General features: G+C 67.4%; 50 protein-coding genes (1 of these 50 only partly in view). 28 read left to right on the top strand and 22 right to left on the bottom strand.

The features are described from left to right. The 3 genes from ACVOLJ_RS12310 to rsgA all read right to left on the bottom strand — a co-directional run. Positions 1-1,250, bottom strand: partial view of a TonB-dependent receptor gene (locus ACVOLJ_RS12310; RefSeq protein WP_481564237.1) — the 5' portion only. Its footprint begins 1,048 nt before the window's first position; 1,250 of the gene's 2,298 nt are visible here — the first part of the coding sequence; the start codon lies at positions 1,248-1,250; the stop codon falls past the left edge of the window. Between the two features lie 348 nt (positions 1,251-1,598). Further along, entirely contained in the window at positions 1,599-2,852 is a 1,254-nt protein-coding gene (locus tag ACVOLJ_RS12305; protein ID WP_475278244.1) for a flavohemoglobin expression-modulating QEGLA motif protein, read from the bottom strand. 139 nt (positions 2,853-2,991) lie between these two features. Continuing rightward, complete coding sequence (rsgA, locus tag ACVOLJ_RS12300) at positions 2,992-4,101, bottom strand: ribosome small subunit-dependent GTPase A (RefSeq protein ID WP_475278245.1); 1,110 nt, start codon at positions 4,099-4,101, stop codon at positions 2,992-2,994. Positions 4,102-4,215: 114 nt separating this feature from the next. On the opposite strand from rsgA, the gene ACVOLJ_RS12295 reads away from it, so the two are divergent. Genes ACVOLJ_RS12295 through ACVOLJ_RS12285 form a run of 3 tightly spaced genes read left to right on the top strand, consistent with a single transcriptional unit; the run spans position 4,216 to position 6,844 of the window. After that, positions 4,216-5,490 carry a pyridoxal phosphate-dependent aminotransferase gene (locus ACVOLJ_RS12295; protein ID WP_475278246.1) on the top strand — a complete coding sequence of 425 codons (1,275 nt, stop codon included), beginning with the start codon at positions 4,216-4,218 and terminating at the stop codon, positions 5,488-5,490. A 3-nt stretch (positions 5,491-5,493) separates the two neighbouring features. Continuing rightward, positions 5,494-6,111: an SGNH/GDSL hydrolase family protein gene (locus ACVOLJ_RS12290; protein ID WP_481564236.1), complete on the top strand. Its 618-nt coding sequence runs from the start codon at positions 5,494-5,496 to the stop codon at positions 6,109-6,111. Positions 6,112-6,115: 4 nt separating this feature from the next. Further along, positions 6,116-6,844, top strand: a complete 729-nt coding sequence (locus tag ACVOLJ_RS12285; RefSeq protein WP_481564235.1) for a class I SAM-dependent methyltransferase — start codon at positions 6,116-6,118, stop codon at positions 6,842-6,844. 134 nt (positions 6,845-6,978) lie between these two features. On the opposite strand, the gene ACVOLJ_RS12280 is transcribed toward ACVOLJ_RS12285, so the two are convergent. Beyond that, positions 6,979-7,758 (bottom strand): polysaccharide deacetylase family protein, encoded by a 780-nt coding sequence (locus tag ACVOLJ_RS12280; protein WP_475278249.1) that lies wholly within the window; start codon positions 7,756-7,758, stop codon positions 6,979-6,981. A 59-nt stretch (positions 7,759-7,817) separates the two neighbouring features. On the opposite strand from ACVOLJ_RS12280, the gene grxD reads away from it, so the two are divergent. After that, positions 7,818-8,744 carry a Grx4 family monothiol glutaredoxin gene (gene grxD, locus ACVOLJ_RS12275; protein WP_475278250.1) on the top strand — a complete coding sequence of 309 codons (927 nt, stop codon included), beginning with the start codon at positions 7,818-7,820 and terminating at the stop codon, positions 8,742-8,744. 74 nt (positions 8,745-8,818) lie between these two features. On the opposite strand, the gene ACVOLJ_RS12270 is transcribed toward grxD, so the two are convergent. The 3 genes from ACVOLJ_RS12270 to ACVOLJ_RS12260 form a co-directional block, all read right to left on the bottom strand. Further along, a complete protein-coding gene (locus ACVOLJ_RS12270) occupies positions 8,819-9,358 on the bottom strand; it encodes a DUF924 family protein (RefSeq protein WP_475278251.1) in 540 nt (179 codons plus the stop codon). 43 nt (positions 9,359-9,401) lie between these two features. Next, positions 9,402-10,178, bottom strand: a complete 777-nt coding sequence (locus ACVOLJ_RS12265; RefSeq protein ID WP_475278252.1) for an AMP nucleosidase — start codon at positions 10,176-10,178, stop codon at positions 9,402-9,404. 126 nt (positions 10,179-10,304) lie between these two features. Further along, positions 10,305-13,718 (bottom strand): autotransporter domain-containing protein, encoded by a 3,414-nt coding sequence (locus ACVOLJ_RS12260; RefSeq protein WP_481564234.1) that lies wholly within the window; start codon positions 13,716-13,718, stop codon positions 10,305-10,307. A gap of 255 nt (positions 13,719-13,973) precedes the next feature. On the opposite strand from ACVOLJ_RS12260, the gene ACVOLJ_RS12255 reads away from it, so the two are divergent. The 6 genes from ACVOLJ_RS12255 (at position 13,974) to ACVOLJ_RS12230 (ending at position 19,279) form a co-directional block, all read left to right on the top strand. Beyond that, positions 13,974-15,383: an amidohydrolase gene (locus ACVOLJ_RS12255; protein WP_475278254.1), complete on the top strand. Its 1,410-nt coding sequence runs from the start codon at positions 13,974-13,976 to the stop codon at positions 15,381-15,383. Next, a complete protein-coding gene (locus ACVOLJ_RS12250) occupies positions 15,383-16,645 on the top strand; it encodes an amidohydrolase family protein (protein ID WP_481564233.1) in 1,263 nt (420 codons plus the stop codon). Before ACVOLJ_RS12255 ends, ACVOLJ_RS12250 begins: the two co-directional genes overlap by 1 nt. A 19-nt stretch (positions 16,646-16,664) precedes the next feature. Then, positions 16,665-17,297, top strand: a complete 633-nt coding sequence (locus tag ACVOLJ_RS12245; protein ID WP_475278256.1) for a DsbA family protein — start codon at positions 16,665-16,667, stop codon at positions 17,295-17,297. Positions 17,298-17,391: 94 nt separating this feature from the next. Continuing rightward, the gene (locus tag ACVOLJ_RS12240; RefSeq protein WP_475278257.1) at positions 17,392-18,333 is read left to right on the top strand and encodes a DegV family protein; all 942 of its coding nucleotides are present in this window, start codon (positions 17,392-17,394) and stop codon (positions 18,331-18,333) included. Positions 18,334-18,411: 78 nt separating this feature from the next. Continuing rightward, positions 18,412-18,750, top strand: a complete 339-nt coding sequence (locus ACVOLJ_RS12235; RefSeq protein WP_265953340.1) for a hypothetical protein — start codon at positions 18,412-18,414, stop codon at positions 18,748-18,750. 130 nt (positions 18,751-18,880) lie between these two features. Next, entirely contained in the window at positions 18,881-19,279 is a 399-nt protein-coding gene (locus ACVOLJ_RS12230; RefSeq protein WP_475278258.1) for a hypothetical protein, read from the top strand. 167 nt (positions 19,280-19,446) lie between these two features. On the opposite strand, the gene ACVOLJ_RS12225 is transcribed toward ACVOLJ_RS12230, so the two are convergent. From ACVOLJ_RS12225 to ACVOLJ_RS12210, 4 genes are all read right to left on the bottom strand, one after another. Further along, complete coding sequence (locus ACVOLJ_RS12225) at positions 19,447-20,856, bottom strand: efflux transporter outer membrane subunit (protein WP_475278259.1); 1,410 nt, start codon at positions 20,854-20,856, stop codon at positions 19,447-19,449. Next, positions 20,853-21,932 carry an HlyD family secretion protein gene (locus tag ACVOLJ_RS12220; protein WP_481564232.1) on the bottom strand — a complete coding sequence of 360 codons (1,080 nt, stop codon included), beginning with the start codon at positions 21,930-21,932 and terminating at the stop codon, positions 20,853-20,855. Before ACVOLJ_RS12220 ends, ACVOLJ_RS12225 begins: the two co-directional genes overlap by 4 nt. Before the next feature lie 19 nt (positions 21,933-21,951). Continuing rightward, the gene (locus tag ACVOLJ_RS12215; RefSeq protein WP_475278261.1) at positions 21,952-23,481 is read right to left on the bottom strand and encodes an MFS transporter; all 1,530 of its coding nucleotides are present in this window, start codon (positions 23,479-23,481) and stop codon (positions 21,952-21,954) included. 135 nt (positions 23,482-23,616) lie between these two features. After that, positions 23,617-24,531 (bottom strand): LysR family transcriptional regulator, encoded by a 915-nt coding sequence (locus ACVOLJ_RS12210; protein WP_475278262.1) that lies wholly within the window; start codon positions 24,529-24,531, stop codon positions 23,617-23,619. A 141-nt stretch (positions 24,532-24,672) separates the two neighbouring features. Here ACVOLJ_RS12210 and ACVOLJ_RS12205 point away from each other — a divergent pair, with 141 nt between their 5' ends. Continuing rightward, positions 24,673-25,113, top strand: coding sequence for a universal stress protein (locus ACVOLJ_RS12205; protein ID WP_475278263.1), 441 nt, complete (start codon positions 24,673-24,675; stop codon positions 25,111-25,113). Between the two features lie 55 nt (positions 25,114-25,168). On the opposite strand, the gene ACVOLJ_RS12200 is transcribed toward ACVOLJ_RS12205, so the two are convergent. Continuing rightward, the gene (locus ACVOLJ_RS12200) at positions 25,169-26,614 is read right to left on the bottom strand and encodes a GGDEF domain-containing protein (protein ID WP_475278264.1); all 1,446 of its coding nucleotides are present in this window, start codon (positions 26,612-26,614) and stop codon (positions 25,169-25,171) included. A gap of 226 nt (positions 26,615-26,840) precedes the next feature. On the opposite strand from ACVOLJ_RS12200, the gene ACVOLJ_RS12195 reads away from it, so the two are divergent. Beyond that, entirely contained in the window at positions 26,841-27,704 is an 864-nt protein-coding gene (locus ACVOLJ_RS12195; protein WP_475278265.1) for a PA4780 family RIO1-like protein kinase, read from the top strand. 64 nt (positions 27,705-27,768) lie between these two features. Here the strand turns inward: ACVOLJ_RS12195 and fghA are convergent, their stop codons facing one another. From fghA to ACVOLJ_RS12175, 4 genes are all read right to left on the bottom strand, one after another. After that, complete coding sequence (gene fghA / locus ACVOLJ_RS12190; protein WP_481564231.1) at positions 27,769-28,599, bottom strand: S-formylglutathione hydrolase; 831 nt, start codon at positions 28,597-28,599, stop codon at positions 27,769-27,771. Between the two features lie 49 nt (positions 28,600-28,648). Next, on the bottom strand, positions 28,649-29,758 hold the full coding sequence (locus ACVOLJ_RS12185; RefSeq protein WP_475278267.1) for an S-(hydroxymethyl)glutathione dehydrogenase/class III alcohol dehydrogenase: 1,110 nt from the start codon (positions 29,756-29,758) through the stop codon (positions 28,649-28,651). Positions 29,759-29,817: 59 nt separating this feature from the next. Then, the gene (gene frmR / locus ACVOLJ_RS12180; RefSeq protein WP_005411009.1) at positions 29,818-30,093 is read right to left on the bottom strand and encodes a formaldehyde-responsive transcriptional repressor FrmR; all 276 of its coding nucleotides are present in this window, start codon (positions 30,091-30,093) and stop codon (positions 29,818-29,820) included. Positions 30,094-30,164: 71 nt separating this feature from the next. Then, the gene (locus ACVOLJ_RS12175) at positions 30,165-31,070 is read right to left on the bottom strand and encodes a LysR family transcriptional regulator (RefSeq protein ID WP_475278268.1); all 906 of its coding nucleotides are present in this window, start codon (positions 31,068-31,070) and stop codon (positions 30,165-30,167) included. Positions 31,071-31,197: 127 nt separating this feature from the next. Here ACVOLJ_RS12175 and ACVOLJ_RS12170 point away from each other — a divergent pair, with 127 nt between their 5' ends. Continuing rightward, a complete protein-coding gene (locus ACVOLJ_RS12170) occupies positions 31,198-32,301 on the top strand; it encodes an alkene reductase (protein ID WP_481564230.1) in 1,104 nt (367 codons plus the stop codon). Between the two features lie 59 nt (positions 32,302-32,360). After that, entirely contained in the window at positions 32,361-32,777 is a 417-nt protein-coding gene (locus ACVOLJ_RS12165; RefSeq protein ID WP_475278270.1) for a VOC family protein, read from the top strand. Between the two features lie 153 nt (positions 32,778-32,930). Here the strand turns inward: ACVOLJ_RS12165 and ACVOLJ_RS12160 are convergent, their stop codons facing one another. Beyond that, on the bottom strand, positions 32,931-33,815 hold the full coding sequence (locus ACVOLJ_RS12160; protein ID WP_475278271.1) for a LysR family transcriptional regulator: 885 nt from the start codon (positions 33,813-33,815) through the stop codon (positions 32,931-32,933). Positions 33,816-33,921: 106 nt separating this feature from the next. Here ACVOLJ_RS12160 and ACVOLJ_RS12155 point away from each other — a divergent pair, with 106 nt between their 5' ends. Next, complete coding sequence (locus ACVOLJ_RS12155) at positions 33,922-34,980, top strand: NAD(P)-dependent alcohol dehydrogenase (protein WP_475278272.1); 1,059 nt, start codon at positions 33,922-33,924, stop codon at positions 34,978-34,980. Positions 34,981-35,079: 99 nt separating this feature from the next. Further along, positions 35,080-36,336, top strand: coding sequence for an NnrS family protein (locus ACVOLJ_RS12150; protein WP_481564229.1), 1,257 nt, complete (start codon positions 35,080-35,082; stop codon positions 36,334-36,336). Between the two features lie 39 nt (positions 36,337-36,375). Here the strand turns inward: ACVOLJ_RS12150 and ACVOLJ_RS12145 are convergent, their stop codons facing one another. Beyond that, entirely contained in the window at positions 36,376-37,740 is a 1,365-nt protein-coding gene (locus ACVOLJ_RS12145; protein WP_481564228.1) for a glutamate--cysteine ligase, read from the bottom strand. A 152-nt stretch (positions 37,741-37,892) separates the two neighbouring features. Here ACVOLJ_RS12145 and ACVOLJ_RS12140 point away from each other — a divergent pair, with 152 nt between their 5' ends. The 3 genes from ACVOLJ_RS12140 (at position 37,893) to ACVOLJ_RS12130 (ending at position 40,931) form a co-directional block, all read left to right on the top strand. Continuing rightward, complete coding sequence (locus tag ACVOLJ_RS12140) at positions 37,893-38,594, top strand: VIT1/CCC1 transporter family protein (RefSeq protein ID WP_475278275.1); 702 nt, start codon at positions 37,893-37,895, stop codon at positions 38,592-38,594. After that, positions 38,594-39,418 carry a helix-turn-helix transcriptional regulator gene (locus tag ACVOLJ_RS12135; protein WP_481564227.1) on the top strand — a complete coding sequence of 275 codons (825 nt, stop codon included), beginning with the start codon at positions 38,594-38,596 and terminating at the stop codon, positions 39,416-39,418. The genes ACVOLJ_RS12140 and ACVOLJ_RS12135 overlap by 1 nt, the downstream gene beginning before the upstream one ends. Before the next feature lie 541 nt (positions 39,419-39,959). Further along, entirely contained in the window at positions 39,960-40,931 is a 972-nt protein-coding gene (locus tag ACVOLJ_RS12130; RefSeq protein ID WP_475278277.1) for an MBL fold metallo-hydrolase, read from the top strand. Between the two features lie 102 nt (positions 40,932-41,033). On the opposite strand, the gene yihA is transcribed toward ACVOLJ_RS12130, so the two are convergent. After that, positions 41,034-41,636, bottom strand: coding sequence for a ribosome biogenesis GTP-binding protein YihA/YsxC (gene yihA / locus ACVOLJ_RS12125; protein ID WP_475278278.1), 603 nt, complete (start codon positions 41,634-41,636; stop codon positions 41,034-41,036). Between the two features lie 156 nt (positions 41,637-41,792). Here yihA and ACVOLJ_RS12120 point away from each other — a divergent pair, with 156 nt between their 5' ends. The 4 genes from ACVOLJ_RS12120 (at position 41,793) to ACVOLJ_RS12105 (ending at position 45,059) form a co-directional block, all read left to right on the top strand. Then, a complete protein-coding gene (locus ACVOLJ_RS12120; RefSeq protein WP_475278279.1) occupies positions 41,793-42,593 on the top strand; it encodes a c-type cytochrome in 801 nt (266 codons plus the stop codon). A 106-nt stretch (positions 42,594-42,699) separates the two neighbouring features. After that, positions 42,700-43,347: a thiol:disulfide interchange protein DsbA/DsbL gene (locus ACVOLJ_RS12115; RefSeq protein ID WP_481564226.1), complete on the top strand. Its 648-nt coding sequence runs from the start codon at positions 42,700-42,702 to the stop codon at positions 43,345-43,347. A gap of 106 nt (positions 43,348-43,453) precedes the next feature. Then, entirely contained in the window at positions 43,454-44,269 is an 816-nt protein-coding gene (locus ACVOLJ_RS12110; RefSeq protein ID WP_481564225.1) for a thiol:disulfide interchange protein DsbA/DsbL, read from the top strand. Between the two features lie 52 nt (positions 44,270-44,321). Continuing rightward, positions 44,322-45,059 carry an endonuclease/exonuclease/phosphatase family protein gene (locus tag ACVOLJ_RS12105; RefSeq protein WP_475278282.1) on the top strand — a complete coding sequence of 246 codons (738 nt, stop codon included), beginning with the start codon at positions 44,322-44,324 and terminating at the stop codon, positions 45,057-45,059. Between the two features lie 58 nt (positions 45,060-45,117). Here ACVOLJ_RS12105 and ACVOLJ_RS12100 read toward each other — a convergent pair whose 3' ends face one another. Further along, positions 45,118-45,993 (bottom strand): EamA family transporter, encoded by an 876-nt coding sequence (locus ACVOLJ_RS12100; RefSeq protein WP_481564224.1) that lies wholly within the window; start codon positions 45,991-45,993, stop codon positions 45,118-45,120. 72 nt (positions 45,994-46,065) lie between these two features. Here ACVOLJ_RS12100 and ACVOLJ_RS12095 point away from each other — a divergent pair, with 72 nt between their 5' ends. The 4 genes from ACVOLJ_RS12095 to ACVOLJ_RS12080 all read left to right on the top strand — a co-directional run bounded on the left by ACVOLJ_RS12095 (position 46,066) and on the right by ACVOLJ_RS12080 (position 49,972). Beyond that, positions 46,066-46,539, top strand: coding sequence for an Lrp/AsnC family transcriptional regulator (locus ACVOLJ_RS12095; protein ID WP_481564223.1), 474 nt, complete (start codon positions 46,066-46,068; stop codon positions 46,537-46,539). After that, positions 46,536-47,087: a M23 family metallopeptidase gene (locus tag ACVOLJ_RS12090; RefSeq protein WP_481564222.1), complete on the top strand. Its 552-nt coding sequence runs from the start codon at positions 46,536-46,538 to the stop codon at positions 47,085-47,087. Before ACVOLJ_RS12095 ends, ACVOLJ_RS12090 begins: the two co-directional genes overlap by 4 nt. 205 nt (positions 47,088-47,292) lie before the next feature. Further along, on the top strand, positions 47,293-49,452 hold the full coding sequence (fhuE, locus tag ACVOLJ_RS12085; RefSeq protein ID WP_481564221.1) for a ferric-rhodotorulic acid/ferric-coprogen receptor FhuE: 2,160 nt from the start codon (positions 47,293-47,295) through the stop codon (positions 49,450-49,452). A 154-nt stretch (positions 49,453-49,606) separates the two neighbouring features. Continuing rightward, positions 49,607-49,972, top strand: a complete 366-nt coding sequence (locus ACVOLJ_RS12080; RefSeq protein WP_475278287.1) for a hypothetical protein — start codon at positions 49,607-49,609, stop codon at positions 49,970-49,972. A gap of 108 nt (positions 49,973-50,080) precedes the next feature. Here the strand turns inward: ACVOLJ_RS12080 and ACVOLJ_RS12075 are convergent, their stop codons facing one another. Together ACVOLJ_RS12075 and ACVOLJ_RS12070 are read right to left on the bottom strand one after the other, a co-directional pair. Beyond that, positions 50,081-52,945 carry a TonB-dependent receptor plug domain-containing protein gene (locus ACVOLJ_RS12075; protein WP_481564220.1) on the bottom strand — a complete coding sequence of 955 codons (2,865 nt, stop codon included), beginning with the start codon at positions 52,943-52,945 and terminating at the stop codon, positions 50,081-50,083. A gap of 270 nt (positions 52,946-53,215) precedes the next feature. Then, positions 53,216-53,623 carry an ExbD/TolR family protein gene (locus ACVOLJ_RS12070; RefSeq protein ID WP_475278289.1) on the bottom strand — a complete coding sequence of 136 codons (408 nt, stop codon included), beginning with the start codon at positions 53,621-53,623 and terminating at the stop codon, positions 53,216-53,218. A 163-nt stretch (positions 53,624-53,786) separates the two neighbouring features. Here ACVOLJ_RS12070 and ACVOLJ_RS12065 point away from each other — a divergent pair, with 163 nt between their 5' ends. Next, a complete protein-coding gene (locus ACVOLJ_RS12065) occupies positions 53,787-55,760 on the top strand; it encodes a lytic transglycosylase domain-containing protein (protein ID WP_481564219.1) in 1,974 nt (657 codons plus the stop codon). Positions 55,761-55,869 lie beyond the last annotated feature (109 nt).

Genomic DNA, 55,869 nt, shown 5'->3' with positions numbered 1-55,869 from the left:
CTGATGTAGTAGAAGTTGCGCGACACGTTGTGGTCGTTCTGCTCGAACCACAGCCCCGCTTCCAGCTCGTGGATGCCCACTGTCCACGACAGCGCAGCGGTCAGGCCATCGCGGTTGATGGTGTAGTTGGTGCTGCGGATGGAGATCGGCAGCATCTTGTCGGTGCCCGGGTACGACGGCTGGCCCGGCGCCCACCAGTGGCCCTGGCCACGGTTGTCATGGTGATAGGCCAGCAGCTTCAGGCGCCCCTGTTCGCCCAGGCGGATGTCCGCATCCAGCGAGTACAGATTGTCATCGCGCAGCGCGCGGCTCTGGTAGTACGCATCATCGATGCTGTTGACGCCACCGCTGAACTGGCACTTGCTGCGGTCCAGCGTGCCGGGTGCGCAGTAGGCGGCCGCAACCGCGCGATCCCAGTCCGGCGCATAGATGTTCCAGTCATAGCCCAGGCCGCGTGCCAGCATGTCCTTGGAAAGATAGGCGTAGTTGGCCTGGCTGGCGCGCGACGTAGCCACGAACGCACCGAAGCGGTTGTCGCCCACATTCCACACCGCCTTTGCGTTGAACTGGCGGGTGGTCTGGTTCTGGTACGGCGCGGCCCACATGTCCTGGTCCTGGTGCACGCCGGACACATAGGCCGAGAAACCATTGATGTCGCCGGTGTCCACGCGCAGGTAGCCGCGGCGCTGGTTGTCATCGCCAACGGTGATGCTCGCGCGGCCGCCGAACTCGGTGGACGGGTCCATCGAGAAGTACTGGATGGTGCCACCCAGGTTGCTGGTGGAGGCCACGCCCAGCGAGCCGATGCCCTGCGACAGTTCGGCGCCGGCCAGGTTTTCGGCGATCAGTGCGCGGGCGATGCTCAGGCCGTTGTAGTTGCCGTAGCTGTTGTCACCCAGCGGAATGCCATCCAGCGTGTAACCCAGGCGGCTCTTGTCGAAACCACGCAGGCTGATGGTCTGCGATTCTTCGTTGGCGCCGAAGGCATCATTGGACTGCACCGATACGCCGGGCAGGCGGTCGAGGATCTTCTGGCCGCTGGTGCCCGGCGGCAGCACCTGCTTGTCCACGGTGGTGATGCGCTGCACCTGGCGGGTCTCACCCTGGCCGATGACCGAGACGGTATCCAGCGTCTGTGCACTGAGCGCAGCGTCGGCGCTGGCACCGGTGTCGGCGGCGGAGGCGGCATGTGCGCTGGCGGCGGCGGAAAGCGCGATCGCCACGGCGATCGTCAGGTATCGGGTCTGCATGGTGGTCCGTTGCATGGTGGGTGGTCACCGCGACTCGGCACGGCGTGTCGCCACTATGCGAACGCAACATGAAACCTTGTTTACGGTTGTGGCGCAGGGTGTCGGCAGGGCTGCGCCCTGCACCCGCCGAGGCGTCAGCAACGGCAACGGCAACGGCGAAAGCGTGCAGTCCGTGGGATGGTGGGGTGGCCGCCATCTGTCGGAACCGCGTTCTGCTTTGGCAGGTGTCGACCTTGGTCGACACGGTAGATCCACGCCATGCGTGGATGTTGCTGTCAGATCCTGGCCAGGGTGCCCCGCCTCCTCCCCACCGATGGCAGACAGGCGCTGGCGGGGCCGCCAACGCCTTTACTCCGGTGCCAGCTGATCCATCCGTATCCGGTTGGCGAACAGCGAGAACGCCAGCATTCCTGCCAAGCCGTTCGCCCGGCTCATCCAGTGCGGCAGCCAGCGCGCCGGCTTCAACACTCCGGCTTCGAACAACGGCGCGAACGCGATGGCGTCGGTCAGGCTCATCTTGCCGGCGAACAGCCAGCGGCAGACCTGCAGCCGGTCTTCTGCCAGCATGTGGCGGAAGAAGGTATGCACCGACACCAGCCCGCGCAGGTAGACGGTGTCCTTGGTAAAGGCCAGCCCGCCGCTGGGCGGCACGCCACGGAACACCCGCTGCGCCGAAGCAAAGCTCTCTTCCAGGTTCTGCCCGGCGTCGCAGAAGTAGCGGAACACCTCGATGAAATCGGCGCCTTCGCGCGCCATCGCGATGGCCTCGGTGCGCAGGCTGATCCGCTTCAGACGCTCGATATCAATGCTGCCGGTGATCTGCTCGGCGAAGGTGGCCAACCCTTCCTGCGTGGCTGTCACCCGTGGCGAGGACAACGCCAGGCTCGGCAGCACCGGCTGCTCGCGGCCGTTCAGAGCGGTCAGTGAATGCACAAGCGCTTCATGGTGGAACAGCTGCGCGCGGTCGTAGGCGCTGAAGCGCGCGCTGGTGCGCAGGCGGATGCGGGTCGGCCCAGCGGCCGCCTTCGATACCAGCTCAGGGTCCAACTGCACCTGGATGATGCGCGATTCAAAGAAGCTGTCCAGGTCGTTCTGCAGCTGCAGCTGCAGGGCGATCGCCGAAACCGGCACCTGCTCCTCGGGCGCCAGCAGTTCGTGGTCAAGCTCGGCGGCGATCTGGATGAAATGCCGCGCGGCCTCGCGGGTGCTGGGCCCGTTGCCCGGCAAGGGCTGTTCGGGGGACCCGAACAGCTGCACCGAACACGCATCCACTGCCGCCGTCCCCAGGCCTTCCAGCAGCTGTGCGGCCACGTCCCAGCTCTGCGCGGACTGCTGCAGGTAATGACCCAGTGGATGGCTTGCATCGCTCTCGGCAGCCAGGGCAGCCAATGCGCGGCGTTCCCCGCTGAAATCCAGCTTTGGATACTCCACCACCGGCAGCCGCGGTTGGCCACGGGCGACGCTGTCCAGGAAAGGCGCCTGCAACGCGGCGGGCCAACTGGTCAGGCCCAGCAGGCGGATGCCTCCTACGGCCTCGACCAGGCGCGCATCGAGCGCTGCATGGTGGGCCACGTCACGGTCCAGCGTCGCGGTCGGTTCCATGGCCGGACTATAGCGCCCTGCCCGCGCGTTGGTAGGTGCCAACCTTGGTTGGCATCCGCCGGCGGCGGGCTTCGGACACCTCCGTGCCAACCAAGGTTGGCACCTGCCAGGCGCAGGCAACTACCGATTCAATGCCACCCTACCGCCGGCGCGGCTTGCCTGCCGGGCGGAACTGCTGGCCCTTGCCCTTCCTGCCGCCGCGCTCCTGCGCGGTCTCGGCCTGGCGCACGGCCAGCTTTGCGGCGGCTGCGGCCACTTCTTCCTTCAGCTTGAAGTAGTTCAGCAGCCGGCTTTCTTCAATCTCACCGGCGTCGATCGCCGCGCGTACCGCACAGCCCGGTTCCTGCTGGTGCATGCAGTCGTTGAAGCGGCACTGCGCCGCCAGCGCTTCGATATCGGCGAAACCACCTTCAGCCAGCGTCTCTTCGCCGGTCGGCTTCAGTTCGCGCATGCCGGGGGTGTCGATAAGGCACGCGCCCATCGGCAGCGGCATCAGCGCGCGGTGGGTGGTGGTATGACGGCCACGCGAGTCGTTGGCGCGCACCGTATTGGTCTTCATGCGCTGCTCGCCCAGCAGCGTGTTGGTCAACGTCGACTTGCCGGCACCGGAAGAGCCGACCAGCACCACCGTGCGGCCAGGGCCCAGCCACGGCTCCAGCACCGCGACGCTGTCGGCATCCAGGCCATTGATCGCGTGCAGGGCGATCCCCTGCATTTCCAGTTCTTCCAGCACCGCCAGCGCATCTTCGCTGTATTCGGTCTGGTCGGCCTTGGTCAGCACCACCACCGGTTCGGCGCCACCACCGCCTACCAGCAGCAGGTAGCGTTCGATGCGGCGCGGGTTGAAGTCCGCATCCAGCCCGCAGACGATGAAGACGGTATCGATGTTGGCAGCGATCACCTGCTGGTGGTAATGCTCGCCGGCCGCACCACGCTTGATCGCTGTGCGCCGTGGCAGCAGGGCGACGATGCGGATGCCGTCCAGCAGCACCCAGTCACCCACCGCCGGGCGTTCGTGGCTGGGGAAGCGCGGGCGCTGCCACTCCGGCAGCGATTCGGCCTTGATCGAAGCCTCCGGGCCATCGGCAACGACATAGTGAGTGCGATGCTGCTCGATCACCCGTGCCGGTCGGGCCTGCGGGTGGGTGGCCATCGCGGCCTGCCAGTCAGCCTGCTGCGGCGGGCCCGGCCAGGGCCAGCCGATGGTCTGCAGGGCGGTGAAATCGGGGGTCTGGGTCATCGCCGCCATTGTACCTGCGCCAGTGCCCCGGCAGCCCAACAACCGCAGGCTCTGGGGCCTTGCCATGCATTGCAGCAATTCAGCTACCATGGAACCTCCATGCCTTTTGCCGGCCCACTGCCCATGTCCACCCCCTCGCCCAAGCCCCTGGTCATCCGCGAACGCCTTTCCGAAGTGCGCTACGAAATCCGCGGAGAACTGGCACGGCGAGCCCGGGAGCTGGAGGCGCAGGGCCGCAAGCTGATCAAGCTCAACATCGGCAATCCCGGCGCGTTCGGCTTCCGTGCGCCGGAACACCTGCAGCGCGCGATCGCCGATGACATGGGCCGCACCGATCCCTATACCCACCAGCAGGGCCTGCCGGAGGCGCGTGAGGCCATCGCCGCGGCCTACGCCCGTCGCGGTGCGCCCGATGCACACCCGGACCGCGTGTTCGTCGGCAACGGCGTCAGCGAGTTGATCGACCTGTCGCTGCGCGCCCTGCTCAACCCGGGCGACGAAGTGCTGGTGCCGTCGCCGGACTACCCGCTGTGGTCGGCCTCGACCATCCTCAACGACGGCCGTCCGGTGTACTACCGCTGCGCACCGGAGAACGGCTTCCAGCCGGACCCGAGCGAGATCGAGACACTGGTGTCCTCGCGCACCCGCGCCATCGTGCTGATCAACCCGAACAACCCCAGCGGCGCCAGCTATCCGCGCGAACTGCTGGAGCGCGTGGTGGAGATCGCCCGCCGCCACAACCTGTTGCTGCTGGTGGACGAGATCTACGACCAGATCCTGTACGACGATGCGGTGTTCCAGCCGGTGGCACCGCTGGCCGGCGACCACCCGTGCCTGACCTTCAGCGGCCTGAGCAAGGTGCACCGCGCCTGCGGCTGGCGCGTGGGCTGGGCCCACCTGAGCGGCGACGACGCGCGCCTGGGTGACTTCCGCGCCGCGCTGGACCTGCTGGGTGCACTGCGCCTGTGCGCCAATGTGCCCGGCCAGTACGCCATCGATGCAGCGGTGAACGGTCCGGACACGATTTCCGGGCTGTGCGCGCCGGGTGGCCGCCTGTATGAAACCCGTCGCGCGGTGATCGAGGCCTGCGAGGCCAGCGAGCACCTGTCGCTGGTTGCCCCGGCCGGTGCCCTGTACGCATTCCCGGCGGTGATCGGCGCCGCGGCCAAGGCGTTTGACGATCACAATTTCGCGCTGGACCTGATGAACGACGAAGGTGTGCTGGTGGTGCCGGGCTCCAGCTTCAACGTGCCCTACCGCCATCATTTCCGCGTGACCCTGCTGCCGGAAGCATCGGTGATGCGCGATGTGTTCGCCCGCATCGACCGCGCACTGGCGCGCCGTGCCGAAGATGCAACCAAGGTCGTGCCGTTGAAGCCGCGCCGTTCGGTGGCCTGATCAATGGGCTTGTCGTATTTGGCACTCGGCGACTCCTACACCATCGGTGAAGCGGTCGCCGTCGAAGGTCGTTGGCCGCACCAGCTCGCCACGGCGCTGCGTGCGCAGGGCATCGACCTGGCCGATCCACACACGATCGCCACCACCGGCTGGACCACCGATGAGCTCGACGCCGGCATTGATGCAGCCGCACCGCAGGGGCCGTTCGATCTGGTCAGCCTGCTGATCGGCGTCAACAACCAGTACCGTGGACGCCCGCTGGAGGAGTACCAGGTGCAGTTCCAGGCCCTGCTGCAGCGCGCGATCGGGTTTGCCGGCGGCAATGCGCAGCGGGTGGTGGTGCTGTCGTTCCCCGATTGGGGCGTGACCCCCTACGGCACCGGCAGTGGCCGCGACCTGGCCGGTGTGGAACTGGAAACGGACGAATTCAACGCCGCCGCCGAAGTGATCAGCACCCAGCGCGGTGTCGCCTTCGTCGACATCACCGATATCAGCCGCGATCACGGCACCGACCCGACGATGATCGCCGCGGACGGCCTGCATCCTTCGGCGTCGATGTATGCGCTGTGGAGCGCGCGGGCGCTGCCGGTGGTTGCCCGGCTGCTGGGCGGGACGGACTGACACGATGGATGGCACGCCACGGAACGGCACGCCTTTGCCCTGTTCGCCGCTGGATGGCGGGCAGGCGCGCTTGATTGCCGAGGCCTTCCGGCCGATGCAGGCCTGGGGCAGCCGCCGCGATTACTACTACACGCGCGGCAAGCTCGGCAGCGACCCGTTGTATGACGGCGTGCTGCAGCAGCTTCCCGATGACGGCCAGCCGGTGCTCGACCTGGGCTGCGGGCTGGGCCTGTTCGCGCATGTCATGCGCCAGCGTGGCCGCTCCCAGGCGTATCTGGGAGTGGATGTGGACGGCAACAAGATCACGCGTGCGCAACAGGCAGGCCGTGGCCTGGTGGACGCGCGTTTTGACTGCCTGGACGTGCAGGCGCCGTTGCCCGTACAGCGCGGCCATGTGCTGCTGCTGGATGTGCTGCAGTACCTGGACGAGGCACCACAGTTGCAGTTGCTGCGCGCCGTGAGCGAACGGGTCGCCCCGGGTGCCCGCCTGCTGCTGCGCACGCCACTGGCCACCGGCGACCGGCGCGACCGCACCACGCGGGTCGCGGACCGGCTGGCCTGGCTGGTCGGCTGGATGGGCACGCGGCCGCGGCATTACCCGGACCCGCAGGTGTTGCAGGCGACGCTGGCCGAGGCGGGGCTGCGGGTCGGCGCACTGCGACCACTGCATGGGCGTACGCCGTTCAACAGCTGGTTGCTGGTGGCCGAACGGGCATTGCCGGCCAACGGCTGAGCCCCTCGTGGCGGGCGGCCGGGATGATCGTGATGGCCGGATGGGTGGACTGCACAGGGGGCGCTGCAAGTACGTCCATGTAAGCTCGGTCGCCGCATCCATGCGGCTCACGCCCCGGCGCTACCGCAAACGTGTCAGCCTGCCGGCAGCTGGGCCTTCAGGCCGCGCTCGTCCAGCACCTGCAGCACGCGTTCGATGATGGCCAGGTTGTGCCCATGCGCGGCGCCTTCATGCAGCAGTACGATCGCGCCGGGGCGCAGGTCCGGCAGCAGCCGGGCCAGCACGCCCTGCGGGGTGCAGCCGATACCGTCGTAGCCACGGGCGCTCCAGCCCACGCGTACCAGGCCCAGCTTCTTCAATACCGGGGCCACGAACGGGTTGGTCATGCCCACCACCGAGCGGTACCAGCGCACCGGTCGGCCGCTCACCGTCTGCAGGGCGTTCTGGCAACCCTCGATCTCGGCGGCCATCGTGCCGGGCCCCAGCCGCCAGAAGCGCGCCTGCGGGTGGCTGTGGCTGTGGTTGCCGAGGTCGTGACCGCGACGGAGGATCTCCGCCACCAGGGCCGGATGCGCCAACGCGCGCTCGCCCACCAGGAAAAAGGTCGCCCGCGCCTGGTGCCGGTCCAGCAGATCCAGCACCGCCGGGGTTTCCGCGCTGGGGCCGTCGTCGATGGTCAGCCAGACGCTGTCGCCCGCCTCGGGCAGCCGGTTCAGCACCGGCGCGTAGAAACGGCTGTTGGGCAGGAACACCGGCACCATGAACAACGCGTGGCTTGCCACCATCAGCGCCAGGCCCCACGGCCAGCCGGCCAGCGCCCAGACCAGGATCACCACCAGCTGCGACGCCACCAGCCAGGGCAGCCAGCGCCACGGCCGGGTCGGGATGCGATGCAATGTTCCTGCGTTGGTCATGCCCCATGATGCCATGAGGGGTAGAATTGATGATTCGAATTTACGGACCCACGACTGCCATGTCCCTCGATCCCGCCCTGCGTTCGCGCATCGAAACCATCCTCAACGACAACCGCGTCGTGCTGTTCATGAAGGGCCAGCCGTCGATGCCGCAGTGCGGTTTCTCGGCCAAGGCCGTGGGCGCCCTGCAGGACCTGGGCGTGGAGTTCGCCCACGTCAACGTGCTGGCCGACCAGGAAATCCGTGAAGGCATCAAGGTCTATGGCGACTGGCCGACCATCCCGCAGCTCTACATCGACGGCGAACTGCTGGGAGGCAGCGACATCCTGCTGCAGATGGCCGCCAGCGGTGAGCTGAGCAGCGTGCTGGGCCTGGCCGCGCCGGACCGCACGCCGCCGCGCATCACCGTCACCCCGGCAGCGGTGGAAATGCTGAAGGGCGCACTGGCCGATTCCCCCGGCGCCTCGCTGCAGCTGGGCATCGACGCCCGCTTCCAGCCGAACTTCCAGCTGGCCCCGCACGACGAAGGCGCGATCGCGGCCGAGTCCAACGGCCTGCGCGTGCAGTTCGACCTGGCCAGCGCGCGTCGTGCCGATGGCATCACCATCGACTGGGTGGATGACATCCGCGGCAAGGGCCTGGCCATCGACAACCCGAACGCGCCCAAGCCGGTGCAGGAGATCAGCGTGCGCGACGCCGACGATCTGGTGCGCGCCGGCAACGTGATGCTGGTGGACGTGCGCCCGGCCGAGGAGCGTGCCATCGCCGCAGTCGGCGTGCCGTTCAAGACCTTCGACGGCAACGGCCGCACCGAGCTGGAAGCCCTGCCCAAGGACACCGCCCTGGCCTTCCTGTGCCACCACGGTGGCCGCAGCGCGCAGGCTGCCGAGCAGTTCCGTGCGCTGGGCTTTGCCAAGGTGTTCAACGTCACCGGCGGCATCGACGCCTGGTCGAACGAGGTGGACAACGGCGTGCCGAAGTACTGATCGGCTGCGGTTGAAACCTACGAAAAACGCCGGCGAACGCCGGCGTTTTTTTTGCATCCACGCATGGCGTGGATCTACCCCGCAAACCCGCCTTCGGACAGGTAATCCAGCTCTTCCGGCGATGGGATGCGGCCGAGCACGGCATTGCGGTGCGGGAAGCGGCCGAAGCGGCGGATGATGTCGCGGTGCAGCTCGGCGTACTGCAGGTATTCCTTGTCACCCAGCACGTCGAACATCGCCACCGAGCGGTCCTGGTCCAGCGGATCTTCGGAGTGCTCGAACGGCAGGTAGATGAAGGCGCGCAGCTTGGGCACCAGCTGCAGGTCCAGGCCTTCTTCGATGGCACGCATGGCGTAGTGCCGGGCCAGGCCATCGGTGGCGTAGGAATGGGCGGTACCACGGAAGCAGTTGCGCGGGAACTGGTCCAGCAGCAGCATCAGCGCCAGCGCGCCCTCGGCGCTGCCCAGCCAGTGCTCGCGCGCGCGCGATGCGGCGGCATGGTGCTCGTCGGCGAACAACGCACGGAACCGCGCATCGAACGCGTCATCGCGGGCGAACCACTTTTCAGGGCCCGCCTCTTTCCAGAATTCCACCACTTGCGCGGCAACGTCCATCACCTACTCCCCAGGGCCGGCGCTCTGCGCCAGGCCATCATCATCATTCGTCGAAGCGCAGGTGGCGGACCGACTTGCCGTTGCGCCGGATAAGCTTAAGCGCCTCGATACCGATCTGGATATGGTTTTCCACGAACTGCGAGCTGACCTTGGCATCGGAGGCCTCGGTCTTGACCCCGTCGGGGATCATCGGCTGGTCTGAAACCAGCAGCAGGGCGCCACTGGGAATGTGGTTGGCAAAGCCAGCAGCGAAGATCGTGGCCGTTTCCATGTCGATGGCCATGCAGCGCATCGCCCGCAGCCGCTCCTTGAAGGCCTCGTCGTGCTCCCAGACCCGGCGGTTGGTGGTGTAGACGGTGCCGGTCCAGTAGTCGTGTCCGCGGTCGCGGATCATGGTCGATACCGCCCGCTGCAGGGCGAAAGCCGGCAATGCCGGCACTTCCGGCGGCAGATAGTCACCCGAGGTGCCCTCGCCGCGGATGGCCGCGATCGGCAGCACCAGGTCGCCCAGCTCGTTCTTGCGCTTCAGGCCCCCGCACTTGCCCAGGAACAGTACGGCCTTGGGCATCACCGCCGACAGCAGGTCCATGATGATCGCGGCGTTGGGGCTGCCCATGCCGAAGTTGATCATGGTGATGCCGTCGATGGTGGCACTGGCCATCGGTCGGTCCAGGCCGATGACCGGCGCACCGGTCAGCGCGGAGAACGTATGCAGGTAGCCCCCGAAATTGGTCAGCAGGATGTGCTCACCAAACTGGTCCAGGGGCACGCCGGTATAGCGCGGCAGCCAGTTGTCGACGATGTCCTGCTTGCTCTTCATGGGCGCTCCGCTGCGGCGTGGGGCCGCCATTGTAGTCGCGCGCCCGCCCGGCACCAGCGGCAGGCCGCAACGAAGAAGGGCGGCCCTGCGGCCGCCCTCCTGGGGTTCCCCGGGGAACCGGATGGCTTAGAAGCGCACCGACCAACGCAGGTTGGCACCATGGTCGCGGCTTTCGTCGCCGAACTGGCCGGTGTAGCCCAGTTCCAGCTGCTGGCTGGCGGTCAGCCAGGCCGACAGGCCCAGCTCGGCCACCACGGCGCTGTCGGCGATCGGCGCGCCGCTTACCGCGAACGCGTCGCCGCCACTGGCAAAGCCCAGCTTGGCCACCGGGCTGCGGTCGCCCGAGGCATGGCGGTAACCCACACCACCGCGCACGTGCAGCCAGCTGTCCTGCTGGAACGAGGCCTTCAGGCCCTTGTCGAAGCGCACGCCGGCCGTTGCCAGCGTGGTGCGGGTGTCCTCGACGTTGCCCTGCAGGGCCGCGGCACCACCGCGCTCGTTGATCGACTTCAGGTCCACCTCGACACGCGCCACCTGCAGGTACGGCTCCAGGCCCGCTTCACGGCCGCCGAAGCGGTAGGCCGCCTCGATGAAGGCCTGGCGGGTACGGCCATCGTAGCGCGCGCTCAGCGTATCGCTGTAGCCGGCAAATGCCAGCTCACGGGTGCTGTCGATGTCATGCTCGCTCCAGGCCAGGCCGCCACGCAGGCCGAAACCGCCCCAGTTGTGGCTGGCATAGGCGCCGAAGTGGGTGTTGTCGATCTTCGACTTCGCGCGACGACCGTCCTGCTGCTTGATGTCGGTGCGGCCGGTGCCGGCCAGCAGGCCGACCTGCCACCCACCAAACTGGCGGTCCACGCCCACCAGCAAGCCGTTGCTGTTGGCTTCGGTACGCGCAGTGTTGGCGTTGCCATCCAGCCTGCCGTTGCCGCCGATCGCCTGCACCCAGACGCCGGTTGCGGCGGCTTCGTCACCGCCCGGAGCAACCGCACCGACACGGCGCGACAGGGCGGCGTCACGGACGTAGCGGCTGCCTTCGACCAGCGCGACCGAGGTGGCCGCATGCAGTTCGCCACTCAGGCTGTCCAGCGCAGCACCAACCTGCTGCGGGAACAGCGTGGTCAGCGGCTTGGGCAGGCCCTGGTTGATCGCCAGGGTATCGGCCACGGTAGCGACCGCCCGCTGGTTTTCGGTGGTGGCCGAGCTGACCAGCGCGTTGCCACGGGTCACTTCGATGCGCGCGCCGCTGGCGCCGTAGGCCAGGCTGAACTGCATGAAGGGCGAGAACGCGCTGAAGTCGGTCGTGGCGAACTGCCCGTTCACCCCGCCATCGGCGCGGATGAAGTTGAACTGCTCGCCCAGGTAGTAGATGCCCGGTTCCGGCAGGGCCACCAGGGTGCCGTCGAGGGTGGCGGTGCCGGTGACATGCAGCTGGTCGCTGCGGCTGCCCGGTGCCACTTCGGCCTGGTACACGCCGGTGGCGGTCTGCACGTAGTCACCGTTGATGGTGAGGGTGCCGATGGAATTGCCCGGGGCGATGGTGCCGGCCACGGTGGTATCGCCCAGCTGGCCGACGCCCTTCAGCGTGCCCTTCTGGCCGACGAAGGTGGTGCCGCCGGTCTGCACGCCGTTGAAGGACAGCACGCCGCCATTGATGGTCAGGTTGGAACCGTCGAGCACGCCACTGACGTTGACCCGGCTGATGCCGCCGTGGGTGTTCAGTGCAGTGTTCTTCAGCGTGCCGTTCAGCAGGAAGCTGCCGCCGGCCACGTCCACCGCGCTGGCCAGTGCATTGACGCCGTCCAGCTCCAGCACGCCTTCGCGCACCACAGCGCCGTTGAAGCTGTTGTCGCCGCTCAGGCGCAGCCAGCCGGCACCGCTCTTGGTCAGCTTGCCCGGGCCACCGATATCGTTGGTCCAGTCATCCCATGCGTCGCCTTCCCAGACCTTCAGGCCACCGGCCTTCTGGTTCATCACCACGTGGGTATCCACACGCAGCGAACCGTAGCCTTCGATGGCCTTGGCCAGGTTCATCAGGCCCCAACCGTAGACGTCGTCCACGCCGGCCGCACCCAGGTCGGTGGCGGTGGTCAGCAGCACGTCGCGCACCTGCGCGTTGTCCAGGTACGGGAAGCGTTCGAACAGCAGGCCGAGTCCACCGGTAACGTGCGGTGCGGCCATGGAGGTGCCGGTCATCAGATCGTAGCTGTAGGTCGGCACGCGCTCGAGCACGTCGAGAAGGACGTTGCCCTGCGAATCCTGGAGCAGCTGTGCATCCAGCGCCGAATCGGCACCGTAGACCGTGGACAGGATGGCGGTGCCCGGGGCGGCCAGGCACCAGTTGGCGCTGTAGCCGCAACGGTTGGAAGTGACGTCCAGCGTGTACCCGGCGGCGCTGTCCTGGCGCACGTTGACCACGCTCAGCCAGTTCTGCTCGATATCAGCGAACAGGCGCGGCAGCGTGGCGTAGATGCCGGCGATCGGCGCGACTTCCGGCGTGGCTGCGTTGGCGTTGTTGTTGCCCGCGGCCCACACCTGGATCATGCCCTTGCTGCGCGAGCCCTCGGCGAAGATGTCCAGGTACTCGGCGTTGGCGGCATACAGCTGGTCCTGGGTGGCCAGATCGGTGGGCTCGTTGGTCAGCCCCCAGCTGTGGTTGACCGCGCGCACGTCCTGGGCGTTCATCTGCGCGTACATGCTCTCGAACGCACTGCCGTCCGGGCCCACGCCGCCCACGGTGACGACGCGGTAGTCGCCGCCGCCCACGTCCGTCCACATCTGGGCGCTGTTGAAGAACAGCTTGGCCGCGGTCAGGTCCGCGCCGAAGGCCACGCCATGGGTGCCGTTGCCGTCGCGGTTGGCCGCAATGGTGCCGGCCACGTGGGTGCCATGGGTCTGGAAGGCGATGCCTGCCTGGACGTAGCGCGGATCGGACTCGATGATGTCGCGGATCGCCTGCGGAACGCTGGCGTCATAGGTGACGTAATCGATCGACACGTCATCGCCGTCGCTGGCGAAGCAGGCATCGGGACCGTCGATCAGCGTGGTGTTGGTGCAGCGGCTGCCGTCGAGCAGCAGATCGGCGATACGCAGGCTGCGGTGATCCTTGCCGGCGAACTCGTCATGGTCCAGGCCCGAGCCGCTGTCGAACACGCCCAGGCGGATACCGGTGCCGGTCAGGCCGCGCGCATAGGCCGCGTCAGCATTGATGGCCTGCAGGCCCCAATCGCGATTGAATTCAGTGGTGCGCCAGCTGGCGGCATCACCGGCCTTGCCCATGATCGGTTCGGGATCGCTCTCCACTGCGGCAACGGCCAGGGTCAGCGACGGCGAAGCGGCGAAGACCGACTGCGAAGGTGCGCCGTAGGCGGCCTGCAGGCTGCGCTGGAACTGGTAGCGGGAGAGCTCTTCGGTGTTGCCCTGGGCCAATGCCGGCAGTGCGGCGGCCATCAGCAGCGAGCCAACGATGGCCGATGCGAGCGGGGAAGGCAGGAACGGGCGGCGGGAAGCGGTGGAGCGATACGACGTTGCAACAGTCATCGGGGATTACGTCCTTGATTCCATGGAATGTTTCAGGTGCTGCTCCTTCGTGGAGCACAGTGGGAACACCTTCGCGGCGAGTCAGCGCACGCTTACCCGCATGACGCTATCGGCGGGCGTCACGTGAACTTAATATATTTTTCACATGTTTGATGTCGGGAAAGTCCCCACCGCGCCCCTGCCCAAGGTCACTTGGCAAACCGCTGTCGTCCCGGCTAGCGTCGAACGATTCACGCCGTGGGCAAGGGAACCTGCATGACTTCGACGTTGTTGCGCGCCGGACTGGGACTGGCGCTGGCTTCGCTGGCCACTGCGCCTGCGGTGGGCGCTTCGCGCTTCGTTGCCGATCCGTACCCAAGTACCTACAAGGCACAGCCGGATGGTCCGCTGCTGATCGAGAACGCCACCGTGCTGACCGGCACCGGCGTGCGCCTGGACAACGCCGACGTGCTGCTGCGCGATGGCCGCATCGTCGCCGTGGGCAGTGCACTGCAGGTCGATGCCAGCGTCACCCGCATCAACGCCGACGGCAGATGGGTGACTCCCGGCCTGATCGACGTGCATTCGCACCTGGGCGTGTACCCCAGCCCCGGCGTAGGCGCGCACAGCGACGGCAACGAGATGACCGCGCCGGTCACCGCCAACGTCTGGGCCGAACATTCGGTATGGCCGCAGGACCCCGGTTTCCAGGCCGCGCTGGCCGGCGGAGTGACCAGCATGCAGGTGCTGCCCGGCTCGGCCAACCTGGTCGGTGGCCGCGGCGTGACGCTGAAGAACGTGCCCGCCACCACCTACCAGGCGATGAAGTTCCCGGGCGCGCCGTGGGGCCTGAAGATGGCCTGCGGCGAGAACCCCAAGCGCGTCTATGGTGGCGGCAAGGGCGTGGCCCCGGCCACGCGCATGGGCAACGTGGCCGGTTACCGCGCCGCCTTCATCGACGCGGCCGACTACATCGCCAAGAACAAGCCGAAGCCGGCCAAACGCAAAGGCTGGTTCGGCAGCGACAAGGGCGACAGTGCCGGTGATGCCGGCGGCAAGCGCGACCTCAAGCTGGATACCCTGGCCGGTGCGATCCAAGGCGACATCCGGGTGCACATCCACTGCTATCGCGCCGACGAAATGGCCACCATGCTCGATCTCTCGAAGGAGTTCGGATTCAAGGTAGCCGCCTTCCACCACGGCGTAGAGGCCTACAAGCTTGCCGACCGGCTGGCCGCCGAAGGCGTGTGCGGCGCGCTGTGGGCCGACTGGTGGGGCTTCAAGATGGAAGCCTTCGACGGCATTGCCGAGAACATCGCCCTGGTCGACCGGCCGAAGAACAGCTGCGCCATCGTCCATTCCGATTCCCCCGAGGGCATCCAGCGCCTGAACCAGGAAGCGGCCAAGGTGATGGCGGCGGCGCGCCGCGCGCACATGCCCGAGATCGCGCCGGAACGCGCGATCACCTGGATGACCGCCAACGCCGCCAAGGCACTGGGCATCGAAGGCCAGACCGGCACGCTGGAGGCCGGCAAGATGGCCGACGTGGTGATCTGGAACCGCAACCCCTTCAGTTCGTATGCGCTGGCCGAGCAGGTCTTCGTCGATGGTCGTCGCGTCTATGACCGCAGCGCACCGCCGGCCACACCGCGGTCGGATTTCCAACTTGGGCAGGAGCTGCGCTGATGATCGTGTTGAACAGGCGCCGCCGCGCTAGGCGGGGCGCTACCGTGGTGCTGCTGGCGCTGCTGGCCACCCCCGCATTCGCGCAGGACCTGCTGGTACGCGGCGCCACGGTGGCCACTGCCAGCGCGCGCGGCAACGTGGAAGATGCCGATATGCTGGTGCAGGGCGGCATCATCCGCGCGGTGGGCCGTGGCCTGGCTGCGCCGGCCGGCGTGCCGGTGGTCGACGCCAGGGGCCGAGTGCTGACCCCGGCACTGTTCGGTGGCATCACCGAGATCGGCATCGAGGAAGTGTCCGGTGAATCGAGCACGGTCGACAGCGCGCTGAAGATCGGCGAGCAGCCGCTGCGCCCGGAATTCGATGTCACCCTGGCCTACAACCCGGCCTCGGTGCTGATCCCGGTGGCGCGGCTGGATGGCATCGGCTTCACGGTGCTGGGCGCGGCTACCGGGGGTGGCTTCATTGCGGGCCAGGGCGGCGTGGTGCGCTTCGATGGCAGTGCCGACCCGATCGGTCCGCGCGCGCTGTTCCTGCGCCTGGGCGCTGCCGCATCGGAACTGACCGGGCAGTCGCGTGCTGCGCAATGGATGCTGCTGCAGCAGATGGTGGACGAAGCGCGCGGCCAGGTGGCGGCCGATTCGCCGCATGCGCTGCTGACCCCGGCCGGTCGCCGCACGCTGGCGCGCTATCTGTCCGGCCAGCGCCGCATCGTGGTGGAAGTGGATCGCGCCGCCGATATCCGTCAGCTGCTGCGCTGGGCCGCCCGCGAAAAAGTGAAGATCGCCATCGCCGGCGGTGCCGAAGCCTGGCAGCTTGCGCCGGAACTGGCAGCGGCCAGGGTGCCGGTGTTCGTGGATGCACTGGCGAACCTGCCGGCCAGCTTCGACCAGATCGGCGCGACCCTGGAAAACGCGGCCCGCCTGCAGCGCGCCGGTGTGCCGGTCGCCTTCGCCCAGCGCGACGACGCCTCGCACAACGCGCGGAAGATGCGCCAGTTGGCCGGCAACGCCGTGGCCAATGGCCTGCCCTGGGCCGAAGGCCTGGCCGGGCTGACCCGGGTGCCGGCCGAAGTGCTGGGTGTGGCCGACCAGATCGGCAGCATCGAGCCGGGCAAGCGTGCCGACCTCGTGCTGTGGGAAGGCGATCCGCTGGATGTGGCGCACTATGCCGAGCAGGTCTGGCTGGGTGGGCGTGCAATGCCGATGCGCTCACGGCAGACCGAGCTGCGCGACCGCTACCTGCAACGCAACGCACAGCCCTGACTGCTACGAGGAACCCCCGATGCCGAACCTGCGCTGGTATTTCGACTTCGTCTCGCCCTACTCCTACCTGCACTGGCAGAAGGTGAAGCGGCTGCCGCAGTTCGCGCAGATCCAACCGGTGCCGATCGCCTTCGGTGCGGTGCTGCACCATCTGGGCAACCTTGGCCCGGCGGAGATTCCGGCCAAGCGTCGTTTCATGTACCGCCAGCTGCTGTGGGTGGCGCAGGAGGAAGGCACGCCACTACGCTTTCCACCCGGCCATCCGTTCAATCCGCTGGCGGCCCTGCGTCTGTGCCTGGCCGCCGGTGCCGGGGCGCAGGCGGTGGACGTGCTGTTCGACTGGATCTGGCGCGATGGCCATGCCGCCGACAGCCCCGAGGCCCTGCGCGAACCCGCCACCCGGCTGGGCATCGCCGACGTACAGGCCGCCATCGCCGAACCGGCCATCAAGGAACGGCTGAAGCGCAACACCGAGGCGGCCATCGAAGCCGGCGTGTTCGGCGTACCGACCCTGGCCATCGGCCAGGAACTGTTCTGGGGCAACGATGCCCACCCGATGATGGCAGCCGTGCTGGACGACCCCGGCCTGCTGCAACGGCCGGACTGGCTGCAGGTGGTAACGCTTCCAGTGGCGGTGCAGCGCAATCGCTGAACAGGCAGTGCCGCATTTCCCTCGCGCGCCCCGGGTAAAATTGAGATAGCTTTCACATTCCGAACCTACAACCGCCCTGGAGGGGGAGCTGCGGATGCGCATCGGAATTGTTGTCGACTCTGCCTGCGACCTGCCGCAGGACTTCATCGCCGCCCACAACATCGTGCTGCTGCCGATCACCGTGCGCATCGGCGAAGCGGTGCTGGCCGATCATCGCGACGAGCAGGCCACGCTCAGCTTCCTGCACGCGCACGTGGCCGAACACGGTGCCGAGGCGGAAACCATCCCCTTCAGCGTCAACCAGATCCGCGACCTGTTCCTGCAGCAGCTGGTGATCGATTACGACCACGTGTTCTGCATGACCATCACCAAGACCCGCAGCCCGATCCACGACAACGCGATGCAGGCCAGCTTCGCCATCCTCAACGACTACAAGCCGGTGCGGCAGGCCGCAGGCTACAACTCGCCCTTCGCCCTGCGCGTGCTGGATACCCAGAACCTGTTCGCCGCACAGGCGGTAACCGCGGTGGAAGCGGTTCGCCTGCGCGACAGCGATGCCAGCGTGCAGCAGATCCGCGAGCGGCTGGAGGAACTGGCCGGCAACGTGCACGGCTACATGATCACCCGCGACCTGTATTACATGCGCGCCCGTGCCCGCCACAAGGGCGACCGCAGCGTCGGCCTGCTCAGCGCGGCGCTCGGCAGCGCACTGGACATCAAGCCGGTGCTGCATGGCTATCGCGGTGAGACCGGACCGGTGGCCAAGATCAAGGGCTTCGACAACGCCGTGCAGAAGCTGTTTTCCGTGGTCGGCCAGCGGGTGCGCGGCGGCTTGATGACACCAACCGTGTGCGTCAGCTACGGCGGTGAACTGGACGAGCTGCGTACGCTGCCCGGCTACGCACAGATGAAGGAAGTCTGCGCCAGCCACGGCGTGACCGTATACGAATCGGTGATGAGCCTGACCGGCATGGTCAACGTCGGCAAGGGCGCGGTTACCGTGGGCTTTGCCGATGGGCCGCATCGGTTCGAATGACGGCCGGCAGCGCGCGGGCATCTGCACATCGATTGCACTGCGCGTATGCCAGCCTTGCCGCACTTCAAGGAGAACACCATGCCTGCGCAGTACCACATCAGCCTGCCCGATCCGTCCAAGGCTCGCGGCAACGATCCCGATCTGTCCTTCCATTCGCAGGGCGCGGCCGGCTTTGCCGAAGAACTGCAGAATGCGCTGCGCAACGGCAGCCTGTTCGAGCGCTGGCGCGACAAGCAGCCCGACCCGGATGCGGTGGAGCCGCAATGGGGCGCGACCGACCCGGAGGCCACCGTGACCGGTGAACAGAAGGACCTGCGGATCAACCTGGTGGCCACCACCCGCATCGACAGCGACGTGTTCAAGCAGCGCCTGCGCCTGCTGGCCGGGCACCACTGGGAACTGCGCGACGTGCGTTGAGGTGCGGCTCTGGTAGACGCCAACCTTGGTTGGCGCTTCCGGCAAAGACTGCCGGCCAGCGGCCAGCACTACCCAGCACCAAGGTGTGCTGGTATCGTGCCGCCGCCAACGGTGACCGCACGGATTGCACATGGACCCCAAGCTGAAAGCGCTCATCGAGCAGACCAACCTGTCGGACCTACTGCCGTCGGCGCCTCTGGAAATGGATCTGCAGCAACCGGTGGCACCGCCGGAACCCGCAAAACCGCAGCCCGCCCGTTCCACCAACGATGCACTGCAGGTGCATTTCGGTGGTACCGACATGGTCGGCAAGCTCGCCAATGCGCCCACCAGTGGACGCATAAAGACCTTCGCCATGATCCTGCTGGGCGGGCCGACCATCGTGTTCGGCCTGCTTCTGCTGGGCATGGTCTGGACCGAGCCTGGTAAGCCAGTGGTCGCGCTGGTCTACGGCACGGTCGTGGCAGCGGTGCTGATCGGCATCTGGCCGTATCTGCTGTTCCGCAAGCGAGAAAAGGCGTCGAGCTGAGTGAACACTGTGTTCGCCGGGCCTGGCCGGAAGCTGCGACGTGGATGGAAGCGACTGGAACCGCTCTGGTAGACGCCAACCTTGGTTGGCGATTCTGCAAAAAGCTGCCAACCAAGGTTGGCAACTACCAAGCCGCCGGCATGGCCCGGCGCTACCGGGTTCCTGCCCTACCAGCCACCGCCCAGCGCGCGGTACAGCGCCACCCGTGCAATCGCAGCCGTGGCCTGGCTGTTGGCCAGCGCGGCCTGGTTGTCCAGCGCGATGCGCTGGGTGCTCAGTACGTCCAGCATGTCGACCACGCCGGCCTGGTACTGCCGGCGCGCCGCTCCCAGCGCGGCTTCACTCTCGTCCACCGCCACGTGCAGCTGCGCGGTGCGCTGCTGCTCGGCACTGTAGCCATCAATGGCGTCGTCCACTTCATGCCAGGCCTGCAGCACGGTGCGGCGGAACTGCAACGCCGACTGCTGCTGTTGCAGCTTGCTCAACCCGAGGTTGGCCTTCAGCCGCCCGCCCTGGAAGATCGGCACGCTGATCGAAGGCCCGATGCTGAAACGGTGCGCGTTCCAACCCTCCAGGTCATCCAGCTGCTTGGCCTGGAAGCCAGCGTCGCCAGTCAAGGTAATGCGCGGCAGGAAACTGGCCTTGGCCACGCCGATGCCGGCCGTTGCCGCATGCAGAGCCGCTTCGGCACGACGGATATCCGGGCGACGCTCGGCCAGTTCACTGGGCACGCCCACGGCGACGGTCGGCAACGCCGGCCAGTCGTGGCGCACGCGCTGCAGCTGCGCGTCCAGCGCCTGCGGCGGCTGTGCCAGCAGGAACGCCAGCGCATTGCGCAACTGCGATTCGCGATGGCGCAGCGGCGCGATGCGGGCCTGCAGCGAAGCCACCTGCGCGGCCGCGCTGGACACCTGCAGCGTGCTGGCCACGCCCTGCTGCTGGCGTGCCTCGGTCAGCCGCTTGATGTCATGCGCGATGCTGAGGTTGTCTTCGGTGATCGCCAGCAGCTGCCGCGTCGCGCGCAGCTGCAGGTAATCGCGCGCGGTTTCCGCCAGCAGCGCGATGCGCACCGCACGGGCGTCTTCTTCGGCCATCTGCACGCGCGCGTCGGCCGCCTCCACCTGGCGGCGCACGCGGCCCCACAGGTCAAGCTCCCAGCTCAGCCCGATGCCGGCCTGGAACAGCCCGTAGTCATCGCGGCCGCCGTTGCCGGACGGATCGTTCAGGCCCACTTCGCTGTTGCGGGCGCGCATGCCGCTGGCACTGGCACCGACGCTGGGCAGGCGGTCGGCGGCGCTGATGCCACGCGCGGCACGGCTCTGCTGCACGCGGTTGGCGGCCAGCTGCAGATCGAGATTGGCGTGCAGTACCTGCGTGGCAAGCTGCCCCAGCAGCGGATCGTCGAAACCGGCCCACCACGCAGCGTCCTCGTCGATCGCCGTTGCGGCAACGGCCTCACCCTGCCATAGCGCGGGCAGCTCGGCCTGCGGGCGCACGAAGTCCGGGCCCAGCGTGCAGGCACCCAGCGCCATGCACAGTGCTGCGCTGGCAATCACCCGCCGGACGTTGCCGGTCATGCGCCCTCCCCGCCGTTACGGGCCTGTTGCTGCGCATGCTGTTCCTGCTGCGCGCTGTCCAGGTCCACGCGTGCTTCAACGGACATGCCGGCACGCAGCTGGCCCAGCAGCGGCTGCCCCGGTTCCAGCACGATCTTCACCGGAATGCGCTGCACCACCTTGGTGAAGTTGCCGGTGGCGTTTTCGGGTGCGACGGCGGCGAACGTCACCCCGGTTGCCGGCGCAATGCTGTCGATATGGCCGCGCAGCGGTGTGCCGCGGAACACATCCACCTGCAGTTCCACCTGCTGGCCCGCCTGCATGCGGGTCATCTGCGTTTCCTGGAAATTGGCGACCACGAACGCCTGCTGCAGCGGCACCACCGCTGCCACCGGCGTGCCCGGGGTCAGGTACGCACCGACGCGTACCGCGCGGCGGCCGACCACGCCGTCGATCGGTGCGCGCAGGACCGTGTGCGAAAGATCCAGTTCGGCGCGCGCCTGTGCGGCTTCGGCGCGCTGCACGGCCGCCTGCGCGGCCTGCACGCCGGCGCTGAGGATGTCGGTGCGCTGGCGTGCAGTGGACAATGCCGCCTGTCCCTGTTGCAGATGCGCACCGGCCACGGCCTGCTTCGACTGCGCCTGCTGTGCGTTCTGCACGGTGCCGGCGCCATCGCGGGCCAGCGCGCGGTAACGCTGCTGGTCGGCGCTGGCCAGGGTCAGCTCGGAGCGGCTGACATCGACGCTGGCCCTGGCCTGCTCGATCAGCGAGCCCTGCTGGGCCAGCGATGCCTGCGCGGTGGCCAGCTGTGCACGGGCGTTGGCGAGATCGGCGCGTGCAGCCAGCAGGGCCACCTGGCAGTCGCGATCGTCGATGCGCGCCAGCACGTCGCCCGCCTTCACCGGCTGGTTGTCGACCACGTCCACGGTGCTGACAAAGCCGGAGATCTTCGGTGCGACCAGCGTGTAGTCGGCGACGACGTAAGCGTTGTTGGTGCGCTGCTGGCCGCCTTCGCGCAGCAGCAGCCAGGCGCCGATGGCCAGGGCCAGTACGCCCAGGCCGAGGCCGGTGTTGAGAGTGGTTCGGTTGATCGTCATGGGGGTTCCTGCAAGGGAGTCAGGCCACGGCACGTGGCGGATGGATGCGGGTGGGCATCCAGGCAATGAGCGGAATGAAGGCCAGCGCGACCAGCGCCACCAGCCAGTAGAGGTCGGCCGAGGTCAGCGCCTGCACCTGCGCATGCAGGCGCGCGCCGAGCTGCGGCCCCTCGGCCAGCCAGGGCTGCTCGCCAAGCCGGTCCACCAGTACGGTGGAATGGAAATGGCGGCGGCTCTGTGCCACGGCATCGAGCACGCCACTGGCCAGCACGGCGGCAAAGCCCTTCACCGTGTTGAACCATGCCGAGGCGAACGGACCGTCCTGCGGCGCCAGCCCGCCGGTGGCCAGCATCAGCAGCGGCAGTACCGCCATCGGCTGGGCGAATACCTGCAGCAGCTGCACCCACAGGAAGTTGTCGCGTATCCAGCTGACGTCCAGATGGGCCCCCAGCCAGCAGGCCAGCGCCAGCATCGCCAGGCCGCTGGCCTGTACCCAGCGGCAATCGACCACGCGCATGTTCAGCAGCGCTGCCACCAGCGGCAGTGCGATCACCTGCGGAAGCGCCACCCATAGCAGCATCGGCGCGGTCTGCTGCGGCCGGTAGCCCTGCACACTGGCCAGGAAGCCGGAGGGAATGGAAATCACCGCCAGCAGTACGAACAGCACGCCACCGAGAGTGATCAGCGAATAGCTGAGATTGCGGTTGGCCAGCAGCTGCAGCTTGAAGAACGGCAGCGGGTGGAACCACTCGTTGACCATGAACAGCACCAGCAGGCCGGCACCACCGCCCAGCATCACGGTGATCAGCGATGAATCGAACCAGTTCAGACGCGGTCCCTGCACCAGCCCCAGCACCAGCAGCACCAGCGCCGGCAGGCCCAGCGCCAGACCCATGCCATCGAACTGTGCGAAACGCTCCAGCCGCAACGGGTCCTGCGGCAGGCCCCAGCCGACCATCGCCATCGCCGCCAGGCAATACGGCACGATCTGCCAGAACGCCCAGTGCCAGCCCACCTGTTCGACCCAGAACGCGGCCAGGGGCGTACCCATGCTCGGCCCGAACGTGGCAGTCAGTGCATAGGCGGCCAGGCCGTACAGCTTGATGCCCGGTGGCAGGAAGCGTAGTGCCACGCTCATCAGCAGCGGTGGCAATGCGCCGCCGCACAACCCCTGCAGCGCGCGCAGCAGCAGAAAGCTCTGCAGGTTCGGGGCCAGCGGGCACAACACGCCCAGCACCATGAAGCCGCCAATCATCGCCAGCGCGAAGCGGCGCAGTGAGAAGGTGGCAGCACACCACGGTGCGAATGCCATCGCGCTGACCGACATCGCGCTGTACAGCGCGACCACCCAGCTGCCGTCATCAACACTGAAGCCCATCGCACCGCGGATATCGGCCAGCGCGACCTTGGTGATGTTTTCGTTGAAACCCGAAACCAGCACCGCCAACAGCACGCCGCACAAGCCGACCAGGATGCGGCGGTCGAGCAGGGCGGTGGCAACGGGGCGGGCAGCGGCGGCAGGGCCGGCAACGGCCTGTCCTGCGTGCATGCAATGCACTCCTGGAAGAAGGGGAGCGCAGTCTGCGCCGTACGCGGGCGCTGAAAAATGGCGTCGACGCCATTTCAGGCATGCATCAAACGCACGGATGAAGCATCACGAATGCCGCCGGCGCAACGTCCCGTCTCAGGCGCTGCGCAGGCCGGTGTCGCACAGGGTCTTGATCGCCCGCCGCAGCCACTGGTGCGCCGGGTCGTTGTCCATGCGCGGGTGCCAGGCCTGCACCAGCGCCACCGAGCGTACCGGCACCGGCAGCGGGAACATGCGCAGCGGCAGGCCCATGTGGGCGATACGGTCGAGCATCACGCTGGGCATCTGCGGCAGCACCAGATCCGAATCGGCGGCGGCGAAGATCGCGCCATGGAAGGTGGGGATGACCACGGCCACGCGGCGCTGCAGCCCCAGTGCTGCCAGTTCTTCGTCGATGGGACCATGCGCCAGGCCACGCCGCGATACTGCGATATGGTCGCAGGCGGCAAAGCGCTCGGCACTGATGTCGCCATCGAACAGCGGGTGGTCCTCGCGCGCCGCACCCAGCAGCGAGGTGGTGAACAGGTTCTGCACCTTGGTATCGGGTGCGTGCCTGCCGGCCGTGCTGATGTACAGGTCGATCCGCCCCTGCACCATCGCATCGTCATCGGTATCGCCTTCAGGCACGAACCGCAGCATGCAGTGCGGTGCCTGCTGGCGGAACACCTCGCGCAGGCGGCCGCCGAAGCTGCCGATGAACACATCGTTGGCGCGGATGCTGAAGGTGCGCTGCAGCGTGGCGATGTCGACTTCGCGGCCGGCATTGAACACCCGGTGCGCCTGTTCGATCACATCACGCACCTGCTCGCGCAGCTCCAGCGCGCGCGGGGTGGGGGCCAGGCCACGGCCGGCGCGCACCAGCACAGGGTCACCCAGTGCTACCCGCACCCGCCCGAGCGTGCGGCTCATGGCCGGCGCGCTCAGGTTCATCCGCCGGGCAGCGGCAGCCACGCTGCATTCGTCGATCAGCACATCCAGCGCCAGCAACAGGTTCAGGTCCGGCAAGGGCATGGCAGTCTCCCGCAAATGAGGTGACTTTACGGCAATCCAGACGCTTATCAGTTGCGTTGAACGCATGCATTGACTGCGGCGCACGGCATGGGTGCGCGCGGCGACATCGGCGACCATCGCTGCCCTGTCACGGAGATTTGCATGTTCAACACCCTGCTGGTCGCCATCGATGGCGGCCCCCAGCACGACCGTGTGCTGGACCTGGCGGCCGCGCTGGCCGGCCCACGCAGCCGCCTGCACCTGCTGTGCGTGCTGGACCCCGAATTCGCACTGCCTGCCGGTGCCAGTGACGCCGACCGGCGCGAGTACCCCGCCGCGGCCCGGCAGCGCGCACACGCCGAGGCAGTGCTGGCCGACGCCCTGGCCGACCTGCGCGAACGCGGCGTGGATGCGATCGCGCAGCTGCCCAGCGGTGATCCGGGTGAGGTGATCAGCGCGCACGCGCGGCAGCTCGGTGCCGACCTGATCGTGATCGGCCACCGCCACCTGACACGCCTGCAGCGCCTGTTCGAGCCATCGGTGGGGCAATGGACCCTCGACCACGCGCCCTGCCCGGTGCTGGTGGAAACCCGCAGCAGCTGAGCTGCCCGCCCGCGTAGATGCCAACCTTGGTTGGCATCGCGCGCCCGGGTTCGCCTCAGCAGTCGATGGTGCCGTGCGTGCCGCCTTCGTCGTCCAGCACATGCGCGTGCAGGGTGACCTGGTTGCGGCCGGCGCGCTTTGCCGCGTACAGGCCTGCATCGGCATCGGCCAGCAACTGGTCGGCACTGGCCAGCGCCGGTGGGTGCAGATAGCCCACGCCAACACTGATGCTGACCGAGCCTTCCGGCAATGGCAGCGCTTCCACCGCCTCGCGCAGGCGCTCGGCCAGCGCCAGCACCCCCGACAACGGGCTGCCCGGCACGATCACCGCGAACTCCTCGCCGCCATAACGCGCCACGCTGTCGGCCGCGCGCCCGGCGGTGCTCTGCAGCACCATGGCCACGGCCTGCAGGCAGCGGTCGCCGGCCGGATGGCCATGCTCATCGTTGAATGCCTTGAAGTGGTCGATGTCCACCAGCAGCAGCGCCAGTTCGCTGCCACTGCGACGGGCGCGATTCCATTCGGCCACCAGCAGGGTGTCGAACTCGCGGCGGTTGGCCACCCCGGTCAGGCCATCGCGCCGCGCCAGCTGGTCCAGCCCGGCCTGGCGTTCCAGCAGGTCCATCTGCAGCAGCGTGCTGCGCAGGCTGAAGCCCAGCGTGGCCACCACGAAGCCGGTCACCGCCAGCGGGCGGGCGTGGTCAACCACCAGGGTGCCGAGCACCAGCAGCAGCAACGGCAGGATGATCGGCCCGCCCGCCTGCACCAGCCGCGACAGCCGTGGGTGCAGCACGAACCCTGGTGCGGGTGCCTGGCGCAGCGCCATCACCGCCAGCAGCAGGAACGGCACGTCGATCAGCAGGTCGTTGTAGGCGCCAAAGGACTGCTCGGCGGTGTAGTGGTTGATGTAGTACGCCACCAGCAGGTAGGCCAGCGCATACAGCGCCAGCGCCCGGAAGAAACTGCGCCGCTCGGGCACGTCGCCGGCCAGCCAGCGCACCACGGCGAAGGCGGCGATGCACAGGTTCTGGATGTCGAACATGCGCTGCATGTTGGCCATCGCCTGGCCGTCGATGTCGATGCGGTCGGCGAAGGACTGGGTATGCACGAAGAACAGCACGCCCAGCAGCGCGGCCATCACCCCGTCGATCAGGCTGATGCTCCAGCGCTCGCGGCGCGCCCGGGCCAGGATGAACACCAGCGGTACCCCATACACCACATACAGCAGCAGGCTGGCACGCGGGGTGATGTCGGGGCGGTCGGCGCTGAGTGCATCCAGCATGTTGAAGCCCATGCCGCCGGCCCACAGCAGCAGGGCCAGGGCGGTGGCCCGCCAGCCCAGCGCCGCGCGGTCACGCTGCCCCCGCCACAGGCAGGTCGCAGCGGCCAGCAGCGGCGCGGCGGTCAGGAAAGCAAACGATCCCGCACCGGCCGTCCCCGGCCAGAACGCCACGACCAGCCCGTGGCAGACCACATACAGCAGTGCCAGCACAACCGGCATGCATCCCCCGTCCGCAAGGCCGTATGCGCGCACGATAGCGCGCCTCGCCGCCACGGTGGCGTGATCCACTTTGGAAAATCCGCGACGGTGGCAGCGGTCTCGTGGGACGGTTGCCCGGCGACGCTCGCAGGCCCGCCGGGAAGCCGCTGGGCAGCCGCGACCTGTAAAATGCGCGGATTCCTCCCCATTCTGGCGAGCGCGTCCGCGTTGGCCGCCCCAAGAACCCGTGAAAACCCCTGAAGGACTGCGCGCCCTGATCGACGACGGCGTGATCGATGAAGTGCTACGCCCGCTCAAGAGCGGCAAGGAAGCGGCCGTGTACGTGGTACGCAGCGGCAACGAGGTGCGCTGCGCGAAGGTCTACAAGGACATGGCCCAGCGCAGCTTCCAGCAGCGCGTGCAGTACCAGGAAGGCCGCAAGGTGCGCGGCAGCCGCGAGGCGCGTGCGGTGGGCAAGGCCAGCAAGTACGGCCGCAAGCAGCAGGAAGCGGCCTGGAAGAACACCGAGGTGGACGCGCTGTACCAGTTGCGCGATGCCGGGGTGCGCGTGCCCGAGCCGTTCGGTTACTACCACGGCGTGCTGGTGATGGAGCTGGTCACCGATGCCGACGGTTTCTCCGCCGCGCGCCTGGGCGAGGTGGAGCTGGAGCCCGAGCAGGCCCGCCAGTTCCACCAGACCCTGGTCCGCCAGGTGGTGCGCATGCTGTGCTGCGGCCTGATCCATGGCGATCTCTCGCCGTACAACGTGCTGGTCGGTCCCGATGGCCCAGTGGTGATCGATTTCCCCCAGGTGGTCAGTGCAGGCGGCAACAACGCCGCGCGCAGCATGCTGCTGCGGGATGTCAACAACCTCACCGCCTACCTGGGCCGTTTCGCACCCGAACTGCTGGACAGCTGGTATGGCGAGGAAATGTGGGCGCTGTTCGAGGCGGGCAGCCTGCTGCCGGACAGTGCGCTCACCGGCACCTTCGTGCACGATGAATCCACCGTCGACCTGGACAGCGTGCGCCACGCCATCAACGATGCGCGCGAAGAAGCCCTGATCCGCCAGCAGGGCCGCGAAGCGGCGGAAGAAGCCGACGACGCGTAAGCGCCACGCCAAGCGTGGCGACTCTACGGAACGGGCAGCCGAGCATGGGCTCGGCGCTACGGGGTCAGGCCTTCAGCGCGCGGGCGTGGTGGGCGATGTGCTCGCCGATGAAGCTGGCAATGAAGTAGTAGCTGTGGTCGTACCCGGGCTGCAGGCGCAGCGTCAGCGGGTGGGCGGCGGCATCGCAGGCCTGCTGCAGGCGTTGCGGCTGCAGCTGGCTTTCCAGGAATTCGTCGGCCTGGCCCTGGTCGACCAGCAACGGCAGGCGTTCGCTGGCAGCAGCCACCAGCGCGCACGCGTCCCACTGCGCCCAATCGGCCGGGTTGTCGCCCAGATACGCGTGGAAGGCCTTCTGTCCCCACGGTACGTGGCTGGGCGCGACGATCGGCGAGAACGCCGACACGCTGCGGTAGCGTCCCGCGTTGCGCAGCGCGATCACCAGGGCGCCATGCCCGCCCATCGAATGCCCGCTGATCGCGCGCGCATCGGTTGCAGGAAGGTGGGCTTCGATCAGTGCCGGCAGCTCCTGCGCGATGTAGTCGTGCATGCGGTAGTGCTTCGCCCACGGCGCACGGGTGGCGTTGAGATAGAAGCCGGCGCCCTTGCCCAGGTCGTAGCCCTCGGCATCGGCCACCTCATCGCCGCGCGGGCTGGTATCAGGTGCGACCAGGATCACCCCGTGCTCGGCGGCGTACTGCTGCGCGCCCGCCTTGGTGATGAAATTCTGCTCGGTGCAGGTCAGCCCGCTCAGCCAGTACAGCACCGGCAGCTTCCAGGTTTCCGCCTGCGGCGGCAGGTACACGGCGAACTGCATGTCGCAGCCCAGCGTGGTCGAATGATGTCGGTAGACGTCCTGCCAGCCACCGAAGCAGGCGCGATGTTCAATGCGTTCCATCGGATTCCTCCAAGGGGCGGCAGGCGCGGGGCCTGCCACCCGGCGTGGCTCAGTAGTGGACGACCGAACGGATCGACTTGCCTTCATGCATCAGGTCAAAGGCTTCGTTGATCTTGTCCAGGTCCATGGTGTGGGTGACGAACGGGGCCAGCTCGATATCGCCCTTCATCGCGTCTTCCACCATGCCCGGCAGCTGGCTGCGGCCCTTCACGCCACCAAAGGCGGTGCCCATCCACTTGCGGCCGGTGACCAGCTGGAACGGACGGGTGGAGATTTCCTGGCCCGAACCGGCCACGCCGATCACCACGCTCTGGCCCCAGCCGCGATGCGCGCATTCCAGCGCCGCGCGCATCACATTGACGTTGCCGATGCACTCGAAGCTGTGGTCCACGCCCCAGGTGGTCATTTCAACGATGACCTGCTGGATCGGCTTGTCGAAGTCCTTGGGGTTGATGCAGTCGGTGGCACCGAATTCACGCGCCAGTTCAAACTTGGACGGGTTGGTGTCCACCGCGATGATGCGGCCGGCCTTGGCCTGGCGCGCGCCCTGGATGACGGCCAGGCCGATGCCGCCCAGCCCGAACACCGCCACGCTGTCGCCTTCGGCAACCTTGGCGGTGTTGTGCACCGCGCCGATGCCGGTGGTGACGCCACAGCCGAGCAGGCAGACGTGTTCCGGGTTCGCTTCCGGATTGATCTTCGCCAGCGACACTTCGGCAACCACGGTGTACTCGCTGAAGGTCGAACAGCCCATGTAGTGGTAGATCGGCTCGCCGTTGTAGCTGAAGCGGCTGGTGCCATCGGGCATCACGCCCTTGCCCTGGGTGGCACGCACGGCCACGCACAGGTTGGTCTTGCCGCTCTTGCAGAACAGGCATTCGCCGCACTCGGCGGTGTACAGCGGAATCACGTGGTCGCCCGGCTTGACGCTGGTCACGCCCTCGCCCACTTCGACCACGATGCCCGCGCCTTCGTGGCCGAGCACCACCGGGAACAGGCCTTCCGGATCATCGCCAGACAGGGTGAACGCATCGGTATGGCAGACACCGGTGTGGGTGATCTTGACCAGCACTTCGCCGGCCTTCGGCGGGGCGACGTCGATCTCGACGATCTGCAGCGGCTGGCCGGGACCAAAGGCGACGGCGGCACGGGACTTCATGGTGAACTCTCCAGAAACGTAAGGAAAACAGGATGCACGGCGCGGTGTTGCGCCATCGTTTATTTCAGGTATGAGCGGATCAACGCGCTCATGTCGCGCACACGTTCGGCGCGTTGTTCATCGGACGCGGCCGGCTGCCCGAACTCCTCACGCAGATGCGCCTCCATCACCTCGGACATCAGGCCATTGACCGCACCACGGATCGCGGCGATCTGCTGCAGCACCGGCCCGCAGTCGGCGCCGGCTTCCAGCGCGCGGTCCAGCGCATCGCACTGGCCACGGATGCGGCGCACGCGGGCCAGGACCTTCTTTTTTTCTTCGGGGGAGTGCGGCATGGCGAGGCCACCTCGGAACTATACTGGGGGATAGTATACACAGACCCTGCCCGGTCGCCATTCACGCAGGCTCAGTCGAACACGCCCTGGCCGGACAGCCGGGTCAGTTCGTCCACCACGTAACGCACCTTCGGCCGCAGGTGGCGCGTGGGCGGCCACAGCGCGTGGATGTCGATATGCCGCTGCATGTGGTCATCCAACACCGATTGCAGCGCACCGGAATCCAGGTGACGGCGCAGCAGCGAGATCGGCATCTGGCAGATGCCCAAGCCGGCGATGGCCCCTTCGATCACCGCATCGCCATCGTTGAGCTGGTAGGTCGCATTGGGGATGAAGCTGCCCTCTGCGTCGTCGCGGCCGACACGCCACGCGACCGGCTGGCCGTGGCGGAAGCCGACGATGCTGCGGTGCTGGGCCAGTTCCTGCACCGTACGCGGCACGCCATGGGCCTGCAGATAATCCGGCGAGGCGCAGGTGACCAGGCGCTGGCGGCCGAGCTGCCGGGCCACCAGGTGTTCGGCCTGGTGCAGGCCGCCAAAGCGGATCAGCAGATCGATGCCCTCCTCCACCGGATCGACGAAATGGTCGGTGAAGGTCATCGTCAGCTGCAGGTCCGGGTACTGCCGGCACAGCCGCAGCAGCACCGGCAGCACCACCAGCCGCCCGAACGAGGACGGCATGTCGATGCGCAGCCGCCCGCTGGGCAGGCCGGCCGAGCCCAGGCAGGCCTCAGCGGCGGAAATCTCTTCCAGCGCCGCCGCACACGAGGCGTAGTACGCCTCGCCGTCGGTGGTCAGTGCGATGCGCCGCGTGGTGCGATGGAACAGGCGCACGCCCAGCCGTGATTCCAGCCGGGCGATGGCCTTGCCCACCGCCGAGCGCGAGATGCCCAGTGCATCGGCCGCTTCAGTGAAGCTGCCCGAGCGCGCGGTGGTCACGAAGGTCACCAGGCCGTTCAAGGATTCCAGTGGCAGCATGCTTGCATCTCCATTGGGGACAAATAGTCCCGCAGCAGGGGAAATCGAACCGCTTTATATGCCCGCATGTCAACTCCATCCTGTAGGCATCGCGCCACTGGTGCCCTCCCCGCTTGAGATGACTGCCATGACTTCCCCCCTCTTCCACCCCTACGACCTGGCCGGAACGCCGCTGCGCAACCGTCTTGCGATGGCGCCGATGACCCGCGCCCGCAACCCCGGTTCAGTGGCCAATGCACTCACCGCGCAGTACTACCGGCAGCGCGCCAGCGCCGGCCTGATCATCAGTGAAGGCACGCCGGTGTCGCCACAGGGCCAGGGCTATATCGACGTGCCGGGCATCTGGTCGGCCGAGCAGGTCGCCGGCTGGAAGCAGGTCACCGAGGCTGTGCATGCCGAACAGGGCGCGATCTTTGCCCAGCTGTGGCACGTGGGCCGCATGTCGCATGCCTCGCTGCAGCCCGAGGGCGGACAGCCGGTCAGCGCCGGCACGCGCGCGGTGGCCAGTGGTCCCGGCAACAGCGCCTTCGTGTATCTGCACGATGGCAGCCGCGGGCATGCCGATCCGACGCCACCGCGCGCCCTGCGCACCGACGAAGTTCCCGGCATCGTCAGCGACTTCGTGCGCGGCGCGGAAAACGCGATGGCCGCCGGCTTCGATGGCATCGAACTGCACGCGGCCAACGGTTACCTGTTCGAGCAGTTCCTCAACCCGGTCATCAATGATCGGCAGGACCTCTACGGCGGCTCGCTGCGCAACCGCGCGCGGTTGATCCTGGACACCGTGGATGCGATGGCGCAGCGCATCGGCGCGCATCGCATCGGTGTGCGCCTGGCACCGAACAGCCAGGTCTTCGACATGCCGGTCTATGCCGAGAACGAAGCAACCTACCTGTACCTGGCCGAGGAACTGGGCAAGCGCGGGCTGGCGTATGTGCATCTGAACGACAACTACCTGCGCGGCGCACCGGTGGTCGGCGAGGCGTTCCTCAAGGCCTTCAAGCAGGCCTACGGCGGCACGGTGATCCTGGCCGGCGGCATGACCCGCGAACGCGCGCTGCGCCTGGTCGGCGAAGGCACCATCGATATCGCGGCCTTCGGTCAACCGTTCATCGCCAACCCGGACCTGGTCGAGCGTCTGCAGCAGGACATCGCGCTGGCCGCGCCGGATCGCGACACCTACTACGGTGGTGGCGAAGCAGGCTATCTCGACTACCCGCGCGCGCAGTAGAGCCACGCCATGCGTGGATGCGGGCGTACACTGCCTGCCCGCATCCACTGAAACCCACCATGGATACGCCCACCGCATCGTTCATCGTCAACCTCGACGTCCCCGATCTCGCGGCAGCCGAAACCTTCTACACGGCAGCCTTCGGCCTGCGGATCGGCCGCCGTCTCGGGCCGGGCGCCGTCGAACTGCTCGGCGGCCCCACGCCGCTGTACCTGCTGCAGAACGAGGCTGGCAGCGCGGCCACCGGAGACGGCGACGTACGCGACTACGAACGCCACTGGACGCCGCTGCACCTGGACTGGGTGGTGGATGACATCGAGGCCGCGTTGGAACGCGCGGTCGCGGCCGGCGCGACGCTCGAACAATCCGTGCGCGAGCGTCGCTGGGGCCGCATCGCCGTGCTCGCCGATCCTTTCGGACATGGCTTCTGCCTGATCCGGTTCAGCGGCGAGGGATACGACGCGCTGGTGGAATGAGTTCCTCGCCGCCGCGGGCTCACCGTTGTTTTGATGGCATCGCGCAGCGGGAGCCATCCACGCGTGGCGTGGATCTACTGCACGGTGCCACCCGGGTATGAGGTGGTGTGGTTCAGTAGACCCACGCCATGCGTGGATGCGACCCACCCCGCTTCACTCGCGCAGCATATCCACGAACGCGCGCAGCGCACCCGGCATCTGTCGCTGCTTCGGGTAGTACAACGCAAACCCCGCGAACGGTTCGCTCCAGTCTTCCAGCACCGCCACCATCTGCCCCGAATCGATGTACGGCCGCGCGGTGTCTTCCAGCACATAGGCCAGGCCGATGCCATCGAGCACGGCACTGACCACGGTCCCCTGCTCGCCCAGGGTCAGCCGGCCGGGTACATCGATTTCCAGCGCCAGCCCTTCGCGTTCGAACTGCCACTTGTACAGATGACCGCTGGCGAAGCGGAAACGGATGCATTCGTGCATGGCAAGGTCACGCGGGTGCTGTGGTGCGGGCCGCCGCCGCAGGTACTCCGGCGCGCCAACGATCAGGCCGCGCAGCGGCGGGCCCATCGGCACCGCCACCATGTCCTCGGGCACGAACTCATGCAGGCGCACACCGGCGTCGTAGCCCTCGGCGACAATGTCGACCAGGCCATCGTTTTCGGTCAGTTCCACGCGGATGTCCGGATGCGCGTGCAGGAAGCGCGCCAGCCGCGGTCCCAGCTGGGTCGGCACTGCCGCACGCGTGGCGTTGATGCGCAGCAGTCCCGCCGGTGCGGCACGGAACTGGTTCATCTCCTCCAGCGCGTCATGCACCTGGCCCAGCGCCGGCTGCAGGCGTTCCAGAAGGCGCTGGCCGGCCTCGGTCAGGGCCACGCTGCGGGTGGTACGGTGGAACAGCCCCACCCCCAGCCGCTCTTCCAGCGCGCGGATCGCATAGCTCACCGCCGAGGTCGACAGGGCCAGCTCGGCGCCGGCGCGACGGAAGCTGCGGTGGCGGGCAACCGCCGCGAAGGCGGCCAGGTGCGAGAGATTGTCAGTGGCCATGATTGTGCAGTCTGCCTTGATGAATCATGCCGATATCCGGGCTTCTTACCCCGGGTTACGGCGCGTATTGTAAAACGCCTTTCGACAAACCCGCCAAGGATTCCCCATGTCCCTCGCCCGTGGTTACGCCGCCCATACCCATACCGACCCGCTGGTGCCCTTCGAGTTCGAGCGCCGCGCCGTCGGCCCGAACGACGTGCGCATCGAGATCCTCTACAGCGGCATCTGCCATTCGGACCTGCACCAGGCCCGTGATGACTGGGGTGGCTCGATCTACCCGATGGTGCCGGGCCACGAGATCATCGGCCGGGTCACCGAAGTCGGCAGCGAGGTCACCCGTTTCAAGGTGGGCGACCATGCCGGCGTCGGCTGCATGGTCGATTCCTGCCGCCATTGCGATGCCTGCGAACACGACCTGGAACAGTACTGCGCCGAGGGTGCGACCTGGACCTACAACGGCCGCGAGCGCGCGGACGGTGCACCGACCTACGGTGGCTATTCCGACCACGTGGTGGTCGAGCAGCGCTTCGTGGTCAAGGTGTCCGAATCGCTCGACCTGAAGGCCGCCGCGCCGCTGCTGTGCGCTGGCATCACCACCTGGTCGCCGCTGCGCCACTGGAAGGTCGGTCCCGGCCAGAAGGTCGGCGTGATCGGCCTGGGTGGCCTCGGCCACATGGGCGTGAAGTTCGCCAAGGCGCTGGGCGCGCACGTGGTGATGATCACCACCACCCCGGAAAAGGGTGCCGACGCCAAGCGCCTGGGCGCCGACGAAGTGCTGGTCTCGCGCGATGCCGCGCAGATGAAGGCGCACGCTGGCAGCTTCGACTTCCTGCTCAACACCATCCCGGTCGGTCATGACACCAACCCGTACATGGGTCTGCTCAAGCGCGAAGCCACCATGTGCCTGGTCGGCGTACTGACCGAACTGGACCCGCCGCTGACCGGCGGCAGCGTGATCTTCGGCCGCAAGCACCTGACCGGCTCGGCGATCGGCGGCATGGCCGAGACCCAGGAAATGATGGACTTCTGTGCCGAGCACGGCATCGTCAGCGACGTGGAGATGATCGACATCAAGAACGTCAACGAAGCCTGGGAGCGCATGGCCAGGAACGATGTGCGCTATCGCTTCGTGATCGACATGGCGACGATGAAGAACGCCGCCTGATCGATCGGTGGCAGTGAAGGAAGAACCCCGGCCTGGCCGGGGTTTTTCGTTTGCGTTGCACGGCCCGGCGAGCGAAGCGGTTGCCTCCCCCCTTCGGAAATGACGAAGGTCAAGAACCCGGCCGCCAGCGGGGCGCAGACTCGCCGCATGGCCCGCCCTTCTTCCCCCGCGATGCTGATGCGTGCGCCGCATCGGCTGCTGTTCTTCATTGGTGCCGGCAACCTGCTGCTGGCGATGCTGTGGTGGGCGCTGTGGCTGGGCGCGCTGCGTGGGCTGTGGGTAGCGCAGCCGCCTCCCTTGCCTGCGGCATGGCTGCACGCCCTGCTGATGCAGTACCTGGTGCTGCCCAGCTTCATTTTCGGCTTCCTGCTCACCGTGTTTCCGCGCTGGATGGGCCAGCCCGAACTGCCGCGCCGCTGCTATGCGCCGGTCGGTGCGGGCCTGTTCGGCGGGCAGGCGCTGCTGATTGCCGCCGCCTGCGGCTGGTCCGCGGGGCTGTGGCCTGGCCTGCTGCTGGCAGTGGCCGGCTGGACTGCCGGCCTGTTCGTTCTCGGCGGCGTATTGAAGGCGGCTGGTGCGAACCGCAACTGGCATGCGCGCGCCTGTTTCGCAGCGTTGCTGCTTGGCTGGCTGGGCCTGCTGCTGTTCCTCGCCGTGGCGTGCGGCCATGCCACGCTGATGCCGGTGCACGTGGCGCTGGGAACGTTCGGCCTGTTGTTGCCGGTCTATCTCACCGTCGCGCATCGGATGATTCCGTTCTTCGCCAACAACGTGGTGGCCGGCTATGTGCCGTGGCGTCCGCTGCGCTGGCTGGCCGCGATGTGGGCGCTGATGCTGCTGCGCCTGCTGCTGATCGCCGTGCAGAGCGATGTATGGCTATGGCTGGCCGACGCACCGCTGCTGGCGCTGTCGATCCAGGCGCTATGGCGCTGGTGGCCGCGCGGACCGATGCCCGGCCTGCTGTTGGCCTTGTTGCTGGCACTGGCGTGGTTGCCGCTCAGTTTCGCGCTGTACCTGCTGCAGGACATCGCACCGTTGCTTGGCCACCCGCAGCTGCTCGGCCGTGCGCCGCTGCATGCGCTGGCGGTGGGCCTGTTCGGCAGCCTGCTGGTGGCGATGGTTACCCGTGTCACCCAGGGCCATTCGGGGCGACCGCTGGTGATGCCACCCGTGGCCTGGTTCGCGTTCGTCGCGCTGCAGGCGGTGGCGATCATGCGCATCGTTGCCGAGCTGATGCCGGACGTCTATGCCTGGCATTTCGCCGCCGCCATTGGTTGGCTGCTGGCGCTTGCGCCATGGGTGGTGCGTCTGGGTTGGATCTACCTGAGCCCGCGGCGGGATGGCAAGCCGGGCTGACCGCATCGCCGGGCATGGCCCGGCGCTACCGCAATCGAATCAGTACGCGAACTCGCGGAACACCGGGTCAACGTCGCCGTGCCAGCGGCCGTGGAACAGCGCCAGCTTGCGCTCGGCCGGGGTCAGGCCGGACTCGACGATTTCCTGCAGCACATCCAGGAACTTGCTCTCATCCTGGCCATCGGCATTGCGCGCCGCGCGGCGCTTGAGCCCTTCCACCGAAATCTTCACCGCTTCGCGCGCCAGGTCACGCACGGTGCCGTTGCGGAACGGCAGCGCCAGCGCGTGCTTCGGCACGCCATCACGCAGTGCATGGCGCTCGACCAGACTGAAATCACGCACCAGGTCCCACGCTGCATCCAACGCGGTGTCGTCATACAGCAGGCCGACCCAGAAGGCCGGCAGCGCGCACAGGCGGCTCCACGGACCGCCATCGGCGCCACGCATCTCCAGATACTTCTTCAGGCGCACTTCCGGGAATGCGGTGGTGGTGTGGTCCGACCAGTCGCGCAGTGTCGGCAGCGCACCGGGCAGCACCGGCAGCTTGCCCTGCATGAAATCGCGGAAACTCTGCCCGCTGGCATCGTGGTAGATGCCATCGCGGTAAGAGAAGTACATCGGCACGTCCAGCAGGTAATCAACGTAACGCTCGTAGCCGAACCCGTCCTCGAACACGAAGTCGAGCATGCCGGTGCGGTCGGCATCGGTATCGGTCCAGATGTGCGACCGGTAGCTGAGGTAGCCGTTCGGCTTGCCCTCGGTGAACGGCGAGTCGGCAAACAGCGCCGTGGCGATCGGCTGCAGCGCCAGCGACACGCGGAACTTCTTCACCATGTCCGCTTCGCTGGCGTAATCCAGATTCACCTGCACGGTGCAGGTGCGGGTCATCATGTCCAGGCCAAGCGAACCGACCTTGGGCATGTAGGAACGCATGATCTTGTAGCGGCCCTTGGGCATCCACGGCATCTCATCGCGCGTCCACTTCGGCTGGAAGCCCATGCCGAGGAAACCCAGCTGCAACTCGCCAGCAACCTGTGCCACCTCATTGAGGTGGGTTCCGGTTTCCACGCAGGTCTGGTGGATGGTTTCCAGCGCCGCGCCGGACAGTTCCAGCTGACCGGCCGGTTCCAGCGTCACCGAGGCGCCATCGCGCAGCAGGGCGATGGTGTTGCCGTTCTCCTGCACCGGTTCCCAGCCGAACCGCACCAGACCATTGAGCAGCGCCTCGATGCCGCGGTCACCGTCGAAGGTCGGCGGGCGCAGGTCATCCAGGCGGAACCCGAACTTCTCGTGCTCGGTACCGATGCGCCACTGCGCGCGGGGCTTCTCGCCGGAGGCGATCTCCGCCACCAGCTGCGAGCGGTCGGTAATGGGCGTATCGGCGACGTGGCTGGGGCTCGACAAGGGGGTGGCTCGCTGGACGGTGGCAGGGGATGTGGGGCTGGGAGCCTTGCATCGCAAGGGCGCACTATAGCGTGGCGGCCGGTGACGGCATGCGACGGTGACGGGTTTCAGCATCCTATCGACACCCTCTTGACCCTCGTACACTCACGGTCATGAGCCGCCATTCACGACATCCCGAACTGCACCGGGCCGACCGCGTCGGCTGGTTGCGCGCCGCCGTACTGGGCGCCAACGATGGCATCGTCTCGGTCGCCGGGCTGGTGGTGGGCGTAGCCGCCAGTGGCGCCCCGGCCAGCATGGTACTGGCCACCGGCGTCGCGGGCACCGTGGCCGGCGCGATGTCGATGGCTGCCGGCGAGTACGTCTCGGTGCAGACCCAGGCTGATACCGAACAGGCCGATCTGGCAGTGGAAATGCGCGAACTGCACGAAGATCCGCACAGCGAACTGGACGAGCTGACCGCCATCTACCGCCACCGGGGCCTGCAACCGGCGCTGGCACGCCAGGTGGCCGAACAACTGACCGCGCACGATGCGCTGGGCGCCCATGCACGCGACGAACTGGGCATCACCGACGAACTGCGCGCGCGCCCGCTGCAGGCGGCGCTGGCTTCAGCCGCTGCGTTCACCTGCGGCGCCGCCCTGCCGGTCCTTACCGCGCTGCTGGCACCCACCCAGCAGGTGATGCTGTCCACCACCGCCAGCACCCTGCTTGGCCTGTGCCTGACCGGCGCGATGGCCGCCCGTGCCGGCGGTGCGTCGCCGCTGCGCGGGGCGTTGCGGGTGATGTTCTGGGGCGCATTGGCGATGGCTGCCGCCGCCGGCGTCGGGCGACTGCTGGGGGCGCACGTCTGATGACGGCGATGCTGCCCCCCACCACCGCGTTGCTTGCCGAGTTGGCCAGCCTGGCCGGCTGCGAGCGTGCCGAGGGCTATGCGTGCATCACCGCACGCCGCGAGCACGGCGCCAGCTCGGTGGAGATTCCACAACCGCAGTTCGCGATCCTTCTGGAAGGCCGCAAGCAGGTACGCACTGCGAGCCAGTCGCTGCACTTCGTGCCGGGCGACATCCTGCTGATCACCCAGCGCTGCCGCATCGATGTGGTCAACACACCCGACCCGCTGACCGGTCGTTACCTCAGTGCGATCGTGCCGCTGTGCGCGGAGGTGCTGGGCGCCGCGCGCACGTTGTGGGGCGATGCGTTGCCAGCGGCGGGCCCTGCGTTGGCGCGGCAGGCACTGAGCGATCACGCCACGGTGCTGCGCAGCTGGCGGCAGTCGTTGCAGGATGCCCACTACAGCGAAGCACGGCTGGCACTGGCCACGCTGGTGCTGGGATGGTGCCGGCAGGGGCATGGCAACCTGCTGCTGCCACACGCACCGACGCTGGGCGAACAGATCCGCGACCGCATTGCCGCCGAGCCTGCGCGCGACTGGCAATCACGCGATGTGGAAGATCACTTCGCTCTGAGCGGCGCCACCCTGCGGCGGCGGTTGGCGGCCGAGGACACCAGTCTTCGCCAGTTGCTGACCGAGGCGCGCCTGGCCCATGGCATGCAGCTGCTGTACACCACCGATCTGCCGTTGAAGACGGTGGCAGCGCGCGCCGGGTACCGGTCTGCGGCCAGCTTCAGCAAGCGCTTCGCCGAGCAGTACGGGCTCGCTCCTACAGATATCTGAGGGTTCTTCAGCAGGGCTGCGCCCTGCACCTGCCGAAGCTCCAAGCCAAAGCAACAGCAACAGCAACAGCAACAGCGTACGTTCCGCCCCACCTCTGACAGATTCCGGCGGCTGTTGGTAGGTGTCGACCTTGGTCGACACACCTGTCAGATATCGAATGAAATTTCCGACAGATCGCGGAAATCTGTCGAAGGCGGGGTGGGTCCGGTTGCGGGGGCGTGAGCGCCATGGGCCCGAGGCATGCCTCGGGCGGGTTGGGCAGGACGCCCAACCCCGGTCTTGCCGTGTGCGCAGGAACGCGCACACGAGCAAGCGCGACCGAGCCTACAGGGATGTATTTACGGCGTCCCCCGCAACCGGGCCCACCCCGCCATCCCACGGAATGCCGCTGTTGCTGTTGCTGTTGCCTCTGCGGCTGCAGGGCGCAGCCCTGCCAATAACCCCCATTGAGCATTCCGCGTAGTGGTTTGAGCGCCGCGCGCACGCACGCCACGGCACGCTGTGCAGCAACGGAATCGTCCGTCATCCACCGAGAACCACCATGACACTGCGTCACCTGCCGCTGCGCGCCGCCCTGCTGCTGGCCCTGTCATCGCTGCCGCTGGCCGCGCTAGCCGAAGCCACCTCGCCCGCCCCCACCCAGCAGGTACCGGGCGTCTACCACCAGCGCGTGGGTGCGCTGCAGGTCACGGCTGTGTTCGATGGTGTGGTTGCACTGGGCCGGCAGGAAGTGGTCGATGTGCCGCCGGCGCTGGTCAGTCGCCTGCTCGAAGGCCGCTACGTACCCGAGGACAAGAAGGGGCTGCAGACCGCCATCAATGCGTTTCTTGTCCGCCAGGGCAATCATCTGACCCTGGTCGATGCCGGTACCGCGCAGTGTTTCGGGCCCGGCCTGGGCCAGGTGCTGGGCAACCTGCGCGCGGCGGGCGTGGACCCGGCCGAGATCGATGACGTACTGCTGACCCACGCGCATCCGGACCACCTGTGTGGTGTGCTCGACGCGCAGGGCAAGCCGGCCTATCCCAACGCCACGTTGTGGCTGTCCAAGGCCGATGCCGATTACTGGCTGGATCCCGCCAGCGAAGCGACTGCGCCACAGGGCGTGCGCTTTGCCTTCCCACTGGCACGCAATGCCGTAGCGCCCTACCAGGCGGGCGGACACCTGCATACGTTCCAGCCCGGCCAGGCCCTGCCCGGGGGCGCGGTGGCAATGGATACCCACGGCCACACGCCGGGGCATGTGTCCTACCGCTTCGACAGTCAGGGCCAGTCACTGCTGGTGTGGGGCGATGTGCTGCACTTCCACGCGGTGCAGTTCGCGCACCCGGAGGCCGCCTTCGAAGCCGATTCGGATCGCAAGGCTGCCACTGCCGCGCGTCGCACGCTGCTGCAGCAGGCCACCGCCAAGGGCTGGTGGGTGGCGGGTGCGCATCTGCCGTTCCCCGGCCTGGGCCACGTGCGCAGCGAGGGCACGGCCTATGCGTGGGTGCCGGCGGAATTCTCGCCGCTGTGATGCATCGCCGCCGGGCATAGCCCGGCGCTACCACCGTCGATGGCGATGGATAAAAGGTGTTCCGGTAGCGCCGGGCCATGCCCGGCGAGCACAACGACGCGCTTATTCCAGCCCCAGCCAACCACCGATGATGCCGCGGGCTTCCTCGACGCCGGTACGGGCGGCACCGGAGAACACCTGCACGCTGACCGTGTCACCGAAGGAAGAGTGCAGTTCCTTGCGCACCTTCTGCAGGGTCTGCATCTGCTGGCTGCGGCTCAGCTTGTCGGCCTTGGTCAGCAGCGCATGCGCCGGCAGGCCACGCTGCACGGCATAGGCCAGCATCTGCCGGTCGTAGTCCTTCAGCGGGTGGCGGATATCCATCACCACCACCAGGCCCCTCAGGGCATTGCGGGTGCGGAAGTAGCGGTCGATGAAGGCCTGCCAGTGCGCCTGCAGGTCCAGCGGCACCTTGGCGTAGCCGTAACCGGGCAGATCGACCAGATGGGCTTCCGGGGTCACCTGGAAGAACACCAGCTGCTGGGTGCGGCCAGGGGTCTTGGAGACCCGGGCCAGGCTGTTCTGGCGGGTCAATGCGTTGAGGGCACTGGACTTGCCGGCGTTGGAGCGGCCTGCAAAGGCCACTTCGGACCCTTCATCGGGCGGCAGCTGCCCCATGTTGTGGGCAGAGAGGTGGTATTGGGCGCGTTCGATGAGCAATGACATGTGCATAGGATCGCATGTTGCGGCGCCGCGCGCCCGGCCCGGGGGCCTTCCCGCGGGAAAATGCTGCACTGCTGCGTTGACCGTGTACGGAAACGGCGTTGATAATCCGGGCGATGCCGGCCGCCGCCGCCCGGCCGGTCCATACGGAGCTTCAGCATGCGCCACGCTCGCGTTCTTGCCGTATCCGCCCTTGCTACCGCTGTTGTCGTTGCCGCTGCTGCCTTCGCGCAGACCACGTTGACCCCGCTGCCTGACAACGGGCCAATCAACACCGCCTCGCTGGAGGTGGATTTCAGCAAGACCACCTGGGGTGACGTCAAGGCTGGCCAGACCAAGGCCACCGCCTGCGCCGCCTGCCATGGGGCCGATGGCAATTCCACGGTGGAGATGTATCCCAGCATTGCCGGCCAGAGCGAGCGCTACGTCGCCCAGCAGATGGCACTGATTGCCAACGGCCAGCGCAGTTCCGGCGCAGCGGTGGCGATGGTGCCCTTCGTGCAGAACCTTACCCCGCAGGACATGCGCGATATCGGCGCGTTCTTCTCCACCCAGAAGGCCAACGCCGGCATTGCCGACGACAGCCTGGTGGCCGAAGGCCCCTACAAGGGCATGAAGTTCTACCAGATCGGCCAGCAGCTCTACCGCGGTGGCGATGCCCAGCGCGGACTGCCGGCCTGCATGGCGTGCCACGGCCCCAGTGGCGCCGGCAATCCCGGCCCGGCCTATCCGCACATCGGTGGCCAGCACGCCAGCTATGTCGCCCGTCGCCTGCAGGAATACCAGGCAGGGCAGACCAACGAGACCGACAAGGCGCACTTCCAGATCATGGCGGCGGTCGCGCAGAAGCTCACCGAACAGGAAGTCCAGGCCCTTTCCAGCTACCTGCAGGGCCTGCACAACAAGGCCGACGACCTGGCTGCCGAGGTCGCTTCCACGCGACCGGCTGCCGCCCCCTGACCGCCACTGGTCGGCCCGGGTCGCCACGGCGACCCGTTGCTGCGGTATGTTCCCTTCACGCCGGCGGCTGCGCCGGCGTTGTCATTTTCAACGGAGATGCGTGTCGATGAGGTTGATTCCCCGCCTGTTGCTGTCCCTGCTGGTGCTGCTGCCGCTGGCGGCGTGTGCTGCCCCCGCCAACGCCCCGCTGGTCGAGGGCAAAGACTACGAGCGCATCGCCAAGCCCGGCCCGTTCCAGCCGCTGGCCGGCAAGATCGAAGTGGTCGAAGTGTTCGGGTACACCTGCCCGCATTGCGCCCATTTCGAACCGCAGCTGGCCGCCTGGGCCGCCAAGCTGCCCGCCGACGTCCGCTTCACCCCGGTGCCGGCCGCCTTCGGTGGCGTCTGGGATTCCTGGGCACTGGCCTACTACGCCGCCGACGAAGTCGGCGTGGCCAAGCGCAGCCACGGTGCCGTGTTCAAGGCCCTGCATGAAGACGGCACGCTGCCGATGCAGAACGTCTCTGCCGATGAACTGGCCAACTTCTACAAGGCCTACGGCGTGACCGCCGAACGCTACACCCTGGCCCTGCGCGGCGATGCGGTGCAGAAGAAGGTCGATGCCGCCCGTGCCTTCGCCCAGCGCACGCAGGTGCCGGGCACCCCGGCCATCATCATCAACGGCCAGTACCTGGTCCGCGGCAACAGCTTCGACGACCAGCTGCGCATTGCCTCGGCGCTGATTGCCCAGGCCCGCGCCGCCGGCGGCCGCTGAACCAACGCCCACCACCGACACGGCGCTGTCGCCGCCGCATGTCATCATTTCCCTCTGGCCGGCGCCTGACGCCGGCCCCACCTTTCCAGATGCTGGAGACGTTTCCATGAATACCCGTTTCGCCGCACTCGCACTGGCAGCGCTGCTGCCGATCCTGGCGGCCTGCAAGGCCGACGACGGCACCACCAACACCGCCGCCCCGGCTGAACCGGCCGCTACCCCGGCCGCCACCGAGCCGACGACGCCGGCGGCGGGTACCGACGCGGCCGCACCGGCTGCCGAAGGCGACAAGGCTGCGGCTGAAACCGCGCCGGCGCCGACCACGGCCGCGCTGACCGGTCCGGCCCCGGTGGAAGGCGCCGATTACCAGCTGATCCCGAACGGCCAGCCGTTCCAGCCGGCCACCGGCAAGGTGGAAGTGGCCGAGATCTTCGGTTACGTCTGCCCGGCCTGTGCCGCCTTCCAGCCGCTGGTTGGCCCGTGGAAGGCCGGCCTGCCGAGCGATGTGAACTTCGTCTACGTACCGGCCATGTTCGGCGGCACCTGGGACAACTACGCCCGTGCCTTCTACGCCGCGCAGACCCTGGGCGTGCAGGAAAAGACCCACGAAGCCCTGTACGCGGCCATCCACTCGCAGAAGACCCTGAAGGGTGAGCGCGGCGCCGATTCGGTCGACGACATCGCCAAGTTCTACGGCGCTTACGGCGTGGATCCCAAGCAGTTCGCCTCCACCATGGGCAGCTTCGCGGTCAACGCCAAGACCAGCTCGGCCAAGCAGTTCGCCCAGCGCAGCCAGATCAGCGGCACCCCGTCGATCATCGTCAACGGCAAGTACCTGGTGAAGGGCAAGAGCTTCCCGGACATGCTGCGCATCGCCGACCACCTGATCGCCCGCGAACGCGGCGTGGCCCAGGCTCACTGATCAAAGAGACGTTTTCCCGGCCGTGACTTCCCCCCACACACGGACCCTGCGCTTGCTGACGGCCAATATCCAGGCCGGCTCAAGTACCCGCCGCTACAGCGACTATGTGACCCGCAGCTGGTCACATGCGCTGCCGGCGGGTCGCAAGCGCAGCAGCCTTGACGCGATTGCCACCTTGGCGCGTGGTCATGACATCGTCGGCCTGCAGGAGGCCGACCCGGGCAGCCTGCGCTCGGGCTTCACCAACCAGACCCATTACCTGGCCCAGCGTGCCGGCTTCAATTACTGGAGCCACCAGCCGAACCGGCGCATGGGCGGAGTCGCCTCCAGCGCCAATGGCCTGCTGAGCAAGCTCGAACCGGTGGAAGTGCAGGATCATGCCCTGCCCGGCCGCATCGGTGGGCGCGGTGTGCTGCTGGCCAAGTTCGGTGATGGCACCGATGGCCTGGCGGTGGCGGTGGCGCACCTGTCGCTGGGTGCCGGGTCACGGATGGCGCAGCTCGGTTTCATTGCCGAGCTGTTGTCCGACCATCCCAACGCCGTACTGATGGGCGATTTCAACTGCCTGGCCGAACGCCCGGAAATGCAGGTGCTTTACCAGAAGACCCGGCTGCAGCCGCCCGGCTGCATCGTGCCGACCTTCCCCAGCTGGCGCCCGGATCGCGCCATCGACCACATCCTGGTCAGCAGCGGCCTGCAGACCCGCGCCGTGGAAGCAGTGCCGGCGGCATTTTCCGATCACCTCGCCCTGGCGATGCAGATCGACGTCCCCGCCGACGCCCTGCGCTGACCGCTCCTGGTAGGTTGGCCCGCCGCTCTGGTGGGTGCGGACCGTTGGTCCGCACGCCCTACCCCGCCTGCACCACCGGCACCTTCTGCCGTCGCGCGGTCATCGTGCTGCCCACCGAGGCCAGCACCGTGCAGCCGATCGCCACCCACTGCAGGCCATGCAGGTGCTCGTGCAGCAGCAGCATCGCCCACAGCGCGGCCACCGCCGGTTCCATGCTGATCAGGATGCCGAAGGTCTCCTTCGGCAGGCGCTTGAGCGCCATCATCTCCAGTGACATCGGGATCGCGCTCGATACCAGCGCCACCAGCAGCCCGGCCAGCAGGATCTTCGGTTCCAGCAGTGCGGCCCCGGCATGCACCACGCCCACCGGCACCACCACCAGCGATGCGGCCAGCAGCCCCAGCGACACCGAATGCCCGGCGTGCAGATGGCCGGCGCGCTTGCCGAACACGATGTACAGCCCCCAGCACGCAGCCGCGCCCATCGCATACAGCACGCCTGCCGGATCCAGCGCCGGGCCGCCACCGATCGGCAGCAGCAACATCAGCCCCACCGCCGCGCAGCCCACCCACAGGAAGTCGATCGGCCGCCGCGAAGACAGCATCGCCACCGTCAACGGCCCGGTGAACTCGATGGCCACCGCAATGCCGAACGGGATGGTGCGCAGCGCCATGTAGAACAGCAGGTTCATCAGGCCCAGGGTCAGGCCATACCGCAGGATGGTGATCGCATCCACGCGGCTGGTTTTCCAGCGCCACGGCCGCCAGAACAGCAGCAGCAACAGCGCCGAGAAGCCCACCCGCAGCGCACTGGTGCCCTGCGCACCGATCAACGGGAACAACTGCTTGGCGTAGGAAGTACCGATGGCCAGCGCGGTGACCGAGCCGAGCACCGCCAGCGCCGGCAACATCGGCGCGATTCGAGAAGTCTGCATGCCGCAAGTCTATTGCGCCGGCGGCGAGCACTTGGCTCAATTGACAGCCCGTCCGTGCAACTTCTGCTCACCATGGCCACCGCCCCCGTGCTGGACAGCTTCGACCGCGCCATCCTGGCCCTGCTGCAGCAGGACAACACCCTGCCGCAACGCCAGATCGCCGAAGCCGTGCACCTGTCCACGGCGGCCGTGCAACGGCGCATCAAGCGCCTGCAGGACGGCGGCGTGATTGCTGCCAATGTGGCCGTGATCGATGCCGCCAAGGTCGGCCGGCCATTGACCATCATCGTCGAGGTGCGCGTGGTCAGCGAGCAGCGCGAACGCGTGGCACCGTTCAGGCGCCGGGTGCAGGACGACCCGGCCGTGCAGCAGTGCTACTCGATCACCGGCGACGGCGATTTCCTGCTGTTGCTTTCGGCGGCCTCGATGGAGGAATACGAAGCGATCACCGAGCGCCTGTTCGGTGGCGATGACAACATCGAGCGCTTTCGCACCTCGGTGGCGCTGGGCACGCTGAAGCGCAGCTTCGCGGTGCCGCTGGCATGACCACACCGCCCTCCCCTGCCCGACGCCTGCGCCGCTGGCTGCTGTCCGCCGCACTGCTGCTGGCCGCTGGCATCGCCGCGCTCTCCCTGTGGAACAGCCCGTGGGCGGCGGCCCCGAAGATGCTGTGGGCGCTGGGACGCATGCCACCGGCCACCGAGCTGCCCGTGCCCGTGGATGGGGTGCGCCCGCGGCAGATCGCCGACACCTTCGGTGCCCCGCGCGGCAGTGACCGCACACATGCCGGCATCGACATCTTCGGCAAGCGCGGCACGCCCGTCCGCAGCGTTACCGCAGGCGTCATCGCCGATGTGAGCGAACGCGGGCTCGGCGGGCGCCAGGTCTGGGTGATCGGCCCCGGGCGCGAGCGCTACTACTACGCGCATCTTGATAGCTGGGCCGAAGGCCTTGCACGCGGCCAGGTGGTCCAGGCCGGCGACCTGCTCGGCCATGTCGGTGACAGTGGCAACGCCAAGGGCACGCCGCCGCACCTGCATTGGGGCATCTACGGCGCGGACGGCGCCCGCGACCCGCTGCCACTGTTGCGCTGACCCCTGCCCCGCAGGGCCGAGCCATGCCCAGGGGCTGCCCACGGGAACTGCCAGCACGTTCATGATTTGTAAATAGGAATAGTTCGTATTACCATTCCTTTCGTTTCCGGTGGCGCCAGGACGGCTTGCCCGCCCTCCTTTTCCATTGCGCCACGCCACCCTGGATGCCGGCCGGCCGAACGCACGCGCCCGTCCAGGAACCCCCATGATCCGTCCCGCCTTCCGTCCCCTGCAGCCGCAGCGGCTCTCCATTGCCGTGCTCGCTGCCCTCTGCGCTGTCACCCCGATGGCCTTCGCTGAAACCGCTGCCGACCCGACCACGCTCGACAAGGTGGTAGTGAAGGGCGAGCGCGCCGAAGGCTACTCGGTACGCCGCACCTCGGCCGGCACCCGCTTCGACCTTGCGCCGCGCGAGATCCCGCAGTCGGTCAGCATCATCAGCCACCAGCGCATCGAAGATCAGAACCTGGACGACATCATCGATGTGCTGGCCAACACCACCGGCGTGACCAGCACCCAGTCCGACAGCGAGCGCACCGAGTTCTACGCGCGCGGTTTCTACATCGACAGCTACCAGTTCGACGGCCTGCCCACGCAGATGGTGCAGAACTGGAGCTATGGGGACTCCGGCCTGGACCTGGCGTTGTACGACCGCGTGGAAGTGGTGCGTGGTGCCACCGGCCTGCTCAGCGGCGCCGGCAACCCGTCGGCATCGGTGAACCTGATCCGCAAGCACGCCGACAGCGCCGAGCTGGCCGGCAGCGTATCGGTGAACGTGGGCAGCTGGGGCCGCACCCGCACCACCGTGGACGTGGGCAGCGCGCTCAACGCGAGCGGCACGGTACGCGGCCGGGTGATCGGCAGCTACCTGGACACCGACGCGCAGATGGACCGCTACAACCAGCACAAGACGCTGGGCTATGTGGTGATCGATGCCGACCTGACCCCGGACACGCAGCTGAGCGTGGGCTACGACTACCAGCAGAAGCGCGCCAACGGCGCCACCTGGGGCGGCTTCCCGATGCTGTTCTCCGACGGCAGCGCGACCGGCTACGACAAATCGTTCAACGCCAGCCCGGACTGGACCTACTGGGATACCACCAGCAAGCGCGCGTTCGCCACGTTGCAGCACGCCTTCAGCAACGGCTGGAAGTTCAAGATCGGCGCCACCCATGACGAGACCAAGGCCGACGACAAGCTGTTCTACCCGGCCTACAACGACTGGACCACGGGTGCCTCGAACTTCGACAAGACCACCGGCGCCGGCATCTCGCCGTCGGCCGGTTTCTACAACACCGAGCGCAAGGTGACCGGCGTCGATGGCTATGTCGACGGGCCGTTCCGGCTGTTCGGCCGCGAACACCAGCTGATGGCCGGCCTGAGCTACAACAAGCGCGACTACGCCAACTACGGTGACTACCAAGTGGGCGGCGCTGGCCTGCCGTGGAACCCGTTTGCCAGCTACCTCAACTGGACCGGCAACATCGCCGAACCGAACTGGAACCCACTGGCGCTGGCCAGCGAAGGCACCATCACCCAGAAGGCCGGTTACGTGGCCGCCCGCCTGTCGCTGGCCGATCCGCTGAAGCTGATCATCGGCGCGCGCTACACCGACTGGAAGAGCGAGGGCGAAGGCGCCGACCGTTCGCACAAGGAAACCACGCCCTATGCCGGCCTGGTGTTCGACATCAATGACACGTACTCGACCTACGCCAGCTACACCGAGATCTTCCAGCCGCAAACGCTGAAGGACCGCAACGGCAGCTACCTGGACCCGGTCGATGGCAAGAGCTACGAAGTGGGCGTCAAGGGCGCCTGGTTCGACAACCGCCTGAACGCCTCGCTGGCGGTGTTCCGCATCGAGCAGGACAACGTCGGCCAGATCACCGGCGAGCCGGTGCCCGGCAGCCAGAACGAATTCGCCTACCGCGCCGCACGCGGTACGGTCAGCCGCGGCTTCGAGTTCGAGTTGAACGGTGAGCTGGCACCGGGCTGGAACGCCACCTTCGGCGCCTCACGCTACGTGGCCAAGGATGCCAGCGATGCCGACATCAACACCAACCTGCCGCAGACCGCGCTGAAGCTGTTCACCAGCTACACCCCGCAGTCGCTGCAGGCGCTGACCGTGGGTGGCGGCGCCAACTGGCAGAACCGCATCTACTACCCGGTGCCGGTCTACGGTCGCATTGAACAGAGTGGCTATGCGCTGGTCAGTGCCTTCGTGCGCTACCGCATCTCGCCGGAGTTCAGCGTGCAAGCCAACCTCAACAACCTGCTGGACAAGACGTACCTCTCGCAGATCAATGGCTACGGTGCCTACGGCGATGGCCGCAATGGCTCGCTGACCTTCACTTGGTCGTTCTGATGCAGACGGCGCCGGGCATCCCCCGGCGCCTGCCGTACCCGATCCGGCTATGCTGCAGGGCCTCGTCTGCCAGGAAGGCTGCATGTCACCACTCGCACGAAGCTTGGTTTCCCTGCTGATAGGGGCGCTGTGCGCACCGGCGTTGGTGATGCACGTGACAATGTTGCTGGGCCTGTTGCAGAACCTGCCGGATGCCCTGCACGGGTTGCCCCATGCCGCGCTGCGCGACTGGGGCGCGGGACTTCTTTCCTGCCTGTTTGCCGCCAGCGTACTGGCCTGGCCGATCCTGGCATGGATGACGATCGGCTGGATCCGCAATGTGCCTGTGCACCGCACCTGGGTCTGGGTCGGCACGTTCCTGGCCGTCGCATGGATGCTGCCCGTGCCGAAGTTCCTGATCTTCGCCGTGTTCGTTCTGCCGGGCATCGTGTTCGCTGTCTACCTGTGCCTGTGGCACCGCTACCCGCGGGTGCGCGATCCGTTCGGCGAGAAAGACGCTCCGGCACCGCCGGTGGTGTAGGCACATGTTCGCCGGGCATGGCCCGGCGCTACCTTGCGCAATCGCGCGTGGCCCGGCGCTGGCACCGGTGCCGGAATAATCCGGCACCGGTGATCGCATCACATCACATCAGAACCGCAGGTCCGCGCGCAGGTACCAGTAACGGCCACGCGGGATGTCGTAGGTCGAGGCGTCGTAGCCGTTCAACGAGCACGACAGGCAGATCGGCGGATCCTTGTCGAACACGTTGTTCAGGCCGGCGGTCAGCTGCAGCCCCTTCATCCAGTCGATCTTGTAGCCCACCTGCATGTCGTGGAAGGTGGTGGCCGACAGGGTATTGGTGCCGGCGGCCTGGTTGCTGCACACCGGGAACGCCACCGCGTCACCGCAGTCTTCGGTCAGTTCGGAGATATGCCGTACCGTCCAGTTCGCGCTCCAGTTGTCCAGCGTCCAGCCGATGCTGGCATTGCTGGTCCATTCCGGAATCGAGCTGTCGGCCACTTCCACACCGGGCTTCTGTGGCTGGCGCTGGCCTGCTGCGCCAGTGGCCTCATAGCGGCCGACGAAGGTGTTCTTCCAGCCCAGCTTGAACTGGCCGATCGAACTCTGCGGCAACGTCCAGAACAGGTCCACATCCCAGCCATCGGTCTTGATCGAGCCCAGGTTGGTCAGGCGGTTGTTGAAGCTGCTGACCGCACCGGTGCTGGCGCGGGTGATGCCGTCGCAGTAGACCGGGTCCAGCGTGTCCACGCACAGGTCCAGCTGGGTCTGCGCGTTGATCGCCTGGATCGCGCCATCGATGTTGTGGCGGTAGAACGTCACTTCCACGTCGAAGCGCTCCGACCACGAGGCATCATTGCCGAACCACGGGCTCCATACGAAGCCGGCGCTGAAGCTGCGTGAGCGTTCCGGATCCAGCTCGCGGTTGCCGCCGGTGGTCACCGAGATCTGCGAGTTGGCCTGCTGGAAGCCGTTGGGCACGCCCAATGCAGCGCAGTTTGCAGCGCTGCCACGCGGCGGTGTGCCACCCAGGCCGATCGAGCACGGGTCGAACAACTGCAGGTCGGCGCGCGCGGCCGAGCCGTACAGCTCGCCGATCGAAGGCGCGCGGAAGCCTTCGGCATAGGTGGTACGCAGCACGAAGTCATCGGTCACCTGCCAGCGCAGGCCGTACTTGGGCGTGAACTCGCCACCGAAGGTGGAGTAATCCGAGTAGCGGCCGGCCAGGCTCAGGTCCAGCTTCTTGCCCAGTGCCGAGTCGGCGAAGATCGGCACGCTCAGCTCCAGATACGCTTCATTGACATCGTAGGAGCCGGACGTCGGCTGTGACGGTACGCCGTTGTAGTGGCCGATCACCGTCAGCGGGTCAGGCTGGTAGGAGCCTTTGTACTTGCGGTGTTCAAGGCCGGTGGCGAAGGACACCGGGCCGGCCGGCAGGGTGAACAGATCGCTGGACAGGTTGGCGGTGAACAGGCTCAGCTCGTTCTGGCTGCGGTCGCGCACCACCGGCTGGATCCACTTCAGCATGTCCGGGGTGATCGAACCGACCCCGCCGAAGATGTTCAGCGGCACACAGCCGGGCGTGGCCGCGCACACGGCCGGATCACCCAGTGCCATGTTGACGTTGTAGATGTTGTAGCTGCCGTAGTTGGTCTGTTCGGCCTTGTTCTTGCTGTACATGCCGTTGACGTCCCAGTACCAGCTGCGGTCGGCGGCCTGGAAATTGCCGACCAGGCCGGTGGCGAAGTACGTGGTATCGACCTGCTGTTCGAACACCCGCGCGCCACCTTCCACCGGGCGACGGCCGATCAGGCTCATGTTGCCCGACGACACCAGGTCGAAGCCGAACGGGTTGTACGGGTTCAGTGCCGAGACCACGATGTTGTCGGCCAGCGGATTACCGGTCGCGCCATCAGGGCCGAAGAACAGCGGCTCCGGGCCGGCCTGGTTGGTCGACTCGCGGCGGTTGCCCAGCGCCTTGACGTACCACTGCACGTTGTCGGTGATGTCGAAGCGGAACTGACCGAACAGGCCCTTACGCTCCGACGGCGTCAGCACCATGTTGTATTCGGCGAAGTTGAAGCGGTCGGCGCTGGTGAAGCAGTGGTAATCGTCGGTGCGGTTGCAACCGGCGCTGCCGTCGTAACGTGGGCTGCCCACGCCGGTATTGGGCACGATGTCCTGCTCGGCCCCCGTGTTGGGGTCCACGAAGGCGAAGCGCCCCTGCGGAATGCCGCCGCTGCCGAAGGCCAGGCCGGTGCCGGGAATGGGAAAGCGCGACTGCTCGCGGTCCTTGGCATACACCGGGTCCTGCTTGGTCCAGCTGGCGCCCAGGAACAGGCTGTAGCGGTCGCCGCTCTTGCCCCAGGCCAGGTCCACGCCCTTCTGCGTGCCGTCGCCCTTGCCGTACTGGCCGTAGTTCATCGTTACCTGGCCACCATCGAAATCGCGGCGGGTGATGATGTTGACCACACCGGCGATCGCATCGGAGCCGTACAGCGACGACGCACCGTCTTCCAGCACTTCAATGCGCTCGACGATGGCCAGCGGAATGGTGTTGAGGTCGGTGGCCGAACCCACGCCCGACGCCGACGATTCGTTGACCCAGCGGATGCCATCCACCAGCACCAGCACACGCTTGGCGCCGAGATGACGCAGGTCCACCTGCGCAGAGCCCGCACCCACACCGCTGCCATCGGGCGGGAAACCGAAGTTGCCGGAGGAATTGAACTTGGCATTGAGCGCAGAGCCCGACCCGGTGAGCTGTTGCAGCACTTCACCGATCGAGGTCAGGCCGGTGCGTTCGATATCGGCACGGTTGAGGGTCTGGACCGGCACCTGGCCTTCCACTTCGGCCCGTTTGATGCGGGTACCGGTGACTTCCACGCGGTCCAGATCGGTGGTGGCCGACTGGGCAGCAGCACCCAGCGGTGCCAGGGCGGTCACGCACAGCGCGACGGCAACCGCCAGGGGGCGGTGGTGCAGATGATTCATTCGCTCTCTCTCCAAAGGAATGTCGGGATATGACTGCCGCGCCGCCTCCCTGCACGGCGGCAGCGTCTCCTTTGTAAACAAACGGTAAAAGGCGTGGCGTGACCACCGACACCAATTCACGCAGATTTGACGAATCTGAAAGCTGATCGCGTCAAATAGCGCCGCATTTACCGAGATGCGAGAACGACAACATCCCTTCGACCAGCGTCGGGTGGTGCCCTGCGAGACGCGCGTGCGGCCCTCCCGCAGGAAGGCCGCACGCTGCATCCATCACTGCACGAAGGCGATGCGCTCCATGCCGGTCGCCTCGGCCGCCGCGAGAATCCGCGCCATGCCCTGGTACTCGGCAGACGGGTCGGTGCTGATGCGCAGCTCCGGCAGATTGCCGGCGTGGGTGCTGGCCTGTGCCTGCAACCGTGACTGCAGATCGGCCATCGCCATCGGCTGGCCGTCCCAGCTCAGCTGGCTGGACGCATCCAGGCGCAACTCGATCGGCGGCGGCGGTTCGGGGCGTTCGACCACACGATCGGTCGCCTGCGGCAACTGCACGTTGATCGGCCGTGACAGCATCGGCGCGGTCACGATGAAGATGATCAACAGCACCAGCATGACATCCACCAGTGGCGTGACATTGATGTCTGCCAGTGGACCGCTTCTTCCTGCGCTACTGAACGCCATGTGCCGCTCCCTGCAGCAGGGCCGGTTGCCCTGAGACCGAACTTACGCCGGCCAGTGCGTGTGGCGGCAGTGCAGATCCGGTTGTCATTCAGCTGTGGTTGCCATCGGCATCCGTGCACGTCGCGCGAAACTGAATTCAGCCAGTGCCCGCTATGCTGGCGGCATGACCCGACGATCTTCGACCGCCCTGTCCCTGCTCCCGCTGGCCACCACGCTGCTGATCGGCTGCGCGAGTGCCCAGTCCCTCGATGCCCAGAACGCCCAGTTGAAGGCAGCCATCGCGGCCGCCGAACGCGGCCAGTTCGATCCCGGCCAGGCCGCTGCGCTCAGCCGCCATCCCGCCTATGGCTGGTTGGAGTTCGCCAACCTGCGCCGCAACATCGACAGCGTCGATACCGCGCAGGCGCAGGCGTTCCTCAAGCGCTACCAGGGCCAGGCCGTGGCCAACAGTTTCCGCAGCGCGTGGCTGCCCTCTGTCGCGCGCCGGCAGGACTGGCCGACGCTGCTGGCCAATTGGGTTCCCACCGACAACGTTGGCCTGCGCTGCGCACAGCTGACCGCGCGCCAGGCCACCGGCAAGGTGGATCCGCAGTGGATCGGTGAAGCCCAGGATCTGTGGCGCAAGAACGGCAAATCGCTGCCCGATGGCTGCGACGCGGTGTTCGCCGTGCTGCAGGCCCAGGGTGGCATGAGCGACGCGCTGCGCTGGGAACGCATCGATGCCGCCGCCGATGCACAGCAACCGGCGGTGATGCGTTCGGCGGCGCGTGGCCTGCCGGCCGCCGATCTGGCCCAGGCCAGCACCTATGCCGCCTTCGTCGACAAGCCCAATGCCAGCGCCCTGAACTGGCCGCGCAACGAACGCAGCCGGCGCATCGCCACTGATGGCCTGGCCAAGCTGGCCAAGGCCGACCCCGGTGCCACCGAACAGCAGCTGCCGCAGTACGCGCAGGCGCTCGGCCTCAGTGCCGAACAGCAGGCCCAGGTGCGTTACCAGATCGCGCTGTGGACGGTGGCGTCCTACCTGCCCGACTCGGCGCGTCGCTTGAATGCCGTGCCTGACTCGGCCTACGACGAGCGCCTGCACGAATGGCGCGCACGCGAAGCGATGTCGCGTGGCGATTGGCCGGCGACGCTGGCCGCGATCCGCAAGATGGGCCCGACCCAGCGCAACGATTCGCGCTGGCGCTATTTCGAAGGCCGCATGCTGGAAAAGACCGGCCAGGCGCAGCAGGCCCAGGCTTTGTTCCGCGAGGCCGCACGCGCGCCCACGTTCCACGGCTTCCTGGCCGCCGACAAGGTGCAGCAGCCCTATACGCTCTGTCCCTGGAAGCCCAACGACAGCGCGCAGGCGCAGGCCGTGGTGGCGCGCGACCCGGCCATCCAGCGCGCGATGGCGCTGTACCAGATCGACCGCGCCGGTTGGGCCGTGGCCGAATGGAACAGCGCGCTGTCGCGCTTCGATGACACCCAGCGCCGCCTGGCGGTGCGCGTGGCACAGGACAACGGCTGGTTCGACCGTGCGGTGTTCTCGCTCGGCAAGCAGCCGCAGGAACAGCGCCTGTACGATCTGCGCTTCCCGCTGCACCACGACGCCACGATCCGCCGCGAGTCGGCACGCAACGCATTGGACCCGGCCTGGGTGGCCGCTGAGATCCGTGCGGAAAGTGTGTTCAGCCCACGCGCGCGTTCGCCTGCCAACGCCATGGGCCTGATGCAGGTGCTGCCGGCCACCGGTGCCGGCGTGGCCAGGTCGATCGGCCTGACCGGCTATGGCGGTGCCGACAGCCTGTACGACCCGGACACCAACATCGCCATCGGCAGCGCCTACCTGCGGCAGCTGATGAACAAGTACGACGGCCTGCCCTATGTGACCATCGCCGCCTACAACGCCGGCCCGACCCCGACCGCACGCTGGCAGACCCAGCGCCCGGGCTTTGATCCGGACCTGTGGATCGAGACCATCAGCTACAAGGAAACGCGCGAGTACGTAGCCCGCGTGCTGGCCTTCAGCGTTATCTACGACTGGCGCCTCAACGGCGATGCCTTGCCGCTGAGCGATCGCCTGATGGGCCGTCTGGTGGACAAGCGCAAGGCCTTCACCTGTGCGGCCAACGCCGACCAGGGCGGGGATTGATCCCCCGGTGACGGTAACGCCGGGCCATTCCCGGCGCGCACCCGCTGGTACGCCCGGCTTTGGCCGGGGGGGCCAGGTGATCCTGCCCGCCAGTAGAGCTTGAATTTCG

The organism is Stenotrophomonas sp. STEN046, from assembly GCF_056759755.1.
The sequence above is the reverse complement of the archived record's forward strand: the minus strand, read 5'-3'. Positions and strand labels throughout refer to the sequence as shown.

Excerpts from the sequence above, each read along its gene's own strand:
- ACVOLJ_RS12305 (WP_475278244.1), bottom strand. The coding sequence starts at position 2,852 with ATGGAACCGACCGCGACGCTGGACCGTGACGTGGCCCACCATGCAGCG.
- ACVOLJ_RS12185 (WP_475278267.1), bottom strand. The coding sequence starts at position 29,758 with ATGAAGTCCCGTGCCGCCGTCGCCTTTGGTCCCGGCCAGCCGCTGCAG.
- ACVOLJ_RS12200 (WP_475278264.1), bottom strand. The coding sequence starts at position 26,614 with ATGCCGGTTGTGCTGGCACTGCTGTATGTGGTCTGCCACGGGCTGGTC.
- ACVOLJ_RS12115 (WP_481564226.1), top strand. The coding sequence starts at position 42,700 with ATGAGGTTGATTCCCCGCCTGTTGCTGTCCCTGCTGGTGCTGCTGCCG.
- ACVOLJ_RS12255 (WP_475278254.1), top strand. The coding sequence starts at position 13,974 with ATGACTTCGACGTTGTTGCGCGCCGGACTGGGACTGGCGCTGGCTTCG.
- fghA (WP_481564231.1), bottom strand. The coding sequence starts at position 28,599 with ATGGAACGCATTGAACATCGCGCCTGCTTCGGTGGCTGGCAGGACGTC.
- ACVOLJ_RS12165 (WP_475278270.1), top strand. The coding sequence starts at position 32,361 with ATGGATACGCCCACCGCATCGTTCATCGTCAACCTCGACGTCCCCGAT.
- ACVOLJ_RS12110 (WP_481564225.1), top strand. The coding sequence starts at position 43,454 with ATGAATACCCGTTTCGCCGCACTCGCACTGGCAGCGCTGCTGCCGATC.
- grxD (WP_475278250.1), top strand. The coding sequence starts at position 7,818 with ATGTCCCTCGATCCCGCCCTGCGTTCGCGCATCGAAACCATCCTCAAC.
- ACVOLJ_RS12245 (WP_475278256.1), top strand. The coding sequence starts at position 16,665 with ATGCCGAACCTGCGCTGGTATTTCGACTTCGTCTCGCCCTACTCCTAC.
- rsgA (WP_475278245.1), bottom strand. The coding sequence starts at position 4,101 with ATGGCGGCGATGACCCAGACCCCCGATTTCACCGCCCTGCAGACCATC.
- ACVOLJ_RS12270 (WP_475278251.1), bottom strand. The coding sequence starts at position 9,358 with ATGGACGTTGCCGCGCAAGTGGTGGAATTCTGGAAAGAGGCGGGCCCT.
- ACVOLJ_RS12120 (WP_475278279.1), top strand. The coding sequence starts at position 41,793 with ATGCGCCACGCTCGCGTTCTTGCCGTATCCGCCCTTGCTACCGCTGTT.
- ACVOLJ_RS12075 (WP_481564220.1), bottom strand. The coding sequence starts at position 52,945 with ATGAATCATCTGCACCACCGCCCCCTGGCGGTTGCCGTCGCGCTGTGC.
- ACVOLJ_RS12065 (WP_481564219.1), top strand. The coding sequence starts at position 53,787 with ATGACCCGACGATCTTCGACCGCCCTGTCCCTGCTCCCGCTGGCCACC.
- ACVOLJ_RS12225 (WP_475278259.1), bottom strand. The coding sequence starts at position 20,856 with ATGACCGGCAACGTCCGGCGGGTGATTGCCAGCGCAGCACTGTGCATG.
- frmR (WP_005411009.1), bottom strand. The coding sequence starts at position 30,093 with ATGCCGCACTCCCCCGAAGAAAAAAAGAAGGTCCTGGCCCGCGTGCGC.
- ACVOLJ_RS12285 (WP_481564235.1), top strand. The coding sequence starts at position 6,116 with ATGGATGGCACGCCACGGAACGGCACGCCTTTGCCCTGTTCGCCGCTG.
- ACVOLJ_RS12175 (WP_475278268.1), bottom strand. The coding sequence starts at position 31,070 with ATGCTGCCACTGGAATCCTTGAACGGCCTGGTGACCTTCGTGACCACC.
- ACVOLJ_RS12220 (WP_481564232.1), bottom strand. The coding sequence starts at position 21,932 with ATGACGATCAACCGAACCACTCTCAACACCGGCCTCGGCCTGGGCGTA.
- yihA (WP_475278278.1), bottom strand. The coding sequence starts at position 41,636 with ATGTCATTGCTCATCGAACGCGCCCAATACCACCTCTCTGCCCACAAC.
- ACVOLJ_RS12095 (WP_481564223.1), top strand. The coding sequence starts at position 46,066 with ATGGCCACCGCCCCCGTGCTGGACAGCTTCGACCGCGCCATCCTGGCC.
- ACVOLJ_RS12230 (WP_475278258.1), top strand. The coding sequence starts at position 18,881 with ATGGACCCCAAGCTGAAAGCGCTCATCGAGCAGACCAACCTGTCGGAC.
- ACVOLJ_RS12155 (WP_475278272.1), top strand. The coding sequence starts at position 33,922 with ATGTCCCTCGCCCGTGGTTACGCCGCCCATACCCATACCGACCCGCTG.
- ACVOLJ_RS12135 (WP_481564227.1), top strand. The coding sequence starts at position 38,594 with ATGACGGCGATGCTGCCCCCCACCACCGCGTTGCTTGCCGAGTTGGCC.
- ACVOLJ_RS12160 (WP_475278271.1), bottom strand. The coding sequence starts at position 33,815 with ATGGCCACTGACAATCTCTCGCACCTGGCCGCCTTCGCGGCGGTTGCC.
- ACVOLJ_RS12205 (WP_475278263.1), top strand. The coding sequence starts at position 24,673 with ATGTTCAACACCCTGCTGGTCGCCATCGATGGCGGCCCCCAGCACGAC.
- ACVOLJ_RS12290 (WP_481564236.1), top strand. The coding sequence starts at position 5,494 with ATGGGCTTGTCGTATTTGGCACTCGGCGACTCCTACACCATCGGTGAA.
- ACVOLJ_RS12295 (WP_475278246.1), top strand. The coding sequence starts at position 4,216 with ATGTCCACCCCCTCGCCCAAGCCCCTGGTCATCCGCGAACGCCTTTCC.
- ACVOLJ_RS12170 (WP_481564230.1), top strand. The coding sequence starts at position 31,198 with ATGACTTCCCCCCTCTTCCACCCCTACGACCTGGCCGGAACGCCGCTG.
- ACVOLJ_RS12260 (WP_481564234.1), bottom strand. The coding sequence starts at position 13,718 with ATGACTGTTGCAACGTCGTATCGCTCCACCGCTTCCCGCCGCCCGTTC.
- ACVOLJ_RS12100 (WP_481564224.1), bottom strand. The coding sequence starts at position 45,993 with ATGCAGACTTCTCGAATCGCGCCGATGTTGCCGGCGCTGGCGGTGCTC.
- ACVOLJ_RS12265 (WP_475278252.1), bottom strand. The coding sequence starts at position 10,178 with ATGAAGAGCAAGCAGGACATCGTCGACAACTGGCTGCCGCGCTATACC.
- ACVOLJ_RS12250 (WP_481564233.1), top strand. The coding sequence starts at position 15,383 with ATGATCGTGTTGAACAGGCGCCGCCGCGCTAGGCGGGGCGCTACCGTG.
- ACVOLJ_RS12280 (WP_475278249.1), bottom strand. The coding sequence starts at position 7,758 with ATGACCAACGCAGGAACATTGCATCGCATCCCGACCCGGCCGTGGCGC.
- fhuE (WP_481564221.1), top strand. The coding sequence starts at position 47,293 with ATGATCCGTCCCGCCTTCCGTCCCCTGCAGCCGCAGCGGCTCTCCATT.
- ACVOLJ_RS12215 (WP_475278261.1), bottom strand. The coding sequence starts at position 23,481 with ATGCACGCAGGACAGGCCGTTGCCGGCCCTGCCGCCGCTGCCCGCCCC.
- ACVOLJ_RS12240 (WP_475278257.1), top strand. The coding sequence starts at position 17,392 with ATGCGCATCGGAATTGTTGTCGACTCTGCCTGCGACCTGCCGCAGGAC.
- ACVOLJ_RS12130 (WP_475278277.1), top strand. The coding sequence starts at position 39,960 with ATGACACTGCGTCACCTGCCGCTGCGCGCCGCCCTGCTGCTGGCCCTG.
- ACVOLJ_RS12235 (WP_265953340.1), top strand. The coding sequence starts at position 18,412 with ATGCCTGCGCAGTACCACATCAGCCTGCCCGATCCGTCCAAGGCTCGC.
- ACVOLJ_RS12150 (WP_481564229.1), top strand. The coding sequence starts at position 35,080 with ATGACGAAGGTCAAGAACCCGGCCGCCAGCGGGGCGCAGACTCGCCGC.
- ACVOLJ_RS12070 (WP_475278289.1), bottom strand. The coding sequence starts at position 53,623 with ATGGCGTTCAGTAGCGCAGGAAGAAGCGGTCCACTGGCAGACATCAAT.
- ACVOLJ_RS12140 (WP_475278275.1), top strand. The coding sequence starts at position 37,893 with ATGAGCCGCCATTCACGACATCCCGAACTGCACCGGGCCGACCGCGTC.
- ACVOLJ_RS12210 (WP_475278262.1), bottom strand. The coding sequence starts at position 24,531 with ATGCCCTTGCCGGACCTGAACCTGTTGCTGGCGCTGGATGTGCTGATC.
- ACVOLJ_RS12090 (WP_481564222.1), top strand. The coding sequence starts at position 46,536 with ATGACCACACCGCCCTCCCCTGCCCGACGCCTGCGCCGCTGGCTGCTG.